Raw genomic sequence first — 55,499 nt, 5'->3', positions numbered from 1 at the left:
CTCCCAGTGCTTCACCGCCGCGTACGTCGTCTTCCTGCTCGGCATGGGCGGCCAGGCATGGGAGCAGACGGTCCCGGAGCGGGTGGTGCTCACCCTGCTCGGCGGGTCCCTGGCGATGCTGGCGTACGTGGTGTTCCCCGCATGGGAGACCCCCCGGCTGCCGGGCCGGCTCGCGGACTGGCTCGCCGCCGACGGCCGCTACGCGGCCGCGGTGCTCCGCGGCTACGCCGAACCGACCCGGGAACACCGCGCCGACATGCGCACGGCCCTGCTGGCCAGCAGGGAGGCACGGGCCGCCTGGCAGGAAGCCTACGACCAGGCGAGGCAGGAACCGGTCCGTCCCCGAGGCCTGACATCGCGCGAGGCGCAGGAGGCACAGGAGGCGCTCACGCGGTTCGACCGTGCGGCGATGCTCATGGAGAGCCATGTCCCGCGGGCCGGCGGCCGTTCCGCCCCCGAGGCGGAGCGGCTCGCCGCGGCCCTGGAGGCGGACACCGCGCAGGCGGCACTCGACGTACGCGAGCACAGGAACCCGGACTGGGGGCGCGTGGAGGAGACGCTCCACGCGTGGGAGGGCGCTGACGGGGACCGGAACCCGGTGGTGCGGCGCGAGGCGGAACTGCAGAAGCGGGCCCTGGAGGACCTCGCGACGGCCGTGAGCCGCACACCCCTGGAACGGGACGTTGGCTCCGCTCGCGAGGAGCAGCGGGTTCGGGCGGCCGTGGCCGCGGAGGGCGCCGGAACGGGGCCCGCACACCGGGACGGGTGACGGCGCCGCCGACGGGGCAGTGCCGCGCCCCCTGTCCAGTGCGCGAGCGGGCGAGAGCCGCCCGGCCCCGGTTCTGCACCGGGGCCGGGCGGAGCGTTCGGACGGTTCGGGGCCGTCCTGCGCGTTGACGGCGCGGGCTGACTGGTCCACGCGTGCCGCTGGAACCACCGTAGCCCTCCGTACGGACTCCGGAGCGTGGAGTACTCGTGTGGGTGAGGGCCGAGCGTGACGACTGCCGCGGTCGCCAGGGCGGCCGTCATACCGGTGGACCGGGAGAGAGGCGGTTCCGCCCGGGCCCGCGACGGCTGGGCTCCCGGTGCCGGGGCGATGTTCTCCGGTGTGCGGGCCTGGGCCGGCGACCCGGGATTGCCAAACGGACCGCCGGTCCGTATGTTTGCGCCCATACGGACCGACGGTCCGATTTTCTTCGCCGCACCCTTCGTTCGGAACGGAATCCTCGATCGTGAGCATGCCCATGACGCCTGCGGAGCTGTACCGCCACGGCCTGCAACTGCTGCTGGAGAAGGACATCCCCGGCTGGGTGGAGCTGTGGGACGAGGGCGGAGTCCTCGAGTTCCCCTTCGCGCCCGAGGGCTGGCCCGGAAAGCTGGAGGGCAAGGCCGCGGTCGGGGCGTACATGCGCCACTACCCCGACCACGTCGACCTCCACGACTTCCCCGAGGTGACCGTTCACCGGACGACGGTCCCCGAGACGATCGTGGTGGAGATGCGCGGGGTCGGCCGCCTGGTTCAGAGCGACAGCCCTTTCGACATGACCTACATCGCCGTGGTCACGGTCAAGGACGGGCTCATCACCTCTTACCGCGACTACTGGAACCCCCTCGCCGTGTCGCAGCCCGGCGCCGACTTCCGGGGAGCGAACCGATGAGGCCCACCGGCGCCACCCTGGTCATCGGAGCCACCGGCACCACCGGCAGCCGCGTCGCCGCGGGCCTCGCCGCCCGGGGGATCCCGGTCAGGGCGGCCAGCAGGAAGGCCACCCCGGTCGAGGGCGCGCAGGCCGTGCGCTTCGACTGGAACGAGGACGCCACCTGGGGCGATGCCCTGGCCGGCGTCGGCCGCCTCTACCTCGTGCCGCCCATCGGTTCCCCCGACCCGGCCGCGGTCATGCTGCCCTTCCTCCGCAGGGCCCGCGAGGGCGGCGTCCGCCGCGCGGTGCTGCTCAGCTCCTCCGCGATCCCCGCGGGCGGCCCGGCCGTGGGACAGGTCCACGCGGAACTCCCGGGCCTGTTCGGGGAATGGGCGGTGCTGCGGCCGTCCTGGTTCATGCAGAACTTCGCCGGCCACACCCCGCACGCGCGCAGCATCCGCGACGAGGGCGCCATCCGGACGGCCTCGGGGCAGGGCCGGGTCGGGTTCGTCGACGCCGCCGACATCGCCGCCGTCGCCGTCCGCGCCCTGACCGACGAGAAGGCGCCCAATGCCGATCCGGTCCTGACCGGCCCGCAGGCACTGAGCTACGACGAGGTCGCCGCAATCCTCACCGAGGTCACCGGCCGGCCGGTCGCCCACCGGCACCTGACCTTCGAGGAGCTGCGCGACCGCTGGGCGGCCGAGATCCCGCTGGAGTTCGCCACCATGCTGGCCGCCATGGACCGAGCCATCGCGGAGGGCGCGGAGGACCGTACCTCGGACTCCGTCCGGCGCCTGACGGGCCGCGACCCGGGCACCCTGCGCGCCTTCGCCGAGCGGGAGCTGCGGCCGAGCAGCTGACGTTCCACGGCGGCCACCTGCGATCGTTCGCGGTGGCGGGGATCGGGCAGGGGCGGGAAGTCGCGGAGGCGATCGGGGACAGGGTACGAACTTGACCAGCGGACAGGGACGTACGGACTCCGTGATCGATGGTGCGCCGTGGTGTCAGCCCCCGTGCGCAGGGGGCAACCCGGCCGGTTCGGTCGCTCGTAGCTTCCAGGAGTGCCGGGTCGCGACACGCGACGGGCGCGCTACCGACAGCTCCGAAAGGACCCCTCATGTTCGACATCGCCAAGGTGCAGGCCGCTCCGAGCGAGGACCTGCTCACGCCCGACAACGCGGTCATGCTCTTCGTGGACCACCAGCCGCAGATGTTCTCCGCCTGGGGCATGCTCGGCACCGAGGTCCGCCGCGACCTCACCCGCCAGTTCTTCACCCCGGGCGCTGACCTGGACGGCGTCGTGTGGGGCAGCGACGGGCAGTCAACCTACACACGCGGGCCGGCAGCCCATGATGCGCCCATGCGCCCTCTTCACGGCGCGTCAATGGGCGCGTGGGCGATTCCCGGGGCTCCGTACGAATCCTGGCCCGATATCTGGACCGTGACTGACCCGGGACGACCGCCAGATGGACGTAGTTCTCACAGGGAGTATCTGTTCGATTTCAGCAGGCGTCCGAGGTGAAGGGGGCGCCCAAAGCCCAATGGCCGCTCCAGGCACCCGGTTTGAGTGTCTAGAAGAAGCCGAGCTTCTTGGGGGAGTAGCTGACCAACACGTTCTTCGTCTGCTGGTGGTACAGCACCTGCACCCGCCCCGACCAGTGAAAACGATGGTACGGACGGCTCTTTGGAGGGCGCTGGTCCGGAAATGGTCCGGATCTTGACGCGCGTGGAGCTCAGGAGGGCAGGCTTCGCGCGCAGAGCTGGGAGTCCCCCTCAGGGCCCGCCGCCACCGTTCAACGCCACAGCCCCGAGCAACCACTCACGGCCTGAGGCCTGGGGCGGTGTAGACGTCGCCGCCCGGGACGCCGAGGCCCGGACAGGGCTGCACCTGACAGGCATTGCCCTGTGGTCAGTCGCCGGGGGCGGGGCACGTCGTCCTCCTGGCCGTGCGTGAGGATCGGTATCTGCGCCTCGGCGGCGTCGCACACGGTGCAGGCCGTGGCCGTCGTGCTGGGCCGCGCGAGTACATAGAGTGCCTGCTTGGTGCCCAGCGGATGCGTTCGGTCGGTGGCCTTGGGGCAGCCCTCGGCGTGGACGGTGGTCGGCTGTCCGTGGGTGCGGTCGTCGAGCAGCCACGCCCACCGGGTCGGCGTCGAGGTACGGGCACGGGGGTGTGCGGGGACGCGGCCGAGGTCGACCCCGCGCAGCGGGCGCAGCTGCTCGGCGGTGACTCACTCGGCGAGAACGCGCGTTTGCGGCCGAGCGGCGCCCCGACCTTGCTGCCGGGAATCATGAACATCGCCATCACGAGGGCGTAGGCGGACCGCGCCCTGGATACCCGCCACAGTCGTGCCCACGTCCTCGGCCACCGTTTTCCGCGATGTCGGCAGGGAGAGGTACTGCCGAAAGTTCTGCAACAGCGCGGATCGTCCTGCTCACGTTCTCGGCCGGTCAGTTCCCGATGGCACTCGACGGCTCGGTCATGAACGTCTCGATCTCCGTCCCAGCCCACCCGGAGCGCGGATCCGCGACCTGTCACGCAGGTCAACCGATTAGCGGACTGCGCTACTCCATGCGGACGACTCCGATGCCTTCGGGCTTGTCGCGTGGGTGAGATTTTCGTCATCCGTTTCCATGACAAAGCCCCAGTTCACAGGCCTGGGGCCTTTCGTTGTCCAGAGCTTTCCGGGCTCTCATGCCATGCGCGTGGCACAAGTTCCCTCGCGGGGAGTCGGGTTGAGCCCCGGGGCTACTCGATGTCGGGTGGCTGCCGTCAGTCGCCCTTCCTGGTGGGGCCGACGGGCGGGCTGGGGCGTCATCCGTGTGCCTCGCTTCGCGGTCGACATGATGCAGGTCGTCGCGGTGCGTGTCAGCGTGATCGGAGAGCAATCCGTACCCCACGCATCGAGAGGAGTCGCCGTCATGGACGGTAGGCAGGACAAGCGTCAGGAGCCGGGCAAGGGGAGCGAGGCGCAGGAACACCGTCGCCCCGGGGATCCCGCGCAGCCCCAGCCCGGCCGGTCGTCCCGCGAGAAGGGCGAGAAGGGACACAAGCCCGGTCAGAAGGAGGTCTCGCGCCGCCGCGAGGACGATCTTCTGCGCGAGGAGGACCTGCACGACGAGGGGCTCTGATCGGTGCACCACTAGACCACTCGGCCGCTGAGGATTCGGGGTCAGCCCGCCGCGTCGGCGGGGCCGTCCTCAGGTTCGGGTGTGGTGGCGATGAGGATCTGAGTGGCCTGCGTGATGTTGTCGGCGCGGACGGCGCGGGCCATCGCCTCGTGGGCGGCTTCGGCGGTGGTGTCCGGGGGGACCACCAGCAGGGCGAAGTGGTCGTTGTGACCACGGGTGATGAGGACGGTGTCGTCGCCGACGGGGTCGGCGTCGAGGTGCACGACCTGGCCGTCGATGACAAGACGGGTCGGGATGTCCCGCCAGGCGGAGGTGTCCAGGCCGACCCGCGTGATGGGCCCGAGGTGCGCGGTCGGTGCCGTGATCAGCAGCGGGAAGGGAGTTCGGCGAGATGCGGCCCGCTGTCCGGCCGCCAGCCCCCTCGGCCCATCCCCCGTCTCGACACGGATGAGGGCCGAACAGCAGCAGCTGCACGACCCATATCGCGTGCGCCTCGGATCCTGCCGACGTCGCCGGACAAGTCCGGCGACCAGCTGTTCGGGCCGGGCTGCATGAGGCAGCCCGCACGCCGAACGCTGATTGGTCCGCAGGTGGGTGGGAAGAGTCAGGCCGGGGTGATGTTCTCGGCCTGCGGACCCTTCTGGCCTTGGGTGACGTCGAACGTCACGGTCTGGCCTTCCTGGAGCTCGCGGAAGCCCGAGGAGTTGATCGCGGAGTAGTGGGCGAAGACGTCCGGCCCGCCGCCGTCTTGGGCGATAAAGCCGAATCCCTTCTCCGCGTTGAACCACTTCACAGTTCCCGTAGCCATGTCACATGCCTCCAGTCGATGACGCCTCCCGCTTGCTGCGGAAGGCAGAGGTGATCGCCCTGGTTCCTGCGGCACAGCACAGCAAAACGCCCACGCCGAAGGTGTGGGCAAGGGGAATTTCCGAACCACGACAGCTGACGCAGACGGTACACGTCCACACGCCCTGTCCCAGGGACAACGACCACGCGTCAGGCCCTGGACGTGCGTGCGGATCTACCCATACTGGCGCATCCACCTCAGGCTGCGGTAGCTGGGTTCGGCGGCGCGGCGGTATTCAGCGTTGAGGCGCTGGCATCTTCGAGCCGGTCCTCGAGGATGACGATGCGGCAGGTGGCCTCGATGGGGGCTCTGGTCGGCGAGTTCCCGGGCGCGGGCGGCAATGCGCAGTTGGTGGCGGGAGTAGCGGCGGTGTCCGCCGGCGGAGCGGAGCGGGTGATGAGGCGGCCTTCGCCGATGGCGCGGAGGAAGCTCTGGGTGGTGCCGAGCATTTCTGCGGCCCGGCCCATGGTGTAGGCGGGGAAGCCGTCGTCATCGAGATGGCCGAATGAGTCGTCTGCTGTCGTTTGATAGCCGTGCGTCCCCCGCCTGGCTGCACTGCCGCAGCTCGCAGTCGAGACGGGCCTGGGGGCCCTGGCCCCGGGCCGCCCGGTAGGCGTTCGGTCATCGCTATGTGCGAGGGGAGGCAGCGCGCTGCCGCGAGCCGGGCAGGCCGGTCCTGCCCTGCTGCGGTACCGATCCGGATCCCGGCCCCCGGGACACCGGCCGCGACGCGCCGGTTCGCCGTGTCGCGCGGCGGCACAGGTGAGCCAGGGAGGTGTAAAAGCGGTCAGGAAGGAACACGGCGTCCGCCACGATCATCGCTCCGGAGAAGAGAGGCAGCCCCATGACCACCGCGATGCCGACGTGCATCCCCAGCAACATGGCCAGAACCGGGTACTTGAGCCTGCCGAAGAGCACGAACGGGAAGGCCACTTGCAGGAGTACCGTCGCGTAGCTGGCGACCGCGATCAGGACCGCGTAGTCGTCCGCAAGGTGGGAGAGCGCGGGCCAGGGCTGGAAAAGTTCGAGGTTGAGGACGTAGTGGAGGGCGGTGCCGCCGACCCAGGAAGCGCCCTGGACCTTGTACAGGCCGGCTGACCCGTAGAGGAAGCAGACCTCTGCCGCCATGACGAAGATGCCGCAGTTGTGCACGACCGTCGTCAAGGTGCTCCGTGCTTGACGGAGTCGGGGCGAAGCGAATCTTCTCGCCCGTTCGGGATCGTCGCCCGCACGAGCCGTCTTGAGACGGTTCCTGCGTGCGTCCAGGGACCAGCGGCGACCGCACGCGGTGAAGACGAGGTAGACAGCCATCAGCAGAATCAGATTGTCGCCGCCGTCCGTCATGAAGATCGCTCTTGCATGGAACGAGGTCACCACGATGGCGAACAGGACGGACATGGCGCGGGTCCGCCACCCCAGCATGAACAGCGCGGAGGTGAAGAGGGCCGTCACATAGCAGAGTTCGAAGTAGGCCGGGCTGTCGGAGAGGGTCAGGATGCTGTTCCAGCCCGTCTGTGCGAAGAGCTGCTCCGCAAGCGCGGGCGTCCACGGGGAGCCGGGGCCCCAGATCTCGTGACGGTGCGGGAATTCACGCAGAAGGAAGACCAGGTAGAGCATTCCGTAGCCGGCGCGCATGACCGACACGGCGTACAGGGACACCGGCCGGCCGGTCAGGAGCGCGACGAACCGCTGGGCTGCGCCCGTGGTTCTCCGGTCGGCGGTGCCCCCCGATGCAGCTGCCGTGGAGGGGGGCTGGGTGATGTGCTCAGTTCCCACGGGGGGTCACCTTCCACCAGGGCAGAAGCCGCTCTTCGGCGGGCGTCGGCGGGCGGTTGCCCGCTGCTGCGCCCTGCGCGGCGACGGGCAACGTGAGGACACGAAGCTGGATGAAGCCGAAGGTGGCGCCTTGGTCGTGGGCGGCGACCCGGTCCGCAGCGATGTTGCGCAGGTACTTCTGCATCATCACGGCGCGATCCGAGTCTGTCCTGTCGTCTGCGCCGTGCGTGTCGACGTAGGAGGTCCAGGCGCGGCGCAAGAGATTCTGTGTCGTATGGCTCGGGAACACGTTGTGTTTGACCGCGGAATTGTCCACGGCTGTCAGATCGACCCAGCTGCTCACCTGAGTCGCACCGTCCGGGGCAGTGCGTGCGGTTCTCGCGAGAATGCGCCGGTTGACGGAGTCGGGATCCGGGGCGAAAAGCCGCCAATTCTGCTCGAAGAGGGGGTACACCCATGCGTTGATCTGTGGGCCGTACCGCTTCGAGACGGCATTGGGGGGAGCCACGTGGAGGAACACCAGAACCACATGGGTCAGAGTCGTCGCCAGGCACAGGGCCACGACGGTTCGCAGTAGCACTGCCAGTTGACGGGAACGCCGGGGTTGCCGGCACGGCGTGGCCGCTTCATCGTGACGCGCCCGGGGGGCCGGATCAGAATCGGACACCCGGAGTTCCTTCACGGCCGCTGATTCAATTCTGCTCGACATCGGCCCACCCTGTCTTTCTCATATCAACTGCTCGCGTCTGGGTTTCCCGCTGGATCCGGCGGCGGCGCACGACGGAGTCGAAAGGGCTCCGCCGCGCGCCGCTGTCCGGTGAGCGGACCTCGTGCAGTCCGCTGGCTAGCCCTCGGTGCTCATGGGCTTGCTGCCGTATCCGTAGTCGTGGTCGTAGTGCTCGCCGTAGCCCGGCTTGCCGGGCTTCTCGCCGTGCTCGTGGTCGGGCTTGCCGGGCTTCTCGCCGTGCTCGTGGTCGGGCTTGCCGGGTCCCTCGCCGTGCTCGTGGTCGGGTTTGCCGCCGTGCTGGTGGCCGGGCTTGCCGCCGTTCCCGCCCGTGACGTTCCCGCCGGTGATGCTTCCACCGGTGGTGTTACCGCCCGTGGTGTTCCCCGCGGTGCTCGCTCCCGTCGTATTGCCCGCGACGTTCCCCGAGGTGTTGCCGGAGATGTTCCCCGAGGTGCCGCCCGTCACGAGGCTGGCGATCGGGCCGCCCAGGAGGCCGCCTCCCGTCGTCACGCCACCGAGCACGCCGCCAAGGACGCCCGAGGTCGCACCCGAAGTCGTGGTGCCGGTCGTGGTGCCGGTCGTGGTGCCAGTCGTGGTGCCGGTGGTGGTGCCGGTCGTCGTTCCACCCGTGCCGCCGGTCGCGCACGTCCCGAGGAAGATCCGGTTGTTGTCGAGCGTCACCTCGCCGTTACGGGCCAGCGCCCGGCCCTCGATGTTCGCCCTCGTTGTCACGAAGATCGAGGTCAGAGCCATGATGGTGCCCACGAAGGTGGAGTCGGTACCGAGGGTCGCCGAACTCCCGATCTGCCAGAACACGTTGCACGCCGAAGCGCCGTTCGTGAGCAGGACCCGGCTGGAGGATGCCGTCGTCAGGGCTTCCGGAATCTGGAACACCCACACCGCGTTGGGGTCTCCCCCGGCGTTCAGGATCAGGTCGCCGGTGAGTCCGACACCGGACGTAGCCTTGTAGACGCCCGGAAGCAGCGTTTGGCCCGCGCCGATCCCCGCCGCAAGTGCGAAGTCCTGGGCCTGACCCGCCGCATTGTTGTACGCCACGGTCAGATCGCTCTTGGCCTGGAGGGCCGCAGCGTCCGCTGCGTGCACGGCACCGAGCACCAGGCCGGGCGGGAACCCGGTGATGGCCGGGTTCGGGTGCGTCCCGAGATCGTGGCTGATCACTGAGGGGCCGGTGTTGGTGACTCCCTGACCTGCCAGAACGGAGTAACTGGCGGTCGTGCCCAGAGGTACGGGTGTTGCGATGGCCGACGCCGGCGTCGACGTCGTGGCGACCATCGCAGCGGCAACTGTTGCGGCAAGGGCCGAGGCCAGCCAGCCGGACAGAGGACGGAGTCGAGCCGCTTGAGGAAATCTCAGCTTCATCGAGAGGCCATTTTCTGTGGGGGCCGTGGCGTGCCGGGCCCTAACCGATTGCCCGGGAAGCCGTACTAGTGAGATGGCATATTACGCGGGCAATTGGGTGCACCGATTTCAAGCGGCAGGGCGAGGCCCGTGATTGAGGACGGAGCACCGTAATATGCGCCCTTAATATCTGAGTTCATATGGATGGTCATCCGATGTCATGCCCGGGCGTAGGGGTGTCATTACCCCTATGTGGGCCATCGGCCTCAAATCAGTCCGACAATCCCACCCCGGCGCACATGTGAAAGTGCCGCCATTCCAGTGATTCGACGAGATCTGGAGTGAGTGGGCGTGGCGGCAACAAGGAAACCCGCACCGTACCGTTACCTGGGTGAAAGCATTCGCCCATCAATATGTCCCTTTCCTGCCTGGACCATGCTCGCGCACCAAAGCGACCTCTTCGACCCTCTGATGCCGGATGGGGCGAGTGGCGCACACTCCCACCGGTGCACCGAGAAGGCTCTGGACCTGCTCCGACCGACGGTGCTGTTCCCGGCGAGACCCCGCCTCGCCCATACGACGGAGCGTTCCGAGGCCCTGCGGGCCCCCTGGATGCAGTGGTATCCGAACACCCAGCTGGAGGTGCTCCCGAACACGGGGCACTACGCACCGGAAGAGTCCGCCGAGGCCGCCGCCGCGGCCGTCGAGCCGTACCTCGGCCGCTAAGGCTTCGGGAAGACCGCCGGGTCGGTGGGGCCGCCGCCCGTGCATTCGGTTGTGGTGGCGATGAGGATCTGTGCGGCCTGGGTGACGTTGTCGGCGCGGACGGCGCGGGCCATCGCTTCGCGGGCGGCGTCGGCGGTGGTGTCCGGGGGGACCACCAGCAGCGCGAAGTGGTCGTTGTGGCCGCGGGTGATGAGCACGGTGTCGTCTCCGACCGGGTCGGAGTCGAGGTGCACGACCTGGTCGTCGACAACCAAGCGGGTAGGGATGTTGTGCCAGGCGGTGCCGTCCAGGCCGATCCGTTCGATGGGCCCAAGGTGCCCGGTCAGCGCCGTGATCAGGGCGGGCAGCTCGGTCTCGATGTCGCGCGTGCGCGGCCACCACGCACCGTCCAGGAGCCCCTCCCGGGACCGCGTCGTCTCCAGCCGCAGCAGGGCCGTACCCGGTTTGACCGCCTGGTGGATCTCATCTGGCAGGAGCAGCGAGGAAGGGTGGGGGATGTCGGAGTCAGCCATGTGGGTCCGCCCGTCTACGGGTGCTGCGGTACTGCGTCACAGGTCAGCATGGGTGCCGGTCGGGCGACGTGCGCGGGCCTGTCGTCCTTTCACGGTACTCCCGCCGCCCGCTCCGCCGCCCGCCGGAAAAATGCCTGGTCAGATCGGCCATGGCCAGCCGAACAGGCGTACAGTGAAAGCACCGGGAGTACTTCGCACACCGGCTTTCACGCGGGTGTCATTTCCGGCGATCGCCTAAAAACCGGACTGCTGACGGGCAGTCCGGGGGCAGGTCCACTCCATGACCACCACCCTCGACCGGACCGCGCCCCGCGACCTCGCCGCAGTAGTCCCGGCCCGCTTGTCCCTCACCCCCAAGACCACCCTCGCCGGTCAGCTGGACGGGGCCTGGTGGCCCCACTCACGTGACCTCGAAGCCGAGCTTCCGGCGCTCGCCGCCGCACTGGACGAGGCCTGGGGGCGCATCACCCGCGTCACCGTGAATCCCGCCCGCTGGCCGGTCATCCCCCACACGGTTGCTGTGGACGGGCGGACGCTGCACGTGGGCTGGTTCACCGAGCAGGACCCTGACAAGCTGATCCTGCTCTCCTACACCGTCGGCCGCTGGGACCTCCTCGTCATCCCGCCCGAGACCGAGCCCGCGGCCGCGGCCCGGCTGATGGCCGCCGCCGCGATCCCTGGCAGCGTCCTGGCCGCAGACGTCCTGATGGCCAACGAAACCGTCATCGGGCGCGGCATCCGCGACGCCCGCCGCCGGGAAGCCACCTGGGAGGGTGAAGGCGGGGCCTGCATGTCCCCCTTCGGGGAGCCGATGGGCCGAAGCGCCCTGCCGCTGTCCGGAAACGGGTGGAGGTGAGCTCCGTGGAGACCGTCGTCCTCATCGCGGTGATCATCTTCATGATCGGCATCGGGATGCGCTGGATCCACCTGCTGAACGCCCAGCACGATGCGCGGATCGAGGCCTACCGCTTCAGCGACCCCCTGCCGAGGCCTCCCGGCCTGCCGGACGACACCGGTCGTCGAGCCCACCACACGGGTGCCGACCGGTGAGGAACAGACCTTCCTCCGACCGGGGGCAGCGGGCGGGACGCCTCGGCGCCCCGCATCCGCCGGCCTCCTCACCCACTCAGAAAGGGAACACGCCTACGTGAAGTTCATCGAGACCCAGACACTGCCCTCGCTCGGGCACGCCGAGGTCCGGATCATCGCGCACACGCCCGAAGCCGCCCGAGCGGTCGCGGAGGCGCTCCGCCGCTGTTTCGCAGGCGCGGAACAGCGCAGCTACCCCGCCCTCGACGGCGACACCCGCCTGCACCTCACCGTGGACACGGCGACACCCGCGAGCCTCGACCGCTCCCGGCCTGCCGCCATCAGGCCCTCCGCCGGCACCGGCGCACACTCCGACGAGATCTGAGAAGCCCCGACCGGCACCAGAGCCCACTCCACCCCCCACACACACAAAGGACGCGGTCATGGCCACACTGCGCGAACGCAAGACCTACCGCGACCAGGTGCTCCGGGTCCTGTACGAAGCCGTCGAGGGCAACCGCCTCCTCGGCACCACCGGAGCACAGCTGCGGCGCGACCTCCACGTACCGGAACAGGACCTGGCCGCCGCCTGCACCTACCTGGCGGGCGAAGGACTGATCACCGTCGACTGGGAACCCGGCAACACCCCGGCGATGGTCACCCTCACCCACGAGGGAATCCGGCACATGGAGGCCGAGGAGGAAGGGACGGCGGGCTCGGCCTGATCCGAGAGACAGGCCCCGACACAGGTCCTATACACGGGCGAACTTCTCGGTCTGCTGGGCGAACTCCTGGGCCATGGCCGCGCTGACCGTGGGCCTGGTTTCGCCGATGGTGCGCAGGTAGTCCTCCGTGGTGGGGCGGGCCCGGGTCCCGGTGTCGAAGGTGTGCTCGAACTGGACTTGGGAGACGGTGCGTGCCACATGGGCGATGTCGGCGGGGGTGAACCCCTCGCTGGTTGACGCCAGCGCCGCACTGTCGGCCTGCGCTCCCGCCCGGGTCAGGTAGCTCTCCCACAGCGCAGTCCTCGCGCGCTGGTCCGGGGGGCCGATCGGCAGGACGTAGTCGAAACGGCCGTGCCGTAGGAACGCGGAGTCGAGGGTGGTCACGTCGTTCGTGGCGCAGACGAGAAGCCTCCCGTCCTGGCCCCGGAACCGGACGATCGCCTTGAGCAGTTCGTTGACGACGCCGACCGCGGTCGCGTCCGCACCGCTCCGGGTTCCGGCGATCTCCTCGACCTCGTCGATGAAGACCAGGACGTGGTCGAGCCCGGCGATCTCGTCGAAGCGCCGGTACAGCCCGCTCGCCAGCCCGTACTCGGCGGCCAGCCGGGCGGGGAACAGTTCGAGGAACGGCCATTGCAGGCGGCTGGCGATGGCGTGCGCGAACGTGCTCTTCCCCGTCCCGGGCGGTCCGAACAGCATCACCGCCCGTGGCAGCTCCACGCCGTGCTGGGCGGCCATTTCGGGATGGGCCAGTGGCAGGACCAGGCGCCGCTCGATGAGCTCCTTCTCCTTCTGCATGCCGGCGACCTTCTGCCACAGATTCCCGGGCGGCAGCTCCGCTCCCAGCGACGCGAGCATGCTGACCGCCTGAGGGGTCACTCGCCCACGCTTCTCGAAGAAGACCAGGCCCGGACGGGCCTCGAAGCCGCAGTTGTGCAAGGCGGTGGCGCCGGTCTCGCCGTCGGGCAGGACGGCGTGCACGGTTCGGACGCCACCGGCGAACAGCCGGTGCTCCAGGGCCGTGATCAGGTCGCTGCCCAGACCCTGGTGCCGCCAGGCGGGCGCCATGCTGATGCGCAGGATCCACGCCCGTTCACCGTCCACCCTGCTCACCACGGCGCCGACCACCACGTCGTCCGCGGTGGCCACCACCGCCGGGTGGAGGGCCTGGAGGGCCGCCACGGCGTCCGAGAGCGGAAAGAGCGGTGGCTCTTCGGCCGTGCCGCTCTCGGCGTCGACTCGGAGTACCGATTCGAGATCGTCCTGGGCGTAGTCCCTGACATGCCAACCCGTCATGATCAGCTCCGCGTGTTCGGCCGTACTCCCATCATCGGCCGATGTGCGCGGGACGCGCCCGTCGGCCTTCAGACCGGCGGCACTGGACGGCACAGCGGCACCTCACGGGGGCAGACCCCGCCGTGGCTGCTGTCCTCCGCTCCGCGAGGAAGCCCCAGGTCAGCGACGGGGTGGTTTGTCGCCAGGCGGCTCCCTTCTCACCACCGCGGGCCGGAAACACCTGGTTGCAACCGGTCAGCCTCCGCCGACGCGCGACGAAACCCGGCCGCGCAAGCCCTGCGTGAGCCGGCCCGCCGGGGATCCGGGTCGTGAAGGCCGCCGGGCACGGAAGCCGTGTGGCGTGCCCGGTCGCCGGGGAGCATCCTGGAAGCCACGCCGCCCGTGCAGCCCGGACGTCGGCCCGCCGCCCGGTTGGAGGCAACAGGATGACCGTCGGAGGCCGCGCGGACCCGGACCGCTCGGAGAGCTTCGGGGAGGAACTGCTCGGGCTGCTCCTGGACGGGGCGCACGAGCTGCCGCCCCATCTGGTCGGCCCGCTCGTCGCCGAGACGGTGGCCCGGATGGGGGGCCGCGCATCACAGATCCTGCTCCAGGACTACGGACAGCAACAGCTGGTCCCCCTGCCCGCCGGCGGCGTGGCCGCCGGTGAACCGCAGCCCATCGACCGGTCCGAAGCCGGCCGGTGCTTCCTGGAGTCACGCCCCGTCGAAGTCCTGACGCCCGATGGCATACGGGTCCACCTGCCCCTGCTGGACGGCGGCGACCAAGTGGGGGTACTCGCGGTCACCCTGGACGTGGTCGACGAAGAAACCCGCCGCCTCCTGCGCAGGATCGCGGGCCTGGTTGCCGACCTGCTGCAGACCAAGAACGGTTACACGGACCTCTTCTTCCGGACCCGCCGCAGAGAACCGATGAGCGTGGCCGCGGAGATCCAGTGGTCCCTGCTGCCGCCGCTGTCGATGGTGATGCCGCACGTCGCGGTCGCCGGAGTCCTGGAGCCCGCCTACGCCGTGGCGGGAGACAGCTTCGACTACGCCCTGAACGGCGACGTCCTCCATCTCGCCATGGTCGATGCCATGGGGCACGGCCTGGACGCGGCCACGATGGCCACGGTGGCCATCGGCGCGTACCGTCACGCCCGCCGGATCAGCATCGAACTGTCGGAGATCTACCTCTTCATGGACCGGGCCGTCGCCGAGCAGTTCGACCCGGACCACTTCGTGACCGCCCAGATGATGCGGCTGGACACGGACACGGGGCGCCTCCAGTGGGTCAACGCGGGGCATCCCGCGCCCATGCTGATCCGCGCGCACCGCGTCGTACGCCGTCTGGACAGCCCCACGACCCTCCCCATCGGCTTCGGAGGGGCTCAGCCACAGGTCAGCGCGGTGGCGCTGGAGCCCGGCGACCGCGTCCTCTGCTTCACCGACGGCCTGATCGAAGAACATAAAAGCGGGCAGGAGCAGTTCGGCGAGACGCAGCTGATCGACTGGGTGCACCAGCTGGAGCAGGCCGACCACGGGATCCGCACGGTGGCCCGGGACCTGTCTCACACCCTCAAGCGGGCACGCGGCGAAGTCACCTCGGACGACGCCACCCTCGTCCTGGTCGAGTGGCGCGGATAACGGAGCGCGTGGGCACCTCGTCCCCAGGCGTCGCAGCCCAGGCCGACTTTCGAAGCCCCTCGTTTGACCCCGTCGCGGAGTAGGCTGGGATTACCGGGAGTAACTCGTGCATCCGCGACCACGCGGACGTCGTTTCCGGCGATCAAGACATTGCACCGCCCGGCAGGGCGGTCCGGGAACGAGTCCGCGATCATGACTACTACCGCTTCCCTGTTCTCCGCACGTTTGGCCCTGACACCGAAGACCGCCCTCGCGGGCCTGTTGGACGGCGCGTGGTGGCCCAGGTCCCGCGATATCGTAGCTGAGCTTCCGCCGCTGGTCGACGCGCTGGAGGGCCGCTTCGGACGCATCACACGCGTCGCGGTGAACCCCACCTGCTGGCCCGTCGTCCCGCACAAGGTTTCGTCGCAGGGCACATCGTGCACGTGGGCTGGTTCACGGAACAGGATTCCGACAAGATGATCCTGCTCTCCTGCGCCGTCGGTCGCTGCGACCTGCTGGTGATCCCGCCCGAGGCCGAGCCGACCGCAGCAGACCGGCTCATGACCGCCGCCGCCCTCCCCGGCAACGTCCGGGCCGTCGGCACCCTGATGACCGACGAAGCCGCGAACGGCCTCCGCATCCGAAACGCGCGAAGGGGCGAGGATGCCTGGGAGACCGATGGCGGAACCCCCGCGACGCCCCGTCGGCACCCCGTCGTCGGAGCACGGATGATCCCGCTGCCGTGGAACATGCGGAGGTGACCGGCCGTCGCCTTCGAGAGCAACGCGCTCGCCGCATCGGTACTGCGAGCCCGGGGGGAAGTCCTGCTCGCCGAGGGCGATGCGTCCGGCGCGTCCGCGTCCTTCACCGATGCCGTCCGGGCCTGGAACGAGGTCGGCGCCCCCTACGAGACGGCCGAGTGCCGGCTCCGGCTCGCGGACGCCCAGCGGCCCTGGGCAACCTCCGGGCCGGGATCTTGGAGCGGGAGGCGGCGCGCACCGAGCTCGATCGGATCACCCGAGCTTCCACGACCGAGGAGCCGCGGACGGACACAGCCGAGCAGGACTCCTTCGTCCGGGAGGGCGACTACTGGAGGGTCGTCTTCGAACGGCCGGAGCGTGACCGCACGCGACAGCAAGGGCATGCACCACCTCGCCCGCCTGCTCGCCGCTCCGGGCCGGGAGTTCCACGTCCTCGACCTCGCCGCCGCCGACACCGCCGACCCTGACACCGCAGCCAGGCGCGCCCTCGCCGGCGACGCCGGTCCCCTCCTGGACGCCCGCGCCAAGCAGATGTACCGTCGGCGGCTAGCGGAGATCGACGACGACAATCGGCAGGCAACCTCGCCCCTGTTCGTCACCGATCCCGCCCTGCCGGACATGGACACCCTCCACCACGGTTGGGTGCGGGAATCACGACGCCTTACGGACTGCCGCCGCTGATCAGCCGCAGCGGGAGAGGGCCGGCCCTCGGTCCGCGACTTCACGGGTGATGGAATGAGCGTTGCCTGGAGGGTGGCAACACCCCCTCCAGGCAACCTTCTTCCTGCTCTAGAAGAGGCCCAGCTTCTTGGGGGAATAGCTGACCAAAACGTTTTTCGTCTGCTGGTAGTGGTCCAGCATCATCTTGTGGGTCTCGCGACCTATGCCTGACTGCTTGTAGCCTCCGAAAGCGCTGTGGGCCGGGTAGGCGTGGTAGCAGTTCGTCCAGACGCGGCCCGCCTGGATCGCGCGGCCCGCGCGGTACGCGGTGTTGATGTCGCGGGTCCAGACGCCCGCGCCCAGTCCGTACGCCGTGTCGTTGGCGATCCGTACGGCGTCGTCGAAGTCCTGGAACGAGGTCACGGACACCACCGGGCCGAAGATCTCCTCCTGGAAGATCCGCATCCGGTTGTCCCCCTCGAAGACGGTCGGCTGAACGTAGAAGCCCCCCGCCAGGTCGCCGCCCAGGTCGTGCTTCTCACCGCCCGTCAGGATCTTCGCGCCCTCCTGCCGGCCTATCTCCACGTACGACAGGACCTTCCGCAGCTGCTCCTCGGAGGCCTGCGCCCCGATCATCGTGTCCGTGTCCAACGGGTGCCCCGGCACGATCAGTTCGGTACGGGCCACGGCCGCGTCGAGGAACTCCCCGTACCGGCCGCGCTCGATCAGCGCGCGCGAGGGGCTCGTGCACACCTCGCCCTGGTTGAGGGCGAACATGGTGAACCCCTCCAGCGCCTTGTCCCGCAAGTCGTCGTCCGTCGTCCAGATGTCGTCGAAGAAGAGGTTGGGGCTCTTGCCGCCGAGTTCGAGGGTGACGGGCTTGAGGTGCTCCGCCGCGTACTGCATGATCAGGCGCCCCGTGGACGTCTCCCCGGTGAAAGCGATCTTCGCCACCCGCGGGCTGGACGCCAGCGGCTTGCCCGCCTCCTCGCCGAAGCCGTTCACGATGTTCACCACACCCGGCGGCAGCAGGTCCGCCACCAGGCTCAGCCAGTAGTGCACCGAGGCCGGAGTCTGCTCGGCCGGCTTCAGCACCACCGTGTTCCCGGCCGCCAGCGCCGGAGCCAGCTTCCACACCGCCATCAGGATCGGGAAGTTCCACGGGATGATCTGCGCGACGACGCCCAGCGGTTCGTGGAAGTGGTAGGCCACCGTGTCGTCGTCGATCTGGCTCAGCGCCCCCTCCTGGGCGCGCAGCGCACCCGCGAAATAGCGGAACTGGTCGATCGCCAGCGGCACGTCGGCGGCGAGGGTCTCCCGGACCGGCTTGCCGTTCTCCCAGGTCTCCGCGACCGCCAGGGCCTCCAGGTTCCGCTCCATCCGGTCGGCGATGCGCAGCAGGACCGCGGACCGCTCGGCGACCGGGGTGCGGCCCCAGGAGGGCGCCGCCGCGTGCGCCGCGTCGAGCGCCCGCTCCACGTCCTCGGCCGTACCGCGCGCGACCTCGGTGAAGGCCTGGCCGGTGACGGGGGAGGGGTTGGCGAAGTACGCGCCGAGGGCGGGCTCGACGTACTCGCCGCCGATGAAGTGGCCGTAGCGGGACGCGTACGACATGAGCGCGCCTTCGGTACCGGGCGCAGCGTAACGGGCCATGGTGTCCTCCCCTTGCCGGGCGCCGGCCGCCGTCGGACAGCGCTGGGGAGGAGGCTAGGAGCGGGCAGGTTGCGGATACGTTGCACGGCGCGGCGGCGCGGCCGCCCCAGCCCCCGCGCGCGCCGGAGCGGGTCCGGCGCCGAGTTCCTCGTCCAGGGCCCGTACGCGGGCCAGCGCGGCCGGGCGTCCCTCCGGCGGCAGCGCTTCGGCCAGCGCCCGCCAGGCCGCCGCGTCGTCCGCGCCCCACGCGGTGCACACCCAGTCGGTCAGCAGCCCCGCGTCCGCCCGCGCGATCACCGCGGCCCGTGCCTGGTCCTCGATCCGGCGCCGCAGCCGGACGATGCCCGGCGCGGTCGAGCCGGGGAGCAGCGGGCCCGCGTAGTGGTGGAGGGCGGCAGAGACGGCGCCGGCCGCCAGGTGGCGGGCCACGACGGTGAAATCCGCCTCCAGCGGCGCCGCCGTTCGGTACGGGCGTGCGAGGGGGGCCCGGTCTCCCAGCACTCCGCGCAGCCGTGACATTTCGGCGCGCAGGGTCACCGGTGACACGGACTCGTCCTCGTACAGCGCGATCGCCAGCTCCTCGCCCGACAGGCCCGCCGGATGGTGGGCCAGGAGCGCCATGATCTCGCTGTGCCGTCTGCCCAGGCGGATCGTGGCGCCGCCCCCGCCGGCCAGCAGGGCCTCGTCCCGGCCGAGGGCGACCAAGGTGTCCCCGGCGGCCTGCGGGACCGGGTCCAGCAGCGCCAGCTGGGTCTCCGCGGCGCGGGCCACCGCCCGGACGAAGGCCAGGGAGTGCGGGTGGGCGAGGCCCTCCCCGCCGGTGATGTCCACCGCGCCGAGCAGCCGGCCGGTCCGGGGATCGCGCACCGGAGCCGCCGCGCAGGTCCAGGGGTGGACCCGGCGGCTGAAGTGCTCGGCCCCGAAGACCTGGACCGGCTCCCCGACGGCGACCGCCGTGCCGGGGGCGTTGGTGCCCATCGCAGTCTCCGCCCAGCGGGCGCCCGGTACGAACCCGAGCCGCTCCGCACGGCGCAGCGTGCCCGGCTCGCCCTCCACCCAGAGCAGACTGCCCCGCGCGTCGCACACCGCCAGCAGATGGGCTCCGTGCGCCGCGAACGCCCCCACGAGGTCCCGGAACACCGGCATCACCCGTGCCAGCGGGTGCTGCGCCCGGTACGAGCGCACTTCCGCCTCCGCCAGTTCCACCTCGGGCGCGGACTCCGGGCTGACCCCGGCGCGGTCGCACCGCCGCCAGGACGTGGCGATCACCGCCCGGACGGGATCCTCCACCCGCCCGTCCCGCGCGAACGCGGTGTGCGCCCGCCGCAGGACGCGCATGCGCTCGACGGGATCGGCCCCGCCCGGCAGTGCCACCGACGGACCGTCCATTCGCCCTCCCGGGGTGCCGCGGTATCCGGAGCGCCCCATGGTGGTGCCGGTGCCGGGCCCCGGCAAGGGGCCGTGTCGGCCACGGTGCCACGGTGCCACGGTGCCACGGTGCCACGGCGCCGCGGCGCCGTGGCCGGGGGTGGCGGCCCGGTCGCGTTCGGCCATGCCGCTCGGGCGGCCGGGAACGCCGGCTCGCGGCGGCGCGTTGGGGGGGGGTAGTGGACGACGACAGGTGGAGGTGTCCGCAGATGTCCAAGCGCGGCAAAGTCGCGGTTGCCGGAGTCGCGGCAGCCATCGTGTTGTTCTTGACGGTCGGGTTCTGGGCGGGACTGCTGGTCCTGATCGGCGTGCCGGCGGCCGCCTACCTGCTGCTGGACTCCTCCCAGCGGCGTCGTCTGCGGGGCATGTCCAGGAAGCAGCTGGGCCGCTGAGCCGAAGGCGCGGGCTGCCGGGCGGGTCAGGAGCAGTCGCGTCAGTAGTAGTCGCGCATCAGGGCCGTCGCCCACGGGGGCTGGCGGAGTTCACCGCGCGGGCCGAATTCGGCCATGTACGGCTTCAGGTCCAGCACCGGGGTGCCGTCCACCGCGTCCAGGCCCGCCACGTGCACGTCCAGGCCGTCCACCTCCAGGATCCGGCAGCGGGAGACCCCCAGCCGGTTCGGCCTGTTCTTGCCGCGCTGGGCGAAGATGCCGACCAGCGGCCAGTCCGGGTTGCCCCGGGGATGCCGCGCGCCCGTCTCGATCTTCTCCACCGGAACCCGGTCGAAGTGGTAGACGACCTCCAGGTGTGAGAAGTCCGCCAGCCCGTACAGCGCCTCCGGGCCGAACCGCCCGGAGTCCACGCGGATCACGGCCGTCTCCCGCCCCCAGTCGTCGTCGACCGCCTCCGCACGGCCGCCCACCACCACGGCCACCGGCTCCGATTCCACCAGCACGGCTTCTCCCTCGGTTCAGGCCCGGCCCGGGCCCGGTTCAGGCCGGGCGTACGGCGACGCGGTCCAGCGCCGCGAGCAGCTCCGGCAGTTTCGGCAGGCCGAGATCGGGATCCCCGTCGCGGGGTACCGCAAGGACCTCGCCCGGCTCCTCGTCCAGCAGGACGAAGGCGGCGTCGCCGGTCCGCGCGACGAGCGACCACCCGGGGCCGTCGACCCGCAGCGTCCGCACGCCCTCGTCCGCGAACGAGGACCGGACCCGGCCGGGCGGCGGCGGGCTCTGCGCGTACGCCATGGCCTCCCGCAGCGCCCGCGCGAGCCCGGGGTGCGCCGCGGCGGCCGCCCCGCCGTCCGCCGCGACCTGCTCGCGCCAACCGGTCCACTCCCGGGCGATCTGGTCCGCGCCCATCCGCCGCTGCACGGGCCCCCACACCTCGGCGGACGGCGGTGCCAGCGGCACCCGCCCGGTGCCGTCGGCGCCCTGCTCCGGGTCGTGCGGCTCCGGGACGCCCGGCGCCGCCACCGACAGGGCCAGCGGCCAGCCCGCCAGCGAGACCACGATCGACCGCTCGTCGGGCGAAAGGTCGTACTCCATGCCGCAGTCCCAGGAGGCGATCGCCATGGCCACGAGCGAGACGTCGTCCACGACGACCGTCCAGCGCGCGCCCTCCTCGTCCTGGCCGAGCACCAGCCCGTAACCCTGGGCCGCCGGCTTCACGCCCAGCAGCGAGCAGGCCTCCGGGAAGTCGTCTCCCAGGATGCTCGGAAACTGCGCGGGGGTCAGCAGCACGGCCGTCAGCACATAGAGCGAACCGCCCCCCTCCTCGTCCGTCACGTGGCCTCCCGGTCGCTCTCTCGTCGGCGCACCCTAACCAGCGGGTAACCCCCGCGTCGAGAGGCGGCGGCCGTCGATTTCCAAGGCCGCCACCTGCACGTAGAGTTGGCAGCCCGCCACAGAAAGGGACACCCGGTGCAGCGTTACGACCGGCTGAGGGAGATCCTCCGTCTGGACCCCGACAAGGACTTCCTCGCCATCTACCGGCTCACCGCCACCTACGAGTTCCCCTGGGACTTCACCCGCGCCCTGGAGCTCGCCCTCTTCCGCACCTACGCCGTCCCCGCCATCGGCAGCCTGCTCGCCGAGACCGCCGAGTTCACCGAGCGCACGCAGAAGCGCTACGACGACACCTCGCTGCTCCTCGACGCGGTGATGGAGCACGGGTTCGAGAGCGACACCGCGCGCACCGCGATCCGCCGCGTCAACCAGATGCACCGCGCCTACGACATCACCAACGAGGACATGCGCTACGTCCTGTGCACGTTCGTGGTGATTCCGGCGCGCTGGCTGGACGCCTACGGCTGGCGCCCGCTGACCCACCACGAGCGCCGCGCCGCCGCGAACTACTACGCCGAACTCGGCCGACACCTGGGCATCAAGGAGATCCCGGACTCCTACGAGGAGTTCGAGAAGACCCTCGACGCCTACGAGGAGGCCCACTTCGGCTGGGACGAGGGCGGCCGCAAGGTCGCCGACTCCACCCTCTCCCTGATGGCCTCCTGGTACCCGGCGCCGCTCGCCCCCGCCACGCGAGCACTGGCCCTTTCCCTCCTCGACGAGCCGCTGCTGGCCGCCTTCCGCTACGAGAGCCCCCACCCGCAGGTCAAGCGGCTGTTCAGGGGTGCCCTCAAACTGCGCGGGCGCGCCGTCCGGCTGCTGCCGCCCCGCAAGGCCCCGCACTACGCCCGGCAGAATCCGGAGATCAAGGGCTATCCCCACGGCTACGACGTGGGCGAGCTCGGCACGTTTCCGGTGCCCGGCTCGGGGGGATGCCCCGTACCCCATCCGCGCCGCCCGGCCGGGGCCGAGGCTCAGCCCCCGGCGTGATCCGGGGCGCCTCCTCGCGTTCCGGGGCAGGTGCCGACGTACGAGGTGTGTGCGGTACGGGGCCGCTCAGGCGCGGCGCAGCGCGAGCGCCAGGAAGCGGGCGTCCTCGTCGGCGTACGAGATCAGGTCCCAGCCCGAACCGGCGAGCAGCGGGCGCAGGTTGTGCTCGGCCCGCATGTCGTCCGGCGTCAGCTCCCGGCCCTGCCGCGCCGCCAGCGCGGCCCGCCCGATCGGGTGGAACAGCGCGAGGCGGCCGCCGGGGCGGACGACCCGGGCGAGCTCGCGCAGATCGGCCTCCGGGTCGGGCAGGTGCGCGATCAGCCCGGCGGCGAACACGGCGTCGAGCGCCCCGTCGCGCAGCGGCAGCCGGGACACGTCCGCGAGGAGCAGTACGCCCTCGGCGTCCCGCCCGGCGCGCCGCGCGGCCGCCAGCATCTGCGGGGTGAGGTCCGCGCCGACCACCGTCCCGGCCGGGCCGACGGCGGCGCGCAGTGCGGCCAGCGCCCGCCCGGTGCCGCAGCCCGCGTCGAGTACGCGGTCTCCGCGGCACAGGCCGAATTCGGCCACGGCCGTCGCGAAGGCGGGCCCGTCCGACGGGAACTTCCGGTCCCAGTCGGCGGCGCGCGTCCCGAAGAACTCCTGCACGTGCGTGTGGTCTTCGCTCATGTGGACATGATCCCCCATGGGCTCCGCGCGGTGCGTGTGCAAGGTGGCACGTGGCGTGATCGAAGCAGGGCGCGGCTCTGTCATATTCCAGCAGTTCCAGCTGCTTTCGAAATGCTCCCCCTGTTCGCGCCCTCACCCGGACTAGCGTCCCGGGGCCATGGGACACCTCGACCACGCGGCCTATGGATGGCTGACACCCGTACTGTCATACGTGATGGCGTGCATCGGCTCCGCCCTCGGGCTGCGCTGCACCGTCTGCGCGCTCGCCGCGACGAGCGGATCCTCCCGCCGCAACTGGCTCCTCACCGCGGCCTCCGCCATCGGGACCGGCATCTGGACGATGCACTTCGTCGCGATGCTCGGCTTCAACGTCACCGGCACCGAGATCCACTACAACGTGCCGCTGACCATGCTCAGCCTCCTCGTCGCCGTGCTCGTCGTCGGCGCCGGGGTGTTCGCCGTCGGATACGGCAGGGCCCGCGCCCGGGCCCTGTTCCTCGGCGGGCTCACCACCGGCCTCGGCGTCGCCAGCATGCACTACCTCGGCATGGCGGCCCTGCGACTGCACGGCAGCGTCTCGTACGACCCGCTCATGGTCGGGCTCTCGGTCGCCATCGCGGTCGTCGCGGCCACCGCCGCGCTGTGGGCGGCGCTCAACATCAAGTCCCCCGTCGCCGTGGCCTTCGCCTCGCTCGTCATGGGCGTCGCCGTCAGCAGCATGCACTACACCGGGATGCTGGCCGTCGCGGTCCGGGTCGTCCCCTCGGAGCAGGCCCTGTCCGGAGCCACCGCGATGCAGTTCATCTTCCCGCTCGCGGTCGGGCTCGGCTCGTACCTGTTCATCACCTCCGCGTTCGTCGCGCTCTCCCCGACCGCCGACGAGCGCGCCGCCTCCGCGTCGGCCGCCCGGCACCTGGGCCGCGGGCAGGCGCCGACGCCGGCCGCGCAGGCCCGCTGAACCGCCGCCCCGCACCGCCCCGCTGGACCGCACCCCCGAACGAGGAGCCCATGCGCACACCCCGCAGACCACCGGCAGCGCCGCCGCAGCTGCCCGTGCCCCCGGCGCGCGGCCGCCGGGCCCACGCCGGACCGCCCGCCGAGGAACCGGCGGCCAGGAAGGACGGGCCGGCGGACGGCCCCCGCCACCCGGCGACGGCTGCCGCCTCCGACGGCGGGACCCGACGGACGGGGGCGCGGGCGAGGCTGCGTCCCGCCTCCGTCCGCGCGAAGGTCCTCTCGCTCCTGATGGTCCCGGTCGTCTCCCTGCTCGCCCTGTGGGGCTTCGCGACCGTCAGCACCGCCCAGGACATCGCCCGGGTCACGCGCGCCCAGCGCGTCGACGAGCAGATACGCACGCCCGTCGCGGCCGCCGTCACCGAGCTCCAAGCCGAACGGCGCGCCGCCGTCCGCTACCTGGCCGACCCGGCCTCCGACCAGGGCGCCGCACTCGAACAGCAGGCGCGGCGCACCGACGCCGCCGTCCGGCGGCTGCGGCTCGGCGACCGCTACACCGTCGCCGAGTCCGGCGACCACCGTACCGATGTCGTGATCCGCGTCGGGGCCTTCGTGGCCGCGGCGGAGGGGCTCGGCGCCACCCGCAAGGACGTCACGGAGCGGCGTGCGACGCCGGACGCGGCGTACGAGGCCTACACGGGCGTGGTCGACAGCGCGCTCGCCGTCGACGGCTCCCTCACGGGGGGAACGGGGGCCGAACTGGGGCCCGAGGCCCGCGTCCTGCTCGAGTTCGTCCGTGCCGGGGAACTCCTCTCCCGCGAGGACGCACTGATCGCCGCGCCCGGCCCGCGCACCGCCGAAACGCTTCGGCGCCTGACCGGCCTCATCGAGACCCGCCGCACTCTCACGGCGGCCGTCGCCGAAGACCTGCCCGCCGCCCAGCGGGCGGCCTGGCAGTCCGTCGCGAAGAGCGCCGCCCATGCCGAGCTGACCGCGGCGGAGGACCGGGTGCTCACCGGCTCGTCGGCTACGGGAACGGCCAAGGAGACGGCCACCGGATCCGCCAAGGAGGCCGCCACCGGACCGGCCAGGGACGCGGCGAAGGACCCGGCCAGGGATGCGGCCAAGGACCCGGCCAGGGACACCGCGAAGGACCCGGCCAAGGACGCGGCCAGGGAGGCGACCCGCGGCGCGCCCGCGGGCTGGGACGGCGCGTACGCAAGCGTCGGCACCTCGATGCGCGAGATCGCCGCCGCCGCCCACGCCGGAGCCGTCGACCGCACCGACCCCCTGGCCCGGGGCCTGCTCAGCCCCGCCGGAGCCGCCGTGGTGCTCGGCCTCGCCGCCGTCGCCGCCTCCCTCGTCATCTCCGTGCGCATCGGCCGGGCCCTCGTCGTGGAACTCGTCTCGCTGCGCAACACCGCCCTGGAGATCGCCCACCGCAAGCTCCCGCACGCCATGGACCGCCTGCGGGCCGGCCAGGACATCGACGTCGAGGCCGAGACCCCGCCCCCACCACCCGCCGACGACGAGATCACCCAGGTCGGCGAGGCCCTGGCCACCGTCCACCGGGCCGCCCTCGGCGCGGCCGTCGAGCGCGCCGAGCTCGCCAGCGGCGTGAGCGGCGTCTTCGTCAACCTCGCCCGCCGCAGCCAGGTCCTGGTCCACAAACAGCTCACGCTGCTCGACTCGATGGAGCGGCGCGCCGACGACCCCGGGGAACTCGGCGACCTCTTCCGCCTCGACCACCTCACGACGCGCATGCGCCGGCACGCCGAGAGCCTGATCATCCTGTCGGGCGCCGCGCCCGGCCGCGCCTGGCGCATGCCGGTCCCGCTGACCAACGTGGTCCGGGCCGCCGTCTCCGAGATCGAGGACTACCCGCGCGTCGAGGTCCCCCGGCTGGCGGAGGCCGCCGTGCTCGGCGGCGCCGTCGCCGACCTCACGCACCTGCTCGCCGAACTCATCGAGAACGCCACCCAGTTCTCCCCGCCCCACACCAAAGTCCGCGTCAGCGGCGAGCCCGTCGGCGCCGGATACGTCCTGGAGGTGGAGGACCGCGGGCTCGGCATGGGCCCCGAGTCCCTGCGCGAGGCCAACCGGCGCATCGAGCAGTCCGAGGCGCTCGACCTGTTCGACAGCGACCGGCTCGGGCTCTTCGTCGTCAGCCGGCTCTCGGCCCGGCACGGGGTGCGGGTGCACCTGCGCACCTCCCCGTACGGCGGCACGACCGCCGTGGTGCTCCTGCCCAACTCCCTGCTCCAGGGCGCCATCGAGACCGGCTCCGTCCCGGCCCCGGCTCCGGAGCGGGAGGCGGCGTTCGAAGCCCCGGCGCCACCGCGGGAGCACAGGGAGCACAGGGAGCACCCGGGGCACCGGGAGCCGGCGCCGCAGCCCCCGGCCGCCATGACGGTCGTACGGGAGGAGCCGCGCCGCCCGGCGGTACGGGAGGAACCGCGCGGCATCACGGCGCCGGAGCGCAGCCCCGCGGGGGAGGAGGAGCCGCGGCCGGCCCCGGTGGCGGCCCTGCGGCCGCGGGCACCCGACGCCCCCGAGGTCGCCGAACTGCCCCGCCGCGTACGCCAGGCGAGCCTGGTCCCGCAGTTGCGGGAGGCCCCCGCCCCCAAGGACCCGGCCGAGGCGGGCCTGCCCGAGGACCCGCCGGGGCGAAGCCCGGAGCAGGTGCGGGACCGGATGGCCTCGTACCGGGCCGGCTGGGTCCGAGGCGCCCAGGAGAGCTCCCCCCACGCAGGCAGCGAAGGAGAAGTGTGATGATCGAGCACCAGAGATTCAATCCCGACGGAATCCGCAGGTCCGGCGAACTGGACTGGCTGCTGGACGATCTGGTGGTCCGGATCCGCGAGGTCCGGCACGCCGTGGTCCTGTCCAACGACGGCCTGGCGGTGGGCGCGTCCAGTGCGCTCAGCCGGGAGGACGCCGAGCACCTGGCCGCTGTCGCCTCCGGCTTCCACAGCCTCGCGAAGGGCGCGGGGCGGCACTTCCACGCCGGGGGCGTGCGCCAGACGATGGTGGAGATGGACGAGGGTTTCCTCTTCGTCGCGGCCGCCGGGGACGGCTCCTGCCTGACGGTGCTGAGCGCGGCCGGCGCCGACATCGGGCTGATCGCGTACGAGATGGCCCGGCTCGTGAAGCGGGTCGGGGAGCACCTGTACACCCCGTCCCGGTTCGCGGCGCGGCCGCCGGCCGCGGGCTGAGAGCGGCGGTCCGGTACATGAACGGGCAGTGGTACGACGCCGACGCGGGCCCGCTCGTCCGCCCGTACGCCATGACGGGCGGGCGGACGAAGCCGGGGCCCCACGGGGTCCGCTTCGACCTGATCGCGCTGGTCGTGGTGGACGGTGACGGCGGGGACGCGGCGGCCGAGTCGCTGCTCGGCCCCGAACACCGGGCGCTGCTCGGGCTCTGCCGGTCCGAGACGCAGTCGGTGGCGGAGCTCGCCGCGGACGCGGATCTTCCGGTGGGCGTGGTGCGGGTGCTGCTCGGGGACCTGCTGGAGGGCGGGCACGTCAGGGTGAGCCGGCCGGTGCCGCCCGCCCGTCTGCCCGACGAGCGAATTCTGCGTGAAGTCATCGAGGGATTGCGAGCGCTGTGATGGGACAACACCAGGACGGACCGGGTGGACCGGAAGCGGATCCCGAGGAGGACGGGGAACTGGCCGCGCTCGCGCTGAAGATACTCGTGGCGGGCGGCTTCGGGGCCGGCAAGACGACGCTGGTCGGCGCGGTCAGCGAGATCCGGCCGCTGCGGACGGAGGAACTGCTCAGCGAGGCGGGCGAACAGGTCGACGACACGGGCGGGGTCGCCCAGAAGACGACGACCACCGTGGCCATGGACTTCGGGCGGATCACCATCCGGTCCGGACTGTCGCTCTATCTGTTCGGGACCCCGGGGCAGGACCGGTTCTGGTTCCTGTGGGACGAGCTGTCGCAGGGTGCGCTGGGCGCCGTGGTGCTCGCCGACACGCGCCGGCTGGAGGACTGCTTCCCGGCGGTGGACTACTTCGAGCACCGCCGCATCCCGTTCGTGGTGGCCGTCAACTGCTTCACGGGCGCACGGCGGTACGGGGCGCACGAAGTGGCGCGGGCGCTGGACCTGGAGTCGGGGACTCCGGTGGTGCTGTGCGACGCGCGGGACAAGGATTCGGGGAAGGAAGTGCTGATCAGGCTGGTCGAGTATGCCGGGCGGGTGCACACCGCCCGGCTGCTGGACTCGGTGGAGCCGCAGGCCGATTCCGTGTGAGCGGCGGCCGGGCGCGGCGGGGGGCGGCCGGCGCCCTCGTCAGTGGGTGACGCCGTCGACGGAGGTCACCTTGTCGATGGTGACGCGGACGAGGAGCTCGCCGGGGACGGCGTTGCGGCGGCCGAAGGCCGCGGCGCGCTCCTCACCCATGTAGCGGGCGGCGATGCGCGTCGCCCAAGGGAGCATCTCCTCCAGGTCCTCGCCGATCTCGGCGCGCCCCTGGAGGACGACGTAGGAGTACGGCGGACGGTCGTCGTCCACGCAGAGCGCGACGCGTCCGTCGCGCAGCAGATTGCGCCCCTTCACCGTGCCCTTGCCGGTGTTGAACACGAAGGTGTCGTCGTCGAGGACGAACCAGACGGGGGCGATGTGTGGGCTGCCGTCCTCGCGGACGGTGGACAGCTTGCCGGTGCGGGTTCCGTACGAGACGAACGCCCGCCATTCCTCTTGAGTCATCTTCTTCGCCATGGGGAGATCCTCCTTGCCCGAAAGGCGCTGGTGGGGAAGGCTGGCGGCACTTACTACGCGGGGCGGGGCGCGGCCGGGCCGGTGGCGTCGACGGGGAGGGGCTCGACATGGCACTGGACAAGCAACTCGACTGGCTGCTGGACGACTTGACGCGCAGGGTCCAGCAGGTCAGGCATGCGGTGGTGCTGTCCAACGACGGCCTGGTGACGGGCGCGAGCGCGGGGCTGGTCCGGGAGGACGCGGAGCACCTGGCGGCGGTGGCCGCGGGATTGCAGAGCCTGGCCAAGGGCTCGGGCCGGCATTTCCGGGCGGGTGAGGTGCGGCAGACGATGGTCGAGTACGACGACGGGGCCCTGTTCGTGATGGCTGCGGGGGCGGGGAGTTCGCTGTGCGTCCTCAGTGCCGCCGAGGCCGACATCGGCCAGGTCGCGTACGAGATGACGCTGCTGGTCAACCGGGTGGGGGAGCACCTGGGAGTGGCGGAGCGGCGGATCACCGGAGGCTGAGCCCTGCGGGGTCCCGGGAGTTATCCACAGGCCTCGCGGGTGTCGTAGCGCTGAGTTACGGTCTTCACACAGAGTAATCGTCTCGTGTGGGGGAGGACCGTCATGGACGTGGCGACGCAGGTCTTGTCGGAGGTGCGGGGGCAGGTTCCGCCGGTAGGCCCGGTAGGCACGGTGATCCCGGCGATTTCGGCGATTCCGGTGGCCGAGCCCTCGGTCGTACGGGCGGACCCGCTGCCGGATGCGGCGGTGGGCGGCGCGCGGGCGGCGGAGGAACTGGGACTGACGCGGCCCGAGTTCGCCCGGGCCGTGCAGCTGGGCATCGTACGGGCCGGGCCGCCGGCGCAGGGAGGGGCCGTGCGGTACGCCCGGGCCGAGCTGGAGCGGATCCGGTCGGCCGAGGGGTTCCCGGACGCGCTGCGCGAGCGGGTCGAGACGGTGGCCGGAGCCGAGGCCGCCGGGGCGGTGCTGGGCATCAGCCCGGGCCGGTTCACCCGGCTCGCGCGGTGCGGCCACATCATCCCGGTCGGCTACCGGATCAACCGCTACCGGGCGGTGGTGTGGCTCTATCTGGCCGCGGAACTGCGGGAGTTCGCCGACCGGGAGCCGGGGATGCTGCGCGGGAGCGCGTCCCCGGCCGACCGGGAGCTCCTCGCGGCCCAGGCCGATCTGCGGCCGCGGAAGTGGCGGGGGCGGCATGTCGGCCTGCTGCTGAGACGAACCGCGGACCCCTGGGAGCGGGCGGCCGTGCTCGCCTCCGTCCTTCCCGAGGAGGAGCTGCGGCGGGCCGTGCCCGATGCGGCGGAGCGGATCGTGCTGGCCGCGCTCGCCCCGCCCCCGCCGTACGGGCACCCGCAGATCCCGGCCGCGGCAGCGGTGGCGCTGCGGCTGCTGCGGGCGCAGCCGGCGGACGAGGTCCACTGGTACCGCACCAGTCTGGACTTCGCGCTGACCGGAGCGCGCGGTCAGTCGAAGTCGACGGGGGAGAGGGGGCCGACGTAGACCCAGGCCCCGGCCTCCCGGCTGAAGGCGCTGTGCTCGTGCAGGGAGCCGGTGTGCCGGCCCTCGCGGTAGTGCGCCCGGAACTCCACCGACCCCTCCGTTTCGAACATCCCGCCGCGCTCGGTGGCGAGGATCTCCAGGCGCTCCCAGCGCTGGCCGGGATCGAGGTCGAGCCGGCCGGGCCGGGTCCCGGGGTGCCAGGAGCGCAGCAGGTAGGCGGTGTCGCCGAGGGCGAACGCGCTGAACCGGGAGCGCATCAGCAGCTCGGCGGTGGGCGCCTGCTGCGCACCGGAGTGGAAGCGGCCGCAGCACTGCGGGTACGCGGCGGGCAGTCCGCAGGGGCAGGGGAGGGCCGGGGTGGGCATGGGTGCGCTCAGCTCTTCGTGGACGGGTCGACAAATCGACTACTGGACCGGCGAGTTCCGTGGACGGCCGGGAAGGGGGTGGGCTACTGGGGTGACACGGCCGGCTTGGCCGCGTTCTCGGCGTACGGGCGGAACAGGCCCTCCTGGACCACGGAGACCAGCAGTCTGCCCTCCACGTCGTAGATGCGGCCCCGGGCGAGACCTCGGCCGCCGTGCGCGATGGGCGACTCCTGGTCGTACAGGAACCACTCGTCCGCGCGGAACGGACGGTGGAACCACATGGCGTGGTCCAGCGAGGCCATGTCGAAACCCCGCATGCCCCACAGCGGCTCCACGGGGATGCGCACGGCGTCGAGGAGGGTCATGTCACTGGCGTAGGTGAGGGCGCAGGTGTGCACCAGCGGGTCGTCGCCCAGCGGGCCGACCGCGCGCATCCACACCGCGCTGCGCGGATCGGCGTCCTTGAGCTCCTCGGGAGTCCACCGGAGCCGGTCCGTGTACCGGATGTCGAACGGCTGGCGGCGGGCCATCCGCTCCAGCGCCTCGGGCAGCGCCCCCAAGTGCCCGCGGATCTCGTCCGCGACCTTCGGGAGCGTGTCCGGGTGGGGGAAGTCGAGTCGGGGAGGCAGCTGGTGCTCGATGCTGCCCTCCTCCGGATGGTGGAAGGAGGCGGTGAGATTGAAGATCGTCTTGTCCTGCTGGACCGCGGTGACGCGGCGCGTGGTGAAGGACCGGCCGTCGCGCACCCGCTCCACCTGGTACACGATCGGCATTCCGGGGATGCCGGGGCGCAGGAAGTACGCGTGCAGCGAGTGGACCGGGCGGTCGCTCTCGGTGGTGCGGCCGGCGGCCACCAGGGCCTGGCCGGCGACCTGCCCGCCGAAGACCCGCTGGAGGGATTCCTGCGGGCTGGCGCCGCGGAAGATGTTGACCTCGATCTGCTCCAGGTCGAGCAGATCGACGAGTCTCTCGGCGGGATTCGTCATCAGGGGGTCTCCACTGTCGGGTCCGGCGGTTCCGGCGGGGCCGGCTGCCGCTGGGGCGGGTCGGGTCGCTTGCGCGGGTGGCTCAGAGCGCGCCGAGCTCACCGACCGAGGTCAGCCGGATGATCGCACGGCCCTCCTCGTCGGAAGCCGCGAGGTCGACCTCGGCGCTGATGCCCCAGCCATGGTCCCCGTTGGGGTCCGCGAAGGTCTGGCGGACGCGCCACAGGCCGTGCGCCGGGTCCTCCTCGATCTGGAGCAGCTTCGGGCCGCGGGCGTCGGGGCCGGTGCCGAGGTCGTCGTACTCGTCCCAGTACGCGTCCATGGCCTCGCCCCACGCGTCGGCGTCCCAGCCGGATTCGCCGTCCAGCTCACCCAGCTGGTCGACGTGGTCCAGGGCGGCGAGCTCCACGCGGCGGAACATGGCGTTGCGGACCAGGACGCGGAAGGCGCGGGCGTTCGCCGTGACCGGCTTGACCTGGTCGGCCTTCTCCTGGGCCTGCTCCGCCGTCTCCACCTCCGGGTTCGCCAGCTGCTCCCATTCGTCGAGGAGGCTGGAGTCGACTTGGCGGACGAGCTCGCCCAGCCAGGCGATGAGGTCCTGGAGGTCCTCCGACTTGAGGTCGTCGGGGATGGTGTGGTCCAGCGCCTTGTACGCGCTGGCCAGGTAGCGCAGCACGATGCCCTCGGTGCGGGCGAGTTCGTAGAAGGAGGTGAACTCGGTGAAGGTCATCGCGCGCTCATACATGTCGCGGATGATCGACTTCGGGGAGACCGGGTGGTCCCGGACCCACGGGTGGCTCTTGCTGTACACGTCGTAGGCGTGCAGGAGCAGCTCTTCGAGCGGCTTGGGATAGGTGACGTCCTGCAGACGCTCCATCCGCTCCTCGTACTCGATCCCGTCGGCCTTCATGGCGCCCACGGCGATGCCGCGTTCCTTGTTCTGCTGGGCGGCGAGGATCTGGCGCGGGTCGTCCAGCGTGGACTCGACGACGGAGACCATGTCCAGCGCGTAGGAGGGGGACTCCGGGTCCAGCAGGTCGAAGGAGGCGAGCGCGAAGGTGGACAGCGGCTGGTTGAGCGCGAAGTCCTGCTGGAGGTCGACGGTGAGCCGGATCGTGCGGCCCTCCGCGTCCGGGGTGTCCAGCTTCTCGACCACGCCTCCGTCCACCAGCGAGCGGTAGATCGCGAGGGCCCGGCGGATGTGCCGCAGCTGTGCCTTGCGCGGCTCGTGGTTGTCCTCCAGCAGGTGGCGCATCGCCTTGAAGGCATCGCCCGGACGGGCGATGACCGACAGCAGCATGATGTTGGTGACCTTGAACCGGGAGGTGAGCGGCTCGGGGTCGGCGGCGATGAGCTTCTCGAAGGTGGTGTCCGACCAGGCGACGAAGCCCTCGGGAGCCTTCTTGCGCACCACCTTGCGGCGCTTCTTCGGGTCGTCGCCCGCCTTCGCGAGGGCCTTCTCGTTCTCGATGACGTGCTCGGGCGCCTGGGCGACCACATAGCCCGCCGTGTCGAAGCCGGCCCGGCCCGCGCGGCCGGCGATCTGGTGGAACTCGCGGGCGCGCAGGGTGCGGACGCGGTTGCCGTCGTACTTGGTGAGCGCGGTGAACAGCACCGTGCGGATCGGGACGTTGACGCCGACGCCGAGGGTGTCGGTACCGCAGATCACCTTCAGCAGGCCGGCCTGCGCCAGCTTCTCCACCAGGCGCCGGTACTTGGGCAGCATGCCGGCGTGGTGGACGCCGATGCCGTGCCGGACGTAGCGGGAGAGGTTCTGGCCGAACTTGGTGGTGAAGCGGAAGTTGCCGATCAGATCGGCGATCTTGTCCTTCTCCTCGCGGGTGCACATGTTGATGCTCATCAGCGACTGCGCCCGCTCGACCGCCTGGGCCTGGGTGAAGTGCACGATGTACACCGGGGCCTGCCGGGTCTCCAGCAGCTCGGTGATGGTGTCGGTGATGGGCGTCGTGACGTACTCGTACGACAGCGGCACGGGCCGGGTCGCGGAGCGGACCACCGAGGTCGGCCGGCCGGTGCGCCGGGTCAGGTCCTCCTCGAACCGCTTCACGTCGCCGAGCGTCGCCGACATCAGGACGAACTGCGCCTGCGGGAGCTCCAGCAGCGGGATCTGCCAGGCCCAGCCGCGGTCCGCCTCGGCATAGAAGTGGAACTCGTCCATGACGACCTGGCCGATGTCGGCGTACTTGCCGTCGCGCAGGGCGATGGAGGCGAGCACCTCCGCGGTGCAGCAGATCACCGGGGCGTCCGCGTTCACGGAGGCGTCGCCGGTCAGCATGCCGACGTTCTCGGTGCCGAAGAGCTTGCACAGGTCGAAGAACTTCTCCGACACCAGCGCCTTGATCGGGGCGGTGTAGAAGGTCACCTTGTCCTGGGCGAGGGCGGTGAAGTGCGCGCCCGCCGCCACGAGGCTCTTGCCGGAGCCGGTCGGAGTGGACAAGATCACGTTCGCCCCGGAGACGACCTCGATCAGCGCCTCCTCCTGAGCCGGGTACAGGGTGATGCCCTGATCCTCCGCCCACGAGGAGAAAGCCTCGAAGAGGGCGTCGGGGTCGGCGTTCGGCGGGAGCTGATCAATGAGGGTCACACCCCCCATCTTGCCTGCCTTCCCGCCGGAAGAGGGAACCGGCGGGAGGATCGAAGATCACCGCCGGTACGCTGTGCCGTTGACCGGGCCCGAACGAAACCGTCAACAGGGCCCGAACACCACAAGACCGGGGCGGGGAACGACCATGATGGGTCCGGCGCACTCACTGTCGGGGGCGGCAGCCTGGCTGGGGGTGGGAGCGGCGGCCGCGGCCGCCGGGTACCCGATGCCCTGGCCGGTTCTCGTCGTCGGCGCGCTCATCTGTGCCGGCGCCGCCCTCGCACCCGACCTGGACCACAAGTCGGCGACGATCTCGCGCGCCTTCGGTCCGCTCTCCCGGGGCCTGTGCGAGGTGGTCGACAAGATCTCCTACGCGGTCTACAAGGCCACGCGCGCCCCCAAGGACGCCCGCCGCACCGGCGGCCACCGCACCCTGACGCACACCTGGCTGTGGGCGGTCCTCATCGGCGCCGGCTCCTCGGCGCTGGCGGCCACCACCGACCGCTGGGGCGTGCTGGTCCTGCTCTTCGTCCACCTGGTGCTGGCCGTCGAAGGCCTGCTGTGGCGGGCGGCCCGGATGTCCAGCGACATCCTCGTCTGGCTGCTGGGCGCCACGAGCGCCTGGATCCTGGCGGGCGTCCTCGACCAGCCCGGCAACGGCGCCGGCTGGCTGTTCACCGGCCCCGGCCAGGAATACCTCTGGCTCGGCCTGCCGATCCTGCTCGGCGCCCTGGTCCACGACATCGGCGACGCCCTGACCGTCTCCGGCTGCCCCATCCTGTGGCCGCTGCCGATCGCCGGGAAGCGCTGGTACCCCATCGGCCCGCCCAAGGGGATGCGCTTCCGGGCCGGGAGCTGGGTGGAGCTCAAGGTGCTGATGCCCGTGTTCATGCTGCTCGGCGGCGTGGGCGGAGCCTCCGCCCTCGGCTTCATCTAGTACCGGTACGGCAAAGGCCCCGGACCCCGCGCGTCAGCGGGGGACCGGGGCCTCGTCAGAGCGCCGGTGCGGGCCGGTCAGCCGTGCCAGGAGCGCCACAGCGCCGCGTACGCGCCGTCCGCCGCGACCAGCTCGTCGTGCGAGCCCAGCTCGCTGATCCGGCCGCCCTCGACCACCGCGATCACGTCCGCGTCGTGCGCGGTGTGCAGCCGGTGGGCGATCGCGATCACCGTACGGCCGTCCAGCACCCGGGCCAGCGAACGCTCCAGATGGCGCGCCGCCCGCGGGTCCAGCAGCGAGGTGGCCTCGTCCAGCACCAGGGTGTGCGGGTCCGCGAGCACCAGCCGGGCCAGTGCGATCTGCTGCGCCTGCGCCGGGGTCAGCGCCGTACCGCCCGAACCCACCTCCGTGTCCAGACCGGACTCCAGCGCCCGGGCCCAGGCATCCGCGTCCACCGCGCCCAGCGCCGCCCACAGCTCGGCGTCATCGGCCCCGGTGCGCGCGAGGCGCAGGTTGTCCCGCAGCGAGCCCACGAACACGTGGTGCTCCTGGTTGACCAGCGCCACCTGCTCGCGCACCCGCTCCGCGGGCATCCGCGACAGCTCGGCGCCGCCGAGGGTGACCTCGCCGGTCCGCGGTGCGTAGATGCCCGCCAGCAGCCGGCCCAGCGTGGACTTGCCCGCCCCGGAGGGGCCGACCAGTGCCATCCGGGTGCCCGGCGGCACCGACATGGACACGTGGTGCAGCACGTCCACGCCCTCCCGGTAGCCGAAGCGCACCTCGTCGGCCCGCACGTCCCGCCCGTTCGGGGAGACGGCCGCGTCACCGGCGTCCGGCTCGATCTCCCGCACGCCCACCAGGCGGGCGAGCGACACCTGGGCGACCTGGAGCTCGTCGTACCAGCGCAGGATCAGGCCGATCGGATCGACCATCATCTGGGCGAGCAGCGCACCGGTGGTCAGCTGCCCGACGGACATCCAGCCCTGGAGCACGCAGTAGCCGCCGATCATCAGCACGGAGCCGAGGATCGTCACGAAGGTGACGTTGACGACGGGGAAGAGGACGGTCCGCAGGTACAGCGTGTACCGCTCCCACGCCGTCCACTCCTTGATCCGCCGCTCCGACAGCGCGATGCGGGCCGGACCGAGGCGGTGCGCCTCGACCGTGCGCCCGGCGTCCACCGTCTCGGTGAGCGCGGCCGAGACCGCCGCGTACCCGGCCGCCTCCGAGCGGTACGCCGAGGGCGCCCGCCGGAAGTACCAGCGGCAGCCGACGACCAGCACCGGCAGCGCCACCAGCGCGGCCAGCGCCAGCGGCGGCGCGGTCACCGTGAGCGCCCCGAAGAGCAGCCCGACCCAGACCACGCCGATGGCCAGCTGGGGCACGGCCTCGCGCATGGCGTTGGCCAGCCGGTCGATGTCGGTGGTGATCCGCGACAGCAGGTCGCCGGTACCGGCCCGCTCCAGCACGCCCGGGGGCAGGCCCACGGAGCGCACCAGGAAGTCCTCGCGCAGGTCGGCCAGCATCTCCTCGCCGAGCATCGCACCGCGCAGCCGGACCTGGCGGACGAAGAACGTCTGGACCGCGAGGGCCAGCGCGAACAGCAGGGCCACGCGTTCCAGGTGGAGTTCGCGCGCCCCCGCCGCCAACTGGTCCACGACCCGGCCGAGCAGGTACGGGCCGGCCATGGAGGCCGTCACCGCGGCCGCGTTGACGGTCACCAGCAGCACGAAGGCCCGCCGGTGGCGGCGGAACAGGCCGCGCACATAGCCCCGTACGGTCGCCGTCGAGCCCACGGGCAGGGTGGCGGCCGATTCGGGGGCCGCCGGGTCGTATTGCGGCGGCGCCACGCCGATCATGCGGATTCCTCGATCTCTGTCAGTGCCTTTTCCAGCCGGGCTTCTTCCAGCCGGGTCAGTTCCGTCCGGGCCGCCCGCTGTTCCTCGTCGGTCTCGCGGGTGACCACGGCGCGGTAGAGCGGTTCGCCGTGCAGTAGTTCGCGGTGCGTACCGGTCGCGGCGACCCGGCCCTCGTGGATCAGGACCACCCGGTCGGCGCGGTCCAGGAGCAGCGGGGAGGAGGCCAGCACCACCGTCGTGCGCCCGGCGCGCAGGGCGGCGATCCCGTCCGCGATCCGTGCCTCGGTGTGCGAGTCGACCGCCGAGGTCGGCTCGTCCAGCACCAGCACCTCAGGGTCGGTGGCCAGGGAGCGCGCCAGCGCCAGCCGCTGACGCTGCCCGCCGGACAGGGACCGGCCGCGCTCGGTGATCCGCGCGTCCATCGGGTCCTCCACCCCGTCGGGCGCCGACTGCAGCAGCGCGTCCAGGACGTCCCCGCACTGGGCGGCGGTCAGCGCCGCCCCGGGCTCGACCGCTCCGGACGCCGGTACGGCGAACAGCTCACGCAGCGTTCCCGACAGCAGCACCGGATCCTTGTCCTGCACGAGGACCAGCGCGCGCGCCGTGTCCAGCGCGAGCTCGTCCAGTGCGACCCCGCCCAGCAGCACCGAGACCCGGTCGGCGGCCGGGACGTCGTCCGCCGGATGTCCGCCGAGGCGTTCGGCGAGCCGTCCCGCCAGGTCAGGGTCCCCGCACACCACGGCGGTGAACCGGCCCGCCGGGGCCAGCAGCCCCGTCGCGGGGTCGTACAGGTCCCCGCCCGGAGCCGGAGCCCCGGGGATCTGGCTCCGGGCGGCCTCCGGCTCCGGGGCGTCCGTACGCGTCAGCGACAGCACCCGCGCCGCCCGCACCGCGGAGGGCCGCGAGAAGGAGTACGCCATGGCGATCTCCTCGAAGTGCCGCAGCGGGTAGAGCATCGTGGCCACCGCACTGAAGGCGGCGACGAGTTCACCGACCTCCAGCCTGCCGTCCAGCACGAGCACGGAGCCGTACCAGACCACGGTGATCAGCAGGGCGCCCGGGAGCAGCACCTGGATCGCGGAGATCAGCGCCCACATCCGGGCGCTGCGCACGGCAGCCTTGCGGACTTCCTGCGAAGCCTCGCGGTAGCGGCCCAGGAACAGTTCCTCCCCGCCGATGCCGCGCAGCACCCGCAGGCCGGCGACCGTGTCGGAGGCGAGTTCGGTGGCCTTGCCCGCCTTCTCGCGCTGGACGTCGGCGCGCCGGGTGGCGCGCGGCAGCAGGGGCAGCACGGACAGGGCGAGCACCGGGACGCCGATCGCGACGACCACGCCGATCGAGGGCGCGAAGAACAGCAGGCCGACGCAGATGGCGACGACGGAGAAGGCGGCGGCGAGGAAGCGGGAGACCGCCTCGACGAACCAGCCGATCTTCTCCACGTCGCCCGTGGAAACGGCCACCACCTCGCCCGCCGCGACCCTCCGGGTCAGGGCGGAGCCCAGCTCGGCGGTCTTGCGGGCGAGCAGCTGCTGGACCCGTGCGGCGGCGGTGATCCAGTTGGTGACGGCCGTCCGGTGGAGCATCGCGTCGCCGACGGAGATGGCGACGCCGATCAGCGCCAAGAGGGCGCCGACCAGCATCAGTCGGGTGCCGTCGCGCTGCACGACCGCCTCGACGCCCAGGCCCACCGCGTACGGCAGCCCGGCGACCCCGCCGAAGTGCACCAGTCCCCAGCACAGGCTCTTGGCCTGTCCGCCGAGTTGGCCGCGCCCCAACCACACCAGGAAGCGCGGGCCGGAGCGGGCGTCGGGTACTCCGGGGTCCGGATACGGAAGATCGCTGATCTGCATGACGCCTCAAGACTGGTCGAGTGGTTCAAACCGAGCAAGGTTCGCCTTCCGGACCGGTTCCGGGCAATCGATTTTGCGTTGGCCACGGCCTCACGCAGTGGGATGTGCGGTCCGTGCGGCCGTAAACCACCAGGTCAGGGCAGTGGACCTGCGGGTCAGGGGCGGGTGGCCCGCTCCAGTTCCAGCAGTGCCGAGTGGTAACTGCGGCCGGTCGCCCGGTCCATGCCCACCTCGCACATCCGGTTCGCCGACAGATGCGCGTCGAACGCCCGCGAGGTCACCTCCGCCGCCTCGCGCTCCGTGGCCGAGGCCGTCAGCTCCGGATGCAGCATGCCCCGGTCGCCCGCGAAGGCGCAGCAGCCCGCATCGTCCGGGACCACCACCTCCGTCGCACAGGCCTCCGCCACCGCCAGCAGCCGCGCCGTACCTCCCAAGTGCTCCATCGAGCAGGTCGGATGGAGCACGGCCGAGCCCACGGTGCGCCGGATCTCCAGGTGCGGGAGCAGCTCGTCCGCCGCCCACACGACCGAGTCGAGGACCGTCAGCTCCGCGTGCAGGGCCCGGCTCTCGTCCGTCAGGAACGGGACCATCTCCCGCGCGATGCCCAGCGTGCACGAGGAGGCGTCGACCACCAGCGGCAGCCGCCCGCCGGCGGTCCAGCCCCAGGCGGCCTCCACGATCCGGTTGGCCATCAGCCGGTTCCCGGCCTCGTAGCCCTTGGAGTGCCAGATCGTGGCGCAGCAGGTGCCCGCCACGTCGCCGGGGATCCACACCGGCTTCCCGGCCCGCTCCGACACGGCCACCACGGCTTCGGGCAACGAGGGGCCGGGCCGGCCCCCGGGGCCGCCGAAGATCCGGTTCACGCAGGCCGGGTAGTACACGGCCGCCGCGCTCAACCGCTCGGTGCGGGGCGGTTTTCCGGCGGCTGCGCCGGGGAGCCGCGGCAGCCACTGCGGAACCAGGTCGGGTCGTACGGCCTTGCGGGCCGCCCTGGTGAGCGCCTCCGGCACCCGCTCCCCGGCGTGCTCGGCCAGCCGGTCGGCGGCGGCCACGGCCAGTCGGGCGGCGCCCTCCACGGCTTTGAACCGCCGCGCGGCGAGGGCGGCCACGCGCTCCTCGCGCGCGCCGTGCCGGCGATGGCGGAAGCCGCGCATCAGCGCGCCCGTGTCGATGCCGACAGGACAGGCCAGCTTGCAGGTGGAGTCGCCCGCGCAGGTGTCCACGGCGTCGTGGCCGTAGGCGTCGAGCAGTCCGTCCAGCACGCGGGAGCCCGGCTGCTGGCGCATCATCTCCCGGCGCAGCACGATCCGTTGACGGGGCGTGGTCGTCAGGTCCCCGCTGGGGCAGGTCGGTTCGCAGAAGCCGCACTCGATGCACGGGTCGGCGACCGCCTCGACGCGCGGGATCGTCTTCAGCCCGCGCAGATGGGCCGCCGGATCGCGGTCGAGGAGAATGCGGGGGGCGAGCAGCCCGTCGGGGTCGACGATCCGCTTCGTCCGCCACATCAGCTCCGTGGCCCTCGCCCCCCACTCCAGTTCCAGGAACGGGGCCATGTTGCGGCCGGTGGAGTGCTCGGCCTTCAGCGAGCCGTCGAAACGCTCCACCACCAGTCGGCAGAAGGCCTCCATGAAGGCTCCGTACCGCTCCACGTCGGCGGGCTTCGCCGCGTCGAAGGCGAGCAGGAAGTGCAGGTTGCCGTGGGCCGCGTGGCCGGCGACGGCCGCGTCGAAGCCGTGCTCGGCCTGGAGCGCGAGGAGCGCCTCGCAGGCCTCGGCCAGCCGGGAGGGCGGTACCGCGAAGTCCTCGGTGATCAGAGTGGTGCCGGGGGCGCGGGCTCCGCCGACGGCCGTGACGAAGGCCTTGCGGGCCCTCCAGTAGCCGTGGACCGTTCCGGCGTCGCGGGTGAACGCATTGGTGATCGAGGCCACCGGAGCGACCAGGTCCAGCCCGGCGAGCACCTCGGCGGCCCGGCGCTCGTACTCCGCCCTGCCCGCCTCGTCCGGGGCGCGGAACTCCACCAGCAGGGCGGTGGTGTCCTTCGGGAGGGCGGCCCAGTCGGCGGGGACGCCGTCGACGCTGACCGAGGCGCGCAGGGTGTGGCCGTCCATCACCTCCACGGCGAGGGCGCCCGCCGCGTTGAACCGCGGTACCGCGGCGGCCGCGGCGGGCAGTGAGGGGAAGAACAGCAGCGCGCTCGTGAGTTCGCGCTCCAGCGGCACCGTGTCGAAGACGACCTCGGAGATGAAGCCGAGCGTGCCCTCCGAGCCGACCATCAGCCCGCGCAGGATCTCGACGGGAGTGGCTCCGTCCAGGTAGGCGTCCAGGCGGTAGCCGGTGGTGTTCTTGATCTCGTACTTGGCCCGGATCCGGGCGACGAGCTCCGGATCGCCCTCGATCTCCCGCTTGATCTCCATCAGCCCGCGGCACAGCGCCGGCTCGGCGCGCGCCAGCTCCTCGTCCGCGCGCGGGTCGGCGGTGTCCACGACCGTTCCGCCGGGCAGCACGAAGGTGAGGGAGGCGAGGGTGCGGTACGAGTTCCTCGTGGTTCCCGCCGTCATGCCGGACGCGTTGTTCGCGACGACCCCGCCGACGGTGCAGGCGATGGCGCTCGCCGGGTCGGGGCCGAGGATGCGGCCGTACCGGGCGAGCGCGGCATTGGCCCGGGCCACGGTGGTGCCGGGCCGGATCCGGGCCCGGCGGCCCTCCTCCAGCACCTCGATCCCGGTCCAGTGGCGGCGTACGTCGACCAGGACGTCCTCGCCCAGGGCCTGGCCGTTCAGGGAGGTCCCCGCGGCGCGGAAGACCACCTCGCGCTCGCGGCCGTGCGCGTACGAAAGGACGGCGGAGACGTCGTCGACGTCCTCGGCGACCACGACCACCTGCGGAACGAACCGGTACGGCGAGGCGTCGGAGGCGTAGCGGACCAGGTCGGAGACCTTCCACAGCACCTTCTCGGCGCCCAGCAGCGCGGTCAGCTCGGCGCGCAGCGGATCCGGGGTGCCGGCGGCGCGGTGGTCGGGGACCCGGTCGGGAGCGGGGCCGGCGACGCCGTGCGGCCGCAGGGCCCCGGGCTTCGGTTCCAGCAGCGGCATGCGCGACCCCTCGCCTTACTCGTTCGGCCCAATCCGGGGAACCCTCTGCGGGCCCCGGAGCGGCCTGCTCAGCAGCCGCGCTCCATCGGGACGTCCGTCAGAGCGTTCAGCAGGCCGCCGAGCACCTCGCGCTGCTCGGCGGTCAACGGAGCCAGGATCTCCTCCGCGGCGTCGGTCCGCGCGTTGCGCAGGCGGCGCAGCGTGGCGCGGCCGGTGTCGGTGAGCTCGATCCTTATGACGCGCCGGTTCGCCGGGTCGGGCGCGCGCCGCACGCACTCGGCGGCCTCCAAGCCGTCCACCAGCGTGGTCACGGCACGGGGGACGACCTCGAGGCGGGCCGCGAGGTCCGCCATCCGGGGCGGCTCGTCACCGTCGTAGTGCGAGACGAGGCGCAGCAGCCGGCTCTGGGCGGGGGTGATGCCGAGCGGTTCCAGGTGGTGCTTCTGGATCCGGTGGAGCCGGCGGGTCAGCCGCAGCAGCTGCTCGGCGAGCACGCCGTCCGTGCTGTCGGTTTCGGAAGCTGTCCTCATACTGGGAAACAGTACCAGGACCCCATTCATTGTGAGTATAGGTAACAATGAGCTATGCTCATCCGAGTCCCACCGGTCTTGTACTCCGTCAGGTCTCGTCAGAAGGAGGCCCATGCGCCCCGAAGAGCCGAAATGGACCCCATCGAAAGAAGCACTCGATCCCACCCGCCCCGCGCCCGCGGAGCAGCCGCGTGAGCTGCGCCGGATCGTGGCCCTGTTCCGCCCCTACCGCGGCCGCCTCGCCGTCGTGGGGCTGCTCGTCTGCGCCTCCTCGCTGGTCTCGGTGGCCTCGCCGTTCCTGCTGAAGGAGATCCTGGACGTCGCCATCCCGCAGGGGCGCACCGGGCTGCTCAGCCTGCTCGCGCTCGGCATGATCCTCACCGCCGTGGTCACCAGCGTCTTCGGCGTGCTCCAGACCCTCATATCCACCACCGTCGGCCAGCGCGTCATGCACGACCTGCGCACCGCCGTCTACGCCCAGCTCCAGCGGATGCCGCTGGCCTTCTTCACCCGCACGCGGACCGGTGAGGTGCAGTCCCGCATAGCCAACGACATCGGGGGCATGCAGGCGACCGTCACCTCCACCGCGACCTCGCTCGTCTCCAACCTGACGGCCGTGATCGCCTCCATCGTCGCGATGCTCGCGCTGGACTGGCGGCTCACCCTCGTCTCCCTGCTCCTGCTGCCCGTGTTCGTGTGGATCAGCCGGCGCGTGGGCCGCGAGCGCAAGAAGATCACCCTCCAGCGGCAGAAGCAGATGGCCGCCATGGCCGCCACGGTCACCGAGTCGCTGTCGGTGAGCGGCATCCTGCTCGGCCGCACCATGGGGCGCGCCGACTCGCTGACCCGCTCGTTCTCCGACGAGTCCGAGAAGCTGGTCGACCTGGAGGTCCGCTCCAGCATGGCCGGGCGGTGGCGCATGTCCACCATCGGCATCGTCATGGCCGCCATGCCCGCGCTCATCTACTGGGCGGCCGGCCTGGCCCTCCAGTCGGGCGCGCCCTCGCTTTCCGTCGGCACCCTCGTCGCCTTCGTCACGCTCCAGCAGGGCCTGTTCCGGCCGGCCGTGAGCCTGCTGTCGACCGGCGTGCAGATCCAGACCTCGCTCGCTCTGTTCGGCCGGATCTTCGAGTACCTCGACCTGCCGGTCGACATCACCGAGCGCGCGGACGCGGTACGGCTGGAGCGGGCCCGGGGCGAGGTCCGGCTGGAGGACGTCCACTTCGCGTACGACGCCAAGCACGGTCCCACCCTGACGGGGATCGACATCACGGTCCCGGCCGGCGGCTCGCTCGCCGTGGTCGGACCGACCGGCTCCGGCAAGAGCACGCTCAGCTACCTCGTACCCCGGCTCTACGACGTGACCGGCGGCCGGGTCGCCCTCGACGGCGTGGACGTGCGGGATCTCGACTTCGACTCCCTGGCCCGCTCCATAGGTGTGGTCTCCCAGGAGACGTACCTCTTCCACGCCTCCGTCGCCGACAACCTCCGCTTCGCCAAGCCGGACGCCACCGACGAGGAGATCGCCGCGGCGGCCCGCGCGGCTCAGATCCACGAGCACATCGAGTCCCTGCCCGACGGGTATGACACCCTGGTCGGCGAGCGCGGGTACCGCTTCTCCGGAGGCGAGAAGCAGCGCCTCGCCATCGCCCGCACCATCCTGCGCGATCCGCCGGTGCTGATCCTCGACGAGGCCACCAGCGCGCTCGACACCCGCACGGAGCACGCCGTGCAGCGGGCCATCGACAGCCTGTCCCAGGGGCGCACCACGATCACCATCGCGCACCGGCTCTCCACCGTCCGCGACGCCGACCAGATCGTCGTCCTGGACAAGGGCCGCATAGCCGAGCGCGGTACGCACGAGGAGCTGCTGGAGGCGGACGGCCGGTACGCGGCCCTGGTCCGCCGGGACCGCGAAGCCGCGCACACGCCGGAGTCGGTCGTACCGGCCACACCGGTCAAGGTGAAAGTGTGACGATGTGACTGTGGTGCGGGTGTGATGCCGGAAATCCGGCGCTTCACGGGTTAGCGTCCCGCCATGCGCCATGAGTACCAGCCGCCACGGCGTCGCTCCCGGCTCACCCGCCGGGGCCGTCTGGCGCTCTTCCTCGGCATGCTGCTCGTCGTCGGTGCGGCCGCCCTGTTCCCGCTGATGCGCGGTGCAGAGGCTCCCGAGAAGCCGCGCCGGCTGACCATTCCGGAGGGTTGGCGGGCAGCCCAGGTGTACGCCGCGATCGACCGCGAGCTGAAGCTCCCGCCCGGCTCCACCAAGGCGGTGGTCCCCAAGGCCGCACTGGCCCTGCCCGCCGAGGCGAAGGGCAATCCGGAGGGCTTCCTCTTCCCGGCGACGTACCCGGTGACTTCGAAGTCCACCCCGGCCACCCTGATCGCCTACATGGTGGACACGGCCAACCGGAAGCTGGCGACCGGAGCCGTCGCGAACGGCGCCAAGGCCCACGGGATGACCCCGTACCAGACGGCCACGCTCGCCAGCATCATCGAGGCGGAAGCCGAATCCCGCGCCGACCGGGGCAAGGTCGCCCGCGTGGTCCACAACCGGCTGGCGCGCTCGATGCCGCTCCAGATGGACTCCACCATCAACTACGCGCTGGGCCGCAACACGGTGGACACCAAGCTGAGCGAGACGCGGATCGACAGCCCCTTCAACACGTACCAGCGCCAAGGGCTCCCGCCGACACCGATCGACAGTCCGGGCGAAGAGGCCATGGCCGCGGCCGTCGCGCCGACGCCCGGCGACTGGCTGTTCTTCGTCACCGTGAAGCCGGGGGACACCCGCTTCTCGGCGACGTACGAGGAGCACGAGAAGCACGTCGCGGAGTTCAACCGGATCCGGGCCGGTGCGGGCGTCGGTGCCGGTGCGAGCGCGGGCCCGGGATCGCGGGCCCGGTCGGGGACCAGCGAGGTCGCCGCCGGGCGTGCCCGCGCCGGCTAGGTCTGCCGGACCGGCTGGGCGGAAGGGGGAGCGGCGGAGTCCGGCCGGCGGCTGCCGTCCGGGCGGTCCGTGACCTCCCGACGGTTCACATCCCCGGTGCCGGCCAGCAGGCGGCGGATCTCGCGGACCGCGGCCCCGCCGGCGCGGTTGGCGCCGATCGTCGACGCCGACGGGCCGTAGCCGACCAGGTGGATCCGCTCGTCGCGGACCGCGCGGGTGCCCTCGACCCGTATGCCGCCCCCGGATTCGCGCAGGTGCAGCGGGGCCAAGTGGTCGATGGCGGCCCGGAAACCGGTGGCCCACAGGATCACATCGGCCTCCACGCGCCGCCCGTCGGCCCAGGCCACCCCTGTCGGCGTGATCCGGTCGAACATGGGCTGCCGGTCCAGCACCCCCGAGGCCAGCCCGGCCCGGACGGCCTCGTTCAGCGGCAGCCCGGTCACGCTGACCACGCTCTGGGGCGGCAGCCCCCGGCGCACCCGCTCGTCGACGCGGGCGACCGCGGCTCGGCCCTCGGCCTCGCCGAAGTCCCCGTCGCGGAACACCGGGGGCCTGCGCGTCACCCACGTGGTGCCGGCCGCCACCTCGGCGATCTCCAGCAGGTGCTGGACCGCCGAGGTGCCGCCGCCCACCACGACCACCCGCGCCCCGGCGAACTCCCCGGGTCCCGGATAGTTCGCGGTGTGCAGTTGGCGGCCCCGGAAGGTCTCCTGGCCCGCGTAGCGCGGCCAAAAGGGCCGGTCCCAGGTCCCGGTCGCGTTGATCAGCGCCCGCGCGGACCAGATCCCGGCCGAGGACTCGACCCGCAGCCGCCCCTCGCCCCCGTCCCGTACGGCCGTGACGTCCACGGGCCTGCGCACGCGCAGGGCGAACCGCTCCTCGTACGCCGCGAAGTACTCCCCGATCACCGCCGAGGACGCCCGCCGCGGGTCGGCGCCGGTGAGCTCCATGCCGGGCAGGGCGTGCATCCCGTGCACCTTGCCGTACGTCAGTGAGGGCCAGCGGAACTGCCAGGCCCCGCCCGGCCGTGGCGCGTGATCGAGCACGACGTACCCGATCCCGGCCCGCGCCAGGTGGTACGCGCTCGACAACCCCGCCTGCCCGGCCCCGACGACCACCACGTCGACGTCCGCCGTACCCCGCACCATGTCGTTCACGGTTCTGCCAACCCGCCCCGACCGCGGGATCTTCCCGAAGCCCGGCCCCGGCCCCCGCCCCGGGCCGCGGCTCTAGGCGGCCGGGTGTTCGCAGAGCCAGTCGTAGGCCGTCTCCGCGCTGAAATCGCGCTGCCCGCCGCGGAACAGCAGGCCGGCGCCGGTGAAGGCCGGGTCGTGGGCCGTGGCCGGGACGTAGGGGATCGCCACGCAGGACATGCCGGCCGCGTGGGCGGCCCGGGCTCCCGGAGCCGCGTCCTCGACCACCACGCAGTCGGCCGGGACCGCGCCGAGCCGGCGGGCCGCCTCCAGGAAGACGTCGGGGGCGGGCTTTCCGTGCGCCACCTCCTCGGCGGAGACCGCCGTGGTCAGCAGCGCGTCCAGGCCCGTCCCCGCCAGGACGGCGTCGATCGCCTCGCGCGAGGACCCGGACGCCACTGCCGTCGGGATCCCCTCCGCGTGCAGCCGCTCCACGAATTTCCGCATCTCGGGGAAGGTTTCGGTCCCGGCCCGGGCCAGCTCCAGGTACGCGGCGTTCTGCTCGGCCAGCAGCTGCTCCACCGGTGCCCCGATCGCGTACCGCTCCCTGAGGATCTCCAGCGTCTCCAGGGTGCCGATGCCGATGAAGCGCGCGTGCTGTTCCCAGGTGAAGTCGGGGACGCCGTGCCGGGCCAGGGTGCGGCGCCCCGACTCGTAGTAGTTCGGCTCGCTGTCCACGAGGGTGCCGTCGAGATCGAATATGACGGAAATCATCCGTTCTGACCGTCCTGCCGGTTGCGTACCTTTCCCGACCATCCTGTCAGGGTTTGCGCGCTGCTCGTCCCACGGACTCGACCAGCGGCAGCAGACGGTGCGCGACACGCTCGCGCAGCGCCACCTCCGTACGGGTGCGCACCACGCCCGGCAGCCGGATCAGCTGCTGGATCACATCCTCCAGATGGGCGTTGTCCCGGGCCGCGACCCGGGTCAGCAGGTCACCGCCGCCGGTGATCGAGAAGGCCTCGATGATCTCGGGTACGGCGGCCAGGGCGTCGCCCACCTCGTCCAGGTGCCCCTGGGTGACCTCGATGTGCACGAAGGCCAGCACCGGATGCCCCAGCGCCGCGGGGGAGAGGACCGGACCGGTTCCCGTGATCACCCCGGTGCGCTCCAGCCGGTCCAGCCGGGCCTGCAGAGTGCCCCGCGCCACCCCGAGGATCCGCGCGTACTCGCGGACGCTGGTGCGCGGCTGTTCCATCAGCAGACGCAGGATCCGGGTGTCGAGCTCGTCCACCGCCATGCCGTGACTGTACCAATGGCCCAGAGCGGTGCCCTTTGTGGCGGACCGCCGCATCCGCGACCAGCGGTCACCCGGAATCCCTTACGGGCACACGTCGACGAACGGAGAGAGCGATGACGGCCACCACCGGTCTGCACTGCCTGGTCACCGGGGCCACCGGCTACATCGGAGGGCGTCTGGTGCCCGAGCTCCTCGACGCCGGATACCGCGTCCGGTGCCTGGCCCGGTCCCCCGAGAAGTTGCGCGACCATCCCTGGGCCGGGCGCGTGGAGATCGTCCGCGGCGACGTCACGGACGCCGAGTCCGTCGCGGACGCCCTGCGCGGCATCGACGTCGCCTACTACCTGGTCCACGCCCTCGGCGGCGGTTCCGGATTCGAGGACCGCGACCGCACCGCCGCCCGCATCTTCGCCGAGCAGGCCCGCGCGGCGGGCGTCGGCCGCATCGTCTACCTCGGCGGCCTCACCCCGGCCGGGATCCCGGTCCGCGAGCTCTCCCCGCACCTGCGCTCCCGCGCCGAGGTCGGCGAGATCCTCCTCGGCTCCGGGGTGCCGACGACCGTCCTGCGCGCCGCCGTCATCATCGGCTCCGGCTCGGCCTCCTTCGAAATGCTGCGCTACCTGACCGAGCGGCTCCCCGTCATGGTCACCCCCAGCTGGGTCGGCACCCGTGTCCAGCCGATCGCCGTCCGCGACGTGCTGCGCTACCTCGTCGGCAGCGCCGCCATGCCGCCCGAGGTGAGCCGGGCGTTCGACGTCGGCGGGCCCGACGTGCTCACGTACGAGGAGATGATGCGCCGCTACGCGGTCGTCGCAGCGCTGCCCCACCGCCTGATCCTGCGCGTCCCGATGCTGACCCCGAGGCTGTCCAGCCACTGGATCGGCCTGGTCACGCCCGTGCCGCGGGCCCTGGCCCGGCCGCTCGCCGAATCCCTGCGCCACGAGGTCGTGTGCGCGGAACACGACATCGCCCGGTACGTCCCCGACCCGCCCGGCGCCCCGATCGGCGTCGACCGGGCCGTTTCGCTGGCCTTGCGGCGGGTGCGCGAGGCGGACGTGACCACCCGCTGGTCCTCGGCCTCCCTGCCCGGCGCGCCGAGCGACCCGCTGCCGACCGACCCCGACTGGGCGGGCGGGAGCCTCTACTCCGACCGGCGCGAATGCCCGGTCGACGCCTCGCCCGCCGCGCTGTGGCGGGTGGTGGAGGGGATCGGCGGCGAGAACGGCTGGTACTCCTTCCCTCTGGCGTGGGCCGTACGGGGCTGGCTCGACCGGCTCGTCGGCGGGGTCGGCATCCGGCGCGGCCGGCGCGACGCGTCGCGGCTGCGGGTGGGGGACTCCCTGGACTTCTGGCGGGTCGAGGAGATCGAACCGGGCCATCTGCTGCGGCTGCGCGCCGAGATGAGGCTGCCGGGGCTGGCGTGGCTGGAGATGCGCGCGGACCCGGCGCCTCCCTCGCCGCAGGACCGGATCGGGGGCGAAGGCGCGGCGGGCGCCCGCTACTGCCAGCGGGCTCTGTTCCACCCGCACGGGGTGCTCGGCCACGTCTACTGGTGGAGCGTGTCGCCTTTCCACTCCATCGTCTTCGGCGGCATGGCCCGCAACATCGCCCGCGCGGCGAAGCGCCTGGACGAGGAGGCCGCCGCGCATCCGCCCCTCGTGTCCGCATCCGACCGGGTCCCGTCCGCCGAAGTACCCGACGACAAGCGTCCCCCCAGCCCCGACGCGGAGCGAGAGAACCCATGAACGTCGCGGTGGTCCTGTACACCTCCGACCTGCGCCTGCACGACCACCCGCCGCTGCGCGCGGCCCTCTCCTCCTGCGACCGGGTGGTGCCGCTCTTCGTCCGCGACCGGGCCGTCGACGCGGCCGGCTTCGCCGCGCCCAACCGGCTCGCCTTCCTCGCCGACTGCCTGGGCGACCTCGACGCCGGACTGCGCGAGCGCGGCGGCCGCCTGTTCCTGCGCTCCGGCGAGGTCGTGGCCGAAGTCCTCGCCCTCGTCCGGGAGTGCGACGCCGACGAGGTCCACATGGCGGCCGGGGTCAGCGGCTACGCCCACGCCCGCGAGGAACGGCTGCGCACCGCCCTCGAAGCCGAGGGCGTGCGGCTCTACGTGCACGAAGCGGTGATCACGGTGGCCGCCCCCGGGGCCGCGCTACCGGCCGGCTCCGACCACTTCGCCGTGTTCACCCCGTACTTCCGCCGCTGGTCCGATCTGCCGCTCCGCGCCGTCGCCGGCGCACCGCGCTCGGTCCGCGTGCCCGACGGCATCGGCTCCGAGCCGCTGCCGCGGCGCGCGGACCTCACCGGGGTCTCCCCGAGCCTGGCCCGGGGCGGCGAGCGCGAAGGCCGCGACCTCCTCAGGCGCTGGCTGCGCGCGGGCCTCTCCCGCTACGAGGACTCCCACGACGACCTGGCCGGGGACGCCACCTCACGCCTCTCCCCGCACCTGCACTTCGGCACCCTCTCGCCCACCGAGGCGGTCCACCGCGCCCGCGCCGCCGCCACGGGCCCGGCCGGGGACCCCGGCGCCGAGGCGTTCGTCCGGCAGCTGTGCTGGCGCGACTTCCACCACCAAGTGCTCGCCGCCCGCCCCGAGGCGGCCGTACGGGACTACCGCGACCGCCGGGACCACTGGCGCACCGGCGCGACCGCCGAGGAGGAGATCGAGGCCTGGAAGGAGGGCCGCACCGGCTATCCGGTGGTCGACGCGGCCATGCGCCAGCTCCGCGACGAGGGCTGGATGCACAACCGAGGCCGGCTTCTCGCCGCCAGCTTCCTCACCAAGACCCTGTACGTGGACTGGCGGATCGGAGCCCGCCACTTCCTGGACCTCCTCGTGGACGGGGACCTGGCCAACAACCAGCTCAACTGGCAGTGGGTGGCCGGTACGGGCACCGACACCCGGCCCAACCGGGTGCTCAACCCGGTGCGCCAGGGCCTGCGTTACGACCCTTCGGGGCGGTACGTCCACCGCTGGGTCCCCGAGCTCGCCGGGCTGGACGCCCCCAGGGTGCACGAGCCCTGGCGGCTGTCCGGGCCGGAGCGGGCCCGGTACGACTACCCGGACCCGATCGTGGAACTGGCCGAAGGGCTCGACCGGTTCCGGCGCGGGCGGGGGGCGGAGTAGAGGGCCGTACGGGCCGCGTGGCGGCCCGCGTCCGCGCTCGCGGTCATCGAGCCACTCGTACCGCCTGCGGGAGCGACCCCCGCAGGCGGTGCAGGGCCCTTCGCATATGGCTCTTGACGGTGCCCAGCGGCAGCCCCGTGCGGTCCGCGATCTGGGTCTGGGTCAGGTCCGCGTAGAAGGCGAGGTGCAGCACCCGCCGCTGCTCGGACGGCAGCCGGGCGAGCTCCCCGAGCACCAGCACCCGGTCCAGGACCTGCTCCGCCTCCTGGCGTGCCGGCCCCCCGAACCGCTCGCCCGCGCCGGGCGAGGTGCGTACGGCGGCCGCCGCCACCCGGGCCCTGCGGGTCCGCGCCTCCAGAGCGTCGGCCACCTTGTGGCGGGTGATGCCGGTGATCCAGGCCCCGAGACCGCCGGGCCCGGGGCGGTAGCGGTGCCGGCCGCGCCAGGCGGCAAGGAACACCTGCTGGGTGACGTCCTCCGCCTCCCGCTCGTCGCCCAGGTACCGGTAGGCGAGCGCGTGCACCAGCGGCCGCCAGCGCCGGTAGACCGCCTCCATGCACCGCTCGTCGCCCGCCGCGAATCCCGCCGCGACGCACTCCTCGCGCTCCCGCTCGTCCATGACCTCGTTCATGCTCCGAGCCTCGCGAGCGCGCCGCGCCCGGGCCAGTCGCAGCGTTTGCGCATCGATTCTCGGCGCCCGGCCGTCGGCGGCCCGCGCCCGGCCCGCCGCGCCCGACGTTCCCGGCATTCCCGGTCCGCACCGCCGTGAACACGGGCCCCGGCGCGAGCGGGTAGGGTCCGGATCATGAGTGACCTGCTGCTGGTGAGACACGGCGAGACGGCCTGGAGCGCCAACGGGCGCCACACCGGACGGACCGACATCCCGCTGACCGCCGCCGGGGTCGAAGAGGCCATCTCGCTCGCCCCGTACTTCCGCGACCGGCACTTCGCCCTGGTGCTGACCAGCCCCCTGCGCCGCGCCGTCGCCACCGCCCAACTCGCGGGCCTGCACGACGGCGTCACCGACCCCGATCTGTACGAATGGGACTACGGCGGCTACGAGGGCGTCACCACGGCCGAGATCCAGCGGACGCGGCCCGACTGGTCCCTGTGGACCGACGGCGTGCCGCCCGGCGACGCCGAGCACCCCGGGGAGAACGCCGCCCAGGTCGGCGCCCGCGCGGACCGCGCCCTGGCCCGGGCGCGCGCGGTCCTCGCCGAGGACCGCGGCGACGCCGTCATCGTCGCCCACGGCCACTTCCTGCGCGTCCTCACCGCCCGCTACCTGGGCCTGCCCCCGCAGGACGGCCGGCTCTTCCTCCTGCGCACCGGCACGGTCAGCATCCTGTCCACCGAACACGGCCTCCCGGTGATCGCGGGCTGGAACACCCACCCCTGACGGCTCCGCACAGCCCCGCCGGCCCCCCGGCGTCCGCCATGATCCACCCGGCGGCCCCGGCCCGTCCCCAGGTCCCGCGGCCCGCCCCGTGGGATTCTGAAACCGTGCGAGCCCTTGGGGAACTCGAACGGGAACTCCGGACCGGCACCGGCCCGGTGCCGGCGGCCGCCCGCCGCGCCGTCCGGACCACGTTCGCCTCCTGCACGAGCTTCCTCGTGCTCCTGTACGCGTTCGACCGCCCCGTCGCCGCCACCTACGCCCTCTTCGGCGCCGTCTCCCTGGCCGGTCTCGCCCGCATCCCGGGCACCGGACGGCAGCGGGCCGCCGTCATGGTCAGGCTCCTCCCGGTGGTCTGCTTCCTGGTGGTCCTCGGCACCTTCCTCGCCGTACGGACCTGGAGCGCCGTCCTCGGCATGGCCGTCGTCGGCTTCTGCCTAGCCTTCTCCTCGGCGGCCGGGCCGCGGGCGGCGGGCGCCGCGCCCGGCCTCCAGCTGCTGTACATCCTGCCGAGCTTCCCGCCCTACCTCCCGCACACCCTCGGGGAGCGGCTGGGCGGCGCCCTGGCCGGCCTCCTGCTGCTCATCGCCGCCGAGGCGTGGATCCTGCCCGACCCGCGCGTGCCCACGTACGCGGCGCGGGCCGCGGGCGCCGCGGCCGAGGCGGTCCGGTGCGCCGCCGCCCTGGGGCGCCCGCCGTACGTACTGACCGCCCCGGCCGCGGCCCGGGCCCGGGCGGCCGCCGAGTCGCTGCGCTCCTCCCGCGTCCCGGAGGCGGAGCGGCCCGCCGGAGCGGGGCTGCGCGAGCGGGGACTGGCCCACACCGGACTGGCCGCGCGCACCCTGCTCTCCCGGCTGCGGAACCTGCCCGGACCACCCACCGGGCGGGAGCCGAGACGGGCGGGACTCGACCTGCTCGGCGCGGTACGGGAATCGGCGGCCGGGACGGCCACCCTGCTGCGCGACGGGCGAGAGCCCGCCACGGACTCCTCGGAACTGCTCCGACTGCGCGCCCGGAACGCCCACACCCCCGCCGACCTGCCCGAGTCCCGCCGCCGGCAGGCCGCCCTGCTGGAGGTCGCGGACGCCGCCCTGGCGCTGCGCACGGCGGCCGAGATCGCCCTGCGGGGACGCGGCGCGCATCTGGACGCCGACGCGGCGGACCGGTTCTGGTACGTGCGGGAGAGCACCGTACGCCTGTGGTGGCACCGCCTCGCCGCGCACGCCGGGCCGCGGTCCGTGCACTTCCAGAACGCCGTACGGATCGCGCTGGCCCTCGCCGTGGCCCGTACCGTGGCCGGGCTCGACTCCCTCCCGCACGGCTTCTGGGCGATGCTCGCCGTCGTCAGCCTCACCCGGACCACCGCCGTGCAGACCCGCGGCACCGTGCGCAGCGCGCTCATCGGCACCTGCGTGGGCGCGCTCGCCGCCGGCACGGTGCTCGCCCTGGCCGGCGGGCACACCACCGTGTTCGCGATCGCGCTCGCGCCGCTCATGCTGTTCACCTTCACCGTCGGGCCGGTGAAGGGCGTGGGCTGGGCGCAGGCCCTGTTCACGCTGGTCGTCTCCGTCGTCTTCGCGCAGCTGTCCGCGGTCACCTGGCAGCTGGCCGAGGTCCGCTTCCTCGACGTGCTCATCGGCAGCTCCATCGGGATCGTGTGCGGGCTGCTCGCCTGGCCGCGCGGTGCCCAGGACGAGCTGGGCCGGGCGGTCGCCGGGCTGCTGCGCGCCTGCGCCGACGACGTCGAGTCGACCACCGCCGCGGTCACCGCGGTAGGGCGGCGCGCGGTGCCGCCCGGGGACGAGGAGCACCGCGTCCGGGTCACGCTGGTGATGGCCGAGTCGGCGTACGCCCAGTACCAGAGCGAGACGCAGCGCCCGGCCGGGCCGGGACCCGACTGGCAGGCCACGGTGATGACCGGGCACCACGTGCTCTGGGGCGCCGGCCGGGTCCTGGGCAGCGCGGACGGGAGGCCGCTCGCGGGCGGCGAGGCGGCGGGGCTCCGGGAGTACGCGGCCCGCGTCGCGGCCGGACTGCGCCGCGCAGCGGCGGTCGCGGACCTCCCCCGCGGAAGCCGGGACGGCCGCTCACCGGGCGGCCCCGGGGACCTCCTGCCGGAGACCCTGACCCCGCCCACGGAGGCGGCCCCACCCGATGCGGGGCTCTTGTACTTCGCCACGACGGCCTGGCTGGACTCGCTGACGGCGGACCTCGAAACCATCGCCTCGGGCCCCGCCGCCGCCCGGACCCCCGGATGAGCGCCGGCACCCCGCCGTTTCCCGGCCGCGCCCCCGGGCAGAACCTCCACGGCGTCCGGACCGGCCGGGCGGCGGCGCGCACGGATCGAGGGTGACGGTGGGGGAGCCGATGAGGGGTGGCAGGTCCGCGGCAGAGGTCTTCGACGACGTCGGCGCACGGTACGAGGAGGCGTTCGGGCACGTCCCCGGACAGCTCGCCGCACTGGACTGGCTGACCGCCCGCCTCGCCCCCGGCGCCCGCGTCCTGGACGTCGGCAGCGGTACGGGCCGCCCGACCGCCGACGTCCTCGCCCGGGCCGGCTGCGCCGTGACCGGCATCGACGTGTCGGCGCACATGGTCGACCTCGCCCGCGCGCGGGTCCCGCAGGCCCGCTTCGAGCAGGCCGACGTCCGCACGTACACGCCCGCCGGGGGCGGCTTCGACGCGGTCTGCTCCTTCTTCCCGCTGCTCGTGATGTCCCAGCCGGAGGTGGCCGCGGCCCTGGAGCGGATGGCCTCGTGGGTGGCGCCCGGCGGCTACCTCGTCCTGGCCACCGTCCCGGGGGACATCAGCGACCTGGACATCGTGTGGATGGGGCACGAGGTCACCGTCAG

The 55,499-nt window shown here is 72.5% G+C and carries 53 protein-coding genes and 4 pseudogenes (2 of these 57 only partly in view); 30 read left to right on the top strand and 27 right to left on the bottom strand.

Annotated features, from left to right (window positions below):
• From ACS04_RS04720 to ACS04_RS37325, 4 genes and pseudogenes are all read left to right on the top strand, one after another.
• Positions 1-769: the 3' portion of an FUSC family protein gene (locus tag ACS04_RS04720; RefSeq protein WP_048475204.1), read on the top strand. It extends 1,406 nt beyond the left edge of the window; 769 of the gene's 2,175 nt are visible here — the last part of the coding sequence; the start codon falls outside the window, past its left edge; it ends in the stop codon at positions 767-769.
• A gap of 463 nt (positions 770-1,232) precedes the next feature.
• The gene (locus ACS04_RS04715) at positions 1,233-1,658 is read left to right on the top strand and encodes a nuclear transport factor 2 family protein (protein ID WP_048475203.1); all 426 of its coding nucleotides are present in this window, start codon (positions 1,233-1,235) and stop codon (positions 1,656-1,658) included.
• Entirely contained in the window at positions 1,655-2,503 is an 849-nt protein-coding gene (locus tag ACS04_RS04710) for an NmrA family NAD(P)-binding protein (protein ID WP_048475202.1), read from the top strand. The genes ACS04_RS04715 and ACS04_RS04710 overlap by 4 nt, the downstream gene beginning before the upstream one ends.
• A 257-nt stretch (positions 2,504-2,760) precedes the next feature.
• A pseudogene (locus tag ACS04_RS37325) lies at positions 2,761-2,871 on the top strand (hydrolase); the annotation flags it as partial.
• 565 nt (positions 2,872-3,436) lie between these two features.
• Here ACS04_RS37325 and ACS04_RS40375 read toward each other — a convergent pair.
• Positions 3,437-3,775: a DUF6233 domain-containing protein gene (locus tag ACS04_RS40375; RefSeq protein WP_425337809.1), complete on the bottom strand. Its 339-nt coding sequence runs from the start codon at positions 3,773-3,775 to the stop codon at positions 3,437-3,439.
• Positions 3,776-3,881: 106 nt separating this feature from the next.
• Positions 3,882-4,063: pseudogene (locus tag ACS04_RS40370) on the bottom strand (hypothetical protein); the annotation flags it as partial.
• Between the two features lie 502 nt (positions 4,064-4,565).
• Between ACS04_RS40370 and ACS04_RS04700 the strand changes: the two are divergent.
• Positions 4,566-4,775: a hypothetical protein gene (locus ACS04_RS04700; protein WP_107438534.1), complete on the top strand. Its 210-nt coding sequence runs from the start codon at positions 4,566-4,568 to the stop codon at positions 4,773-4,775.
• A 41-nt stretch (positions 4,776-4,816) separates the two neighbouring features.
• On the opposite strand, the gene ACS04_RS04695 is transcribed toward ACS04_RS04700, so the two are convergent.
• The 6 genes and pseudogenes from ACS04_RS04695 to ACS04_RS04670 all read right to left on the bottom strand — a co-directional run bounded on the left by ACS04_RS04695 (position 4,817) and on the right by ACS04_RS04670 (position 9,505).
• Positions 4,817-5,146: a DUF5994 family protein gene (locus ACS04_RS04695; RefSeq protein ID WP_425337808.1), complete on the bottom strand. Its 330-nt coding sequence runs from the start codon at positions 5,144-5,146 to the stop codon at positions 4,817-4,819.
• Between the two features lie 233 nt (positions 5,147-5,379).
• The gene (locus ACS04_RS04690) at positions 5,380-5,583 is read right to left on the bottom strand and encodes a cold-shock protein (RefSeq protein WP_048475199.1); all 204 of its coding nucleotides are present in this window, start codon (positions 5,581-5,583) and stop codon (positions 5,380-5,382) included.
• A gap of 213 nt (positions 5,584-5,796) precedes the next feature.
• Positions 5,797-6,089, bottom strand: a pseudogene (locus ACS04_RS36035) (MerR family transcriptional regulator).
• A 160-nt stretch (positions 6,090-6,249) separates the two neighbouring features.
• A complete protein-coding gene (locus tag ACS04_RS04680) occupies positions 6,250-7,257 on the bottom strand; it encodes an HTTM domain-containing protein (protein ID WP_078864419.1) in 1,008 nt (335 codons plus the stop codon).
• 130 nt (positions 7,258-7,387) lie between these two features.
• On the bottom strand, positions 7,388-8,065 hold the full coding sequence (locus tag ACS04_RS04675) for a DUF5819 family protein (RefSeq protein ID WP_245236276.1): 678 nt from the start codon (positions 8,063-8,065) through the stop codon (positions 7,388-7,390).
• 177 nt (positions 8,066-8,242) lie between these two features.
• Positions 8,243-9,505: an ice-binding family protein gene (locus ACS04_RS04670; protein WP_048475196.1), complete on the bottom strand. Its 1,263-nt coding sequence runs from the start codon at positions 9,503-9,505 to the stop codon at positions 8,243-8,245.
• A gap of 414 nt (positions 9,506-9,919) precedes the next feature.
• Between ACS04_RS04670 and ACS04_RS38845 the strand changes: the two genes are divergently transcribed.
• The gene (locus tag ACS04_RS38845) at positions 9,920-10,210 is read left to right on the top strand and encodes a hypothetical protein (RefSeq protein WP_048475195.1); all 291 of its coding nucleotides are present in this window, start codon (positions 9,920-9,922) and stop codon (positions 10,208-10,210) included.
• Here the strand turns inward: ACS04_RS38845 and ACS04_RS04660 are convergent.
• Positions 10,207-10,722, bottom strand: a complete 516-nt coding sequence (locus tag ACS04_RS04660) for a DUF5994 family protein (RefSeq protein ID WP_048475194.1) — start codon at positions 10,720-10,722, stop codon at positions 10,207-10,209. The genes ACS04_RS38845 and ACS04_RS04660 overlap by 4 nt on opposite strands.
• Positions 10,723-11,002: 280 nt before the next feature.
• On the opposite strand from ACS04_RS04660, the gene ACS04_RS04655 reads away from it, so the two are divergent.
• The 4 genes from ACS04_RS04655 (at position 11,003) to ACS04_RS04640 (ending at position 12,476) form a co-directional block, all read left to right on the top strand.
• Entirely contained in the window at positions 11,003-11,578 is a 576-nt protein-coding gene (locus ACS04_RS04655; RefSeq protein ID WP_048475193.1) for a DUF5994 family protein, read from the top strand.
• A gap of 5 nt (positions 11,579-11,583) precedes the next feature.
• Positions 11,584-11,772, top strand: a complete 189-nt coding sequence (locus tag ACS04_RS04650) for a hypothetical protein (RefSeq protein WP_158977171.1) — start codon at positions 11,584-11,586, stop codon at positions 11,770-11,772.
• Positions 11,773-11,869: 97 nt separating this feature from the next.
• Entirely contained in the window at positions 11,870-12,136 is a 267-nt protein-coding gene (locus ACS04_RS04645; RefSeq protein WP_209441619.1) for a hypothetical protein, read from the top strand.
• A gap of 58 nt (positions 12,137-12,194) precedes the next feature.
• The gene (locus ACS04_RS04640) at positions 12,195-12,476 is read left to right on the top strand and encodes a hypothetical protein (RefSeq protein ID WP_048475191.1); all 282 of its coding nucleotides are present in this window, start codon (positions 12,195-12,197) and stop codon (positions 12,474-12,476) included.
• 27 nt (positions 12,477-12,503) lie between these two features.
• Here ACS04_RS04640 and ACS04_RS04635 read toward each other — a convergent pair whose 3' ends face one another.
• Complete coding sequence (locus ACS04_RS04635) at positions 12,504-13,772, bottom strand: ATP-binding protein (protein ID WP_048475241.1); 1,269 nt, start codon at positions 13,770-13,772, stop codon at positions 12,504-12,506.
• Positions 13,773-14,197: 425 nt separating this feature from the next.
• Between ACS04_RS04635 and ACS04_RS04630 the strand changes: the two genes are divergently transcribed.
• The 3 genes and pseudogenes from ACS04_RS04630 to ACS04_RS38070 all read left to right on the top strand — a co-directional run bounded on the left by ACS04_RS04630 (position 14,198) and on the right by ACS04_RS38070 (position 16,821).
• Positions 14,198-15,397, top strand: a complete 1,200-nt coding sequence (locus ACS04_RS04630; protein ID WP_048475190.1) for a PP2C family protein-serine/threonine phosphatase — start codon at positions 14,198-14,200, stop codon at positions 15,395-15,397.
• A 261-nt stretch (positions 15,398-15,658) separates the two neighbouring features.
• Positions 15,659-16,140: pseudogene (locus ACS04_RS04625) on the top strand (DUF5994 family protein).
• Between the two features lie 357 nt (positions 16,141-16,497).
• Positions 16,498-16,821: a hypothetical protein gene (locus tag ACS04_RS38070; protein ID WP_048475189.1), complete on the top strand. Its 324-nt coding sequence runs from the start codon at positions 16,498-16,500 to the stop codon at positions 16,819-16,821.
• A 108-nt stretch (positions 16,822-16,929) separates the two neighbouring features.
• Here ACS04_RS38070 and exaC read toward each other — a convergent pair whose 3' ends face one another.
• A complete protein-coding gene (gene exaC / locus ACS04_RS04615; protein ID WP_048475188.1) occupies positions 16,930-18,453 on the bottom strand; it encodes an acetaldehyde dehydrogenase ExaC in 1,524 nt (507 codons plus the stop codon).
• A 54-nt stretch (positions 18,454-18,507) separates the two neighbouring features.
• Positions 18,508-19,842 carry a GAF domain-containing protein gene (locus ACS04_RS04610; RefSeq protein ID WP_048475187.1) on the bottom strand — a complete coding sequence of 445 codons (1,335 nt, stop codon included), beginning with the start codon at positions 19,840-19,842 and terminating at the stop codon, positions 18,508-18,510.
• Positions 19,843-20,090: 248 nt separating this feature from the next.
• Here ACS04_RS04610 and ACS04_RS04605 point away from each other — a divergent pair, with 248 nt between their 5' ends.
• Positions 20,091-20,273 (top strand): hypothetical protein, encoded by a 183-nt coding sequence (locus ACS04_RS04605; RefSeq protein ID WP_048475186.1) that lies wholly within the window; start codon positions 20,091-20,093, stop codon positions 20,271-20,273.
• A 41-nt stretch (positions 20,274-20,314) separates the two neighbouring features.
• Here ACS04_RS04605 and ACS04_RS04600 read toward each other — a convergent pair whose 3' ends face one another.
• Positions 20,315-20,770 carry an SAM-dependent methyltransferase gene (locus ACS04_RS04600; RefSeq protein WP_048475240.1) on the bottom strand — a complete coding sequence of 152 codons (456 nt, stop codon included), beginning with the start codon at positions 20,768-20,770 and terminating at the stop codon, positions 20,315-20,317.
• Between the two features lie 43 nt (positions 20,771-20,813).
• The gene (locus ACS04_RS04595; protein ID WP_048475185.1) at positions 20,814-21,608 is read right to left on the bottom strand and encodes a hypothetical protein; all 795 of its coding nucleotides are present in this window, start codon (positions 21,606-21,608) and stop codon (positions 20,814-20,816) included.
• Positions 21,609-21,743: 135 nt separating this feature from the next.
• Between ACS04_RS04595 and ACS04_RS04590 the strand changes: the two genes are divergently transcribed.
• On the top strand, positions 21,744-22,658 hold the full coding sequence (locus ACS04_RS04590) for an oxygenase MpaB family protein (RefSeq protein WP_048475184.1): 915 nt from the start codon (positions 21,744-21,746) through the stop codon (positions 22,656-22,658).
• Between the two features lie 66 nt (positions 22,659-22,724).
• Here the strand turns inward: ACS04_RS04590 and ACS04_RS04585 are convergent, their stop codons facing one another.
• Complete coding sequence (locus ACS04_RS04585; RefSeq protein ID WP_048475183.1) at positions 22,725-23,324, bottom strand: class I SAM-dependent methyltransferase; 600 nt, start codon at positions 23,322-23,324, stop codon at positions 22,725-22,727.
• A gap of 157 nt (positions 23,325-23,481) precedes the next feature.
• Between ACS04_RS04585 and ACS04_RS04580 the strand changes: the two genes are divergently transcribed.
• Genes ACS04_RS04580 through ACS04_RS04560 form a run of 5 tightly spaced genes read left to right on the top strand, consistent with a single transcriptional unit; the run spans position 23,482 to position 28,538 of the window.
• On the top strand, positions 23,482-24,282 hold the full coding sequence (locus tag ACS04_RS04580; protein ID WP_048475182.1) for an MHYT domain-containing protein: 801 nt from the start codon (positions 23,482-23,484) through the stop codon (positions 24,280-24,282).
• 50 nt (positions 24,283-24,332) lie between these two features.
• Positions 24,333-27,050 (top strand): sensor histidine kinase, encoded by a 2,718-nt coding sequence (locus ACS04_RS04575; RefSeq protein ID WP_048475181.1) that lies wholly within the window; start codon positions 24,333-24,335, stop codon positions 27,048-27,050.
• Positions 27,050-27,493 carry a roadblock/LC7 domain-containing protein gene (locus ACS04_RS04570; protein WP_048475180.1) on the top strand — a complete coding sequence of 148 codons (444 nt, stop codon included), beginning with the start codon at positions 27,050-27,052 and terminating at the stop codon, positions 27,491-27,493. The genes ACS04_RS04575 and ACS04_RS04570 overlap by 1 nt, the downstream gene beginning before the upstream one ends.
• Before the next feature lie 17 nt (positions 27,494-27,510).
• Positions 27,511-27,891, top strand: a complete 381-nt coding sequence (locus tag ACS04_RS04565) for a DUF742 domain-containing protein (RefSeq protein WP_048475179.1) — start codon at positions 27,511-27,513, stop codon at positions 27,889-27,891.
• A complete protein-coding gene (locus tag ACS04_RS04560; RefSeq protein WP_048475178.1) occupies positions 27,891-28,538 on the top strand; it encodes a GTP-binding protein in 648 nt (215 codons plus the stop codon). The genes ACS04_RS04565 and ACS04_RS04560 overlap by 1 nt, the downstream gene beginning before the upstream one ends.
• A gap of 39 nt (positions 28,539-28,577) precedes the next feature.
• Here ACS04_RS04560 and ACS04_RS04555 read toward each other — a convergent pair whose 3' ends face one another.
• Complete coding sequence (locus ACS04_RS04555) at positions 28,578-29,006, bottom strand: PPOX class F420-dependent oxidoreductase (protein WP_048475177.1); 429 nt, start codon at positions 29,004-29,006, stop codon at positions 28,578-28,580.
• 107 nt (positions 29,007-29,113) lie between these two features.
• Here ACS04_RS04555 and ACS04_RS04550 point away from each other — a divergent pair, with 107 nt between their 5' ends.
• Together ACS04_RS04550 and ACS04_RS04545 are read left to right on the top strand one after the other, a co-directional pair.
• A complete protein-coding gene (locus tag ACS04_RS04550; RefSeq protein WP_048475176.1) occupies positions 29,114-29,512 on the top strand; it encodes a roadblock/LC7 domain-containing protein in 399 nt (132 codons plus the stop codon).
• Between the two features lie 102 nt (positions 29,513-29,614).
• On the top strand, positions 29,615-30,511 hold the full coding sequence (locus ACS04_RS04545; protein ID WP_053080692.1) for a DUF6397 family protein: 897 nt from the start codon (positions 29,615-29,617) through the stop codon (positions 30,509-30,511).
• Here ACS04_RS04545 and ACS04_RS04540 read toward each other — a convergent pair.
• From ACS04_RS04540 to ACS04_RS04530, 3 genes are all read right to left on the bottom strand, one after another.
• A complete protein-coding gene (locus tag ACS04_RS04540) occupies positions 30,475-30,876 on the bottom strand; it encodes a YchJ family protein (RefSeq protein WP_048475175.1) in 402 nt (133 codons plus the stop codon). The genes ACS04_RS04545 and ACS04_RS04540 overlap by 37 nt on opposite strands.
• An 83-nt stretch (positions 30,877-30,959) precedes the next feature.
• On the bottom strand, positions 30,960-31,862 hold the full coding sequence (locus ACS04_RS04535) for an acyl-CoA thioesterase (protein WP_048475174.1): 903 nt from the start codon (positions 31,860-31,862) through the stop codon (positions 30,960-30,962).
• An 82-nt stretch (positions 31,863-31,944) separates the two neighbouring features.
• Positions 31,945-34,467, bottom strand: a complete 2,523-nt coding sequence (locus ACS04_RS04530) for a DEAD/DEAH box helicase (protein WP_048475238.1) — start codon at positions 34,465-34,467, stop codon at positions 31,945-31,947.
• A gap of 145 nt (positions 34,468-34,612) precedes the next feature.
• Here ACS04_RS04530 and ACS04_RS04525 point away from each other — a divergent pair, with 145 nt between their 5' ends.
• A complete protein-coding gene (locus ACS04_RS04525) occupies positions 34,613-35,404 on the top strand; it encodes a metal-dependent hydrolase (protein WP_048475173.1) in 792 nt (263 codons plus the stop codon).
• Positions 35,405-35,481: 77 nt separating this feature from the next.
• On the opposite strand, the gene ACS04_RS04520 is transcribed toward ACS04_RS04525, so the two are convergent.
• The 4 genes from ACS04_RS04520 to ACS04_RS04505 form a co-directional block, all read right to left on the bottom strand.
• Positions 35,482-37,263 carry an ABC transporter ATP-binding protein gene (locus ACS04_RS04520; RefSeq protein WP_048475172.1) on the bottom strand — a complete coding sequence of 594 codons (1,782 nt, stop codon included), beginning with the start codon at positions 37,261-37,263 and terminating at the stop codon, positions 35,482-35,484.
• Positions 37,260-39,113 carry an ABC transporter ATP-binding protein gene (locus ACS04_RS04515; protein WP_048475171.1) on the bottom strand — a complete coding sequence of 618 codons (1,854 nt, stop codon included), beginning with the start codon at positions 39,111-39,113 and terminating at the stop codon, positions 37,260-37,262. Before ACS04_RS04515 ends, ACS04_RS04520 begins: the two co-directional genes overlap by 4 nt.
• Before the next feature lie 155 nt (positions 39,114-39,268).
• Positions 39,269-42,205: an FAD-binding and (Fe-S)-binding domain-containing protein gene (locus ACS04_RS04510; RefSeq protein WP_048475170.1), complete on the bottom strand. Its 2,937-nt coding sequence runs from the start codon at positions 42,203-42,205 to the stop codon at positions 39,269-39,271.
• A 68-nt stretch (positions 42,206-42,273) separates the two neighbouring features.
• On the bottom strand, positions 42,274-42,735 hold the full coding sequence (locus ACS04_RS04505; RefSeq protein WP_048475169.1) for a MarR family winged helix-turn-helix transcriptional regulator: 462 nt from the start codon (positions 42,733-42,735) through the stop codon (positions 42,274-42,276).
• 112 nt (positions 42,736-42,847) lie between these two features.
• Here ACS04_RS04505 and ACS04_RS04500 point away from each other — a divergent pair, with 112 nt between their 5' ends.
• Both ACS04_RS04500 and mltG read left to right on the top strand, forming a co-directional pair.
• Positions 42,848-44,710 (top strand): ABC transporter ATP-binding protein, encoded by a 1,863-nt coding sequence (locus tag ACS04_RS04500; protein ID WP_048475168.1) that lies wholly within the window; start codon positions 42,848-42,850, stop codon positions 44,708-44,710.
• Positions 44,711-44,773: 63 nt separating this feature from the next.
• Positions 44,774-45,688 carry an endolytic transglycosylase MltG gene (gene mltG, locus ACS04_RS04495; protein WP_078864412.1) on the top strand — a complete coding sequence of 305 codons (915 nt, stop codon included), beginning with the start codon at positions 44,774-44,776 and terminating at the stop codon, positions 45,686-45,688.
• Here mltG and ACS04_RS04490 read toward each other — a convergent pair.
• The 3 genes from ACS04_RS04490 to ACS04_RS04480 all read right to left on the bottom strand — a co-directional run bounded on the left by ACS04_RS04490 (position 45,685) and on the right by ACS04_RS04480 (position 48,121).
• Positions 45,685-46,836, bottom strand: coding sequence for an FAD-dependent oxidoreductase (locus ACS04_RS04490; protein WP_048475236.1), 1,152 nt, complete (start codon positions 46,834-46,836; stop codon positions 45,685-45,687). The two genes, mltG and ACS04_RS04490, sit on opposite strands and share 4 nt — an antisense overlap.
• Positions 46,837-46,917: 81 nt before the next feature.
• Complete coding sequence (locus ACS04_RS04485) at positions 46,918-47,595, bottom strand: HAD family hydrolase (protein WP_048475167.1); 678 nt, start codon at positions 47,593-47,595, stop codon at positions 46,918-46,920.
• Positions 47,596-47,641: 46 nt separating this feature from the next.
• On the bottom strand, positions 47,642-48,121 hold the full coding sequence (locus ACS04_RS04480) for an Lrp/AsnC family transcriptional regulator (protein WP_048475166.1): 480 nt from the start codon (positions 48,119-48,121) through the stop codon (positions 47,642-47,644).
• 113 nt (positions 48,122-48,234) lie between these two features.
• Here ACS04_RS04480 and ACS04_RS04475 point away from each other — a divergent pair, with 113 nt between their 5' ends.
• Positions 48,235-49,866 (top strand): SDR family oxidoreductase, encoded by a 1,632-nt coding sequence (locus tag ACS04_RS04475; protein WP_078864411.1) that lies wholly within the window; start codon positions 48,235-48,237, stop codon positions 49,864-49,866.
• Positions 49,863-51,251, top strand: a complete 1,389-nt coding sequence (locus ACS04_RS04470) for a cryptochrome/photolyase family protein (protein ID WP_048475165.1) — start codon at positions 49,863-49,865, stop codon at positions 51,249-51,251. Before ACS04_RS04475 ends, ACS04_RS04470 begins: the two co-directional genes overlap by 4 nt.
• Before the next feature lie 43 nt (positions 51,252-51,294).
• On the opposite strand, the gene ACS04_RS04465 is transcribed toward ACS04_RS04470, so the two are convergent.
• Positions 51,295-51,882 carry an RNA polymerase sigma factor gene (locus ACS04_RS04465; protein WP_048475164.1) on the bottom strand — a complete coding sequence of 196 codons (588 nt, stop codon included), beginning with the start codon at positions 51,880-51,882 and terminating at the stop codon, positions 51,295-51,297.
• A 174-nt stretch (positions 51,883-52,056) separates the two neighbouring features.
• Here ACS04_RS04465 and ACS04_RS04460 point away from each other — a divergent pair, with 174 nt between their 5' ends.
• From ACS04_RS04460 to ACS04_RS04450, 3 genes are all read left to right on the top strand, one after another.
• On the top strand, positions 52,057-52,650 hold the full coding sequence (locus ACS04_RS04460) for a histidine phosphatase family protein (RefSeq protein ID WP_048475163.1): 594 nt from the start codon (positions 52,057-52,059) through the stop codon (positions 52,648-52,650).
• Positions 52,651-52,754: 104 nt separating this feature from the next.
• A complete protein-coding gene (locus tag ACS04_RS04455; protein ID WP_245236275.1) occupies positions 52,755-54,905 on the top strand; it encodes an FUSC family protein in 2,151 nt (716 codons plus the stop codon).
• A 109-nt stretch (positions 54,906-55,014) separates the two neighbouring features.
• Positions 55,015-55,499, top strand: the 5' portion of a protein-coding gene (locus ACS04_RS04450; RefSeq protein WP_048475233.1) for a class I SAM-dependent methyltransferase. 139 nt of this gene lie beyond the right edge of the window; the window shows 485 of its 624 coding nt (coding positions 1-485); the start codon lies at positions 55,015-55,017; the stop codon falls past the right edge of the window.

The sequence above is a fragment of the Streptomyces roseus genome (assembly GCF_001044425.1).
Classification (GTDB): Bacteria; Actinomycetota; Actinomycetes; order Streptomycetales; family Streptomycetaceae; genus Streptomyces; species Streptomyces roseus.
Note: the sequence above shows the minus strand (reverse complement) of the source record. Positions and strands in the feature narration are given on the sequence as shown.

Bases quoted from the DNA above. Each gene is read 5' to 3' on its own strand.
- ACS04_RS04565 (WP_048475179.1), top strand. From the start codon at position 27,511: ATGAACGGGCAGTGGTACGACGCCGACGCGGGCCCGCTCGTCCGCCCG.
- ACS04_RS04465 (WP_048475164.1), bottom strand. From the start codon at position 51,882: ATGAACGAGGTCATGGACGAGCGGGAGCGCGAGGAGTGCGTCGCGGCG.
- ACS04_RS04690 (WP_048475199.1), bottom strand. From the start codon at position 5,583: ATGGCTACGGGAACTGTGAAGTGGTTCAACGCGGAGAAGGGATTCGGC.
- ACS04_RS04490 (WP_048475236.1), bottom strand. From the start codon at position 46,836: ATGGTGCGGGGTACGGCGGACGTCGACGTGGTGGTCGTCGGGGCCGGG.
- ACS04_RS04520 (WP_048475172.1), bottom strand. From the start codon at position 37,263: ATGATCGGCGTGGCGCCGCCGCAATACGACCCGGCGGCCCCCGAATCG.
- ACS04_RS04480 (WP_048475166.1), bottom strand. From the start codon at position 48,121: ATGGCGGTGGACGAGCTCGACACCCGGATCCTGCGTCTGCTGATGGAA.
- ACS04_RS04560 (WP_048475178.1), top strand. From the start codon at position 27,891: ATGGGACAACACCAGGACGGACCGGGTGGACCGGAAGCGGATCCCGAG.
- ACS04_RS04680 (WP_078864419.1), bottom strand. From the start codon at position 7,257: ATGCGCGCCGGCTACGGAATGCTCTACCTGGTCTTCCTTCTGCGTGAA.
- ACS04_RS04630 (WP_048475190.1), top strand. From the start codon at position 14,198: ATGACCGTCGGAGGCCGCGCGGACCCGGACCGCTCGGAGAGCTTCGGG.
- ACS04_RS04510 (WP_048475170.1), bottom strand. From the start codon at position 42,205: ATGCCGCTGCTGGAACCGAAGCCCGGGGCCCTGCGGCCGCACGGCGTC.
- ACS04_RS04460 (WP_048475163.1), top strand. From the start codon at position 52,057: ATGAGTGACCTGCTGCTGGTGAGACACGGCGAGACGGCCTGGAGCGCC.
- ACS04_RS04635 (WP_048475241.1), bottom strand. From the start codon at position 13,772: ATGACGGGTTGGCATGTCAGGGACTACGCCCAGGACGATCTCGAATCG.
- ACS04_RS04585 (WP_048475183.1), bottom strand. From the start codon at position 23,324: ATGAGCGAAGACCACACGCACGTGCAGGAGTTCTTCGGGACGCGCGCC.
- ACS04_RS04535 (WP_048475174.1), bottom strand. From the start codon at position 31,862: ATGACGAATCCCGCCGAGAGACTCGTCGATCTGCTCGACCTGGAGCAG.
- ACS04_RS04505 (WP_048475169.1), bottom strand. From the start codon at position 42,735: ATGAGGACAGCTTCCGAAACCGACAGCACGGACGGCGTGCTCGCCGAG.
- ACS04_RS04700 (WP_107438534.1), top strand. From the start codon at position 4,566: ATGGACGGTAGGCAGGACAAGCGTCAGGAGCCGGGCAAGGGGAGCGAG.
- ACS04_RS04475 (WP_078864411.1), top strand. From the start codon at position 48,235: ATGACGGCCACCACCGGTCTGCACTGCCTGGTCACCGGGGCCACCGGC.
- ACS04_RS04515 (WP_048475171.1), bottom strand. From the start codon at position 39,113: ATGCAGATCAGCGATCTTCCGTATCCGGACCCCGGAGTACCCGACGCC.
- ACS04_RS04610 (WP_048475187.1), bottom strand. From the start codon at position 19,842: ATGGACGGTCCGTCGGTGGCACTGCCGGGCGGGGCCGATCCCGTCGAG.
- ACS04_RS04485 (WP_048475167.1), bottom strand. From the start codon at position 47,595: ATGATTTCCGTCATATTCGATCTCGACGGCACCCTCGTGGACAGCGAG.
- ACS04_RS38845 (WP_048475195.1), top strand. From the start codon at position 9,920: ATGCTCGCGCACCAAAGCGACCTCTTCGACCCTCTGATGCCGGATGGG.
- ACS04_RS04710 (WP_048475202.1), top strand. From the start codon at position 1,655: ATGAGGCCCACCGGCGCCACCCTGGTCATCGGAGCCACCGGCACCACC.
- ACS04_RS04575 (WP_048475181.1), top strand. From the start codon at position 24,333: ATGCGCACACCCCGCAGACCACCGGCAGCGCCGCCGCAGCTGCCCGTG.
- ACS04_RS04545 (WP_053080692.1), top strand. From the start codon at position 29,615: ATGGACGTGGCGACGCAGGTCTTGTCGGAGGTGCGGGGGCAGGTTCCG.
- ACS04_RS04605 (WP_048475186.1), top strand. From the start codon at position 20,091: ATGTCCAAGCGCGGCAAAGTCGCGGTTGCCGGAGTCGCGGCAGCCATC.
- ACS04_RS04550 (WP_048475176.1), top strand. From the start codon at position 29,114: ATGGCACTGGACAAGCAACTCGACTGGCTGCTGGACGACTTGACGCGC.
- ACS04_RS04570 (WP_048475180.1), top strand. From the start codon at position 27,050: ATGATCGAGCACCAGAGATTCAATCCCGACGGAATCCGCAGGTCCGGC.
- ACS04_RS04525 (WP_048475173.1), top strand. From the start codon at position 34,613: ATGATGGGTCCGGCGCACTCACTGTCGGGGGCGGCAGCCTGGCTGGGG.
- ACS04_RS04500 (WP_048475168.1), top strand. From the start codon at position 42,848: ATGCGCCCCGAAGAGCCGAAATGGACCCCATCGAAAGAAGCACTCGAT.
- exaC (WP_048475188.1), bottom strand. From the start codon at position 18,453: ATGGCCCGTTACGCTGCGCCCGGTACCGAAGGCGCGCTCATGTCGTAC.
- ACS04_RS04555 (WP_048475177.1), bottom strand. From the start codon at position 29,006: ATGGCGAAGAAGATGACTCAAGAGGAATGGCGGGCGTTCGTCTCGTAC.
- ACS04_RS04655 (WP_048475193.1), top strand. From the start codon at position 11,003: ATGACCACCACCCTCGACCGGACCGCGCCCCGCGACCTCGCCGCAGTA.
- ACS04_RS04660 (WP_048475194.1), bottom strand. From the start codon at position 10,722: ATGGCTGACTCCGACATCCCCCACCCTTCCTCGCTGCTCCTGCCAGAT.
- ACS04_RS04580 (WP_048475182.1), top strand. From the start codon at position 23,482: ATGGGACACCTCGACCACGCGGCCTATGGATGGCTGACACCCGTACTG.
- ACS04_RS04670 (WP_048475196.1), bottom strand. From the start codon at position 9,505: ATGAAGCTGAGATTTCCTCAAGCGGCTCGACTCCGTCCTCTGTCCGGC.
- ACS04_RS04640 (WP_048475191.1), top strand. From the start codon at position 12,195: ATGGCCACACTGCGCGAACGCAAGACCTACCGCGACCAGGTGCTCCGG.
- mltG (WP_078864412.1), top strand. From the start codon at position 44,774: ATGCGCCATGAGTACCAGCCGCCACGGCGTCGCTCCCGGCTCACCCGC.
- ACS04_RS04540 (WP_048475175.1), bottom strand. From the start codon at position 30,876: ATGCCCACCCCGGCCCTCCCCTGCCCCTGCGGACTGCCCGCCGCGTAC.
- ACS04_RS04470 (WP_048475165.1), top strand. From the start codon at position 49,863: ATGAACGTCGCGGTGGTCCTGTACACCTCCGACCTGCGCCTGCACGAC.